The 56,202-nt window shown below is 58.2% G+C and carries 55 protein-coding genes, 1 tRNA gene and 1 pseudogene (1 of these 57 only partly in view); 21 read left to right on the forward strand and 36 right to left on the reverse strand.

The window, feature by feature from the left end; translation table 11 throughout:
* Nucleotides 1-373 (reverse strand): annotated as a pseudogene (locus tag JJD74_RS20200) (hypothetical protein); the annotation flags it as partial.
* Nucleotides 374-576: 203 nt separating this feature from the next.
* The gene (locus tag JJD74_RS20205; protein WP_200616646.1) at nucleotides 577-1,311 is read right to left on the reverse strand and encodes a hypothetical protein; all 735 of its coding nucleotides are present in this window, start codon (nucleotides 1,309-1,311) and stop codon (nucleotides 577-579) included.
* A 52-nt stretch (nucleotides 1,312-1,363) separates the two neighbouring features.
* Between JJD74_RS20205 and aqpZ the strand changes: the two genes are divergently transcribed.
* A complete protein-coding gene (gene aqpZ, locus JJD74_RS20210) occupies nucleotides 1,364-2,059 on the forward strand; it encodes an aquaporin Z (protein WP_115147727.1) in 696 nt (231 codons plus the stop codon).
* A gap of 111 nt (nucleotides 2,060-2,170) precedes the next feature.
* Here the strand turns inward: aqpZ and JJD74_RS20215 are convergent, their stop codons facing one another.
* Complete coding sequence (locus JJD74_RS20215) at nucleotides 2,171-3,295, reverse strand: GNAT family N-acetyltransferase (RefSeq protein WP_047300215.1); 1,125 nt, start codon at nucleotides 3,293-3,295, stop codon at nucleotides 2,171-2,173.
* Between the two features lie 282 nt (nucleotides 3,296-3,577).
* Between JJD74_RS20215 and JJD74_RS20220 the strand changes: the two genes are divergently transcribed.
* Nucleotides 3,578-4,900: a putative porin gene (locus JJD74_RS20220; protein WP_200616647.1), complete on the forward strand. Its 1,323-nt coding sequence runs from the start codon at nucleotides 3,578-3,580 to the stop codon at nucleotides 4,898-4,900.
* Nucleotides 4,901-5,069: 169 nt separating this feature from the next.
* Here the strand turns inward: JJD74_RS20220 and JJD74_RS20225 are convergent, their stop codons facing one another.
* The 5 genes from JJD74_RS20225 to aceK all read right to left on the reverse strand — a co-directional run bounded on the left by JJD74_RS20225 (nucleotide 5,070) and on the right by aceK (nucleotide 13,266).
* Complete coding sequence (locus tag JJD74_RS20225) at nucleotides 5,070-5,309, reverse strand: anti-sigma factor family protein (protein WP_047300124.1); 240 nt, start codon at nucleotides 5,307-5,309, stop codon at nucleotides 5,070-5,072.
* The gene (locus JJD74_RS20230; protein WP_042558118.1) at nucleotides 5,303-5,917 is read right to left on the reverse strand and encodes an RNA polymerase sigma factor; all 615 of its coding nucleotides are present in this window, start codon (nucleotides 5,915-5,917) and stop codon (nucleotides 5,303-5,305) included. Before JJD74_RS20230 ends, JJD74_RS20225 begins: the two co-directional genes overlap by 7 nt.
* 120 nt (nucleotides 5,918-6,037) lie before the next feature.
* A complete protein-coding gene (locus tag JJD74_RS20235; RefSeq protein ID WP_042558117.1) occupies nucleotides 6,038-7,159 on the reverse strand; it encodes a beta-ketoacyl-ACP synthase III in 1,122 nt (373 codons plus the stop codon).
* Nucleotides 7,160-7,489: 330 nt separating this feature from the next.
* Nucleotides 7,490-11,401 (reverse strand): ATP-dependent RNA helicase HrpA, encoded by a 3,912-nt coding sequence (gene hrpA, locus JJD74_RS20240; protein ID WP_200616648.1) that lies wholly within the window; start codon nucleotides 11,399-11,401, stop codon nucleotides 7,490-7,492.
* A gap of 143 nt (nucleotides 11,402-11,544) precedes the next feature.
* Nucleotides 11,545-13,266: a bifunctional isocitrate dehydrogenase kinase/phosphatase gene (gene aceK / locus JJD74_RS20245; protein ID WP_200616649.1), complete on the reverse strand. Its 1,722-nt coding sequence runs from the start codon at nucleotides 13,264-13,266 to the stop codon at nucleotides 11,545-11,547.
* 212 nt (nucleotides 13,267-13,478) lie between these two features.
* On the opposite strand from aceK, the gene JJD74_RS20250 reads away from it, so the two are divergent.
* Complete coding sequence (locus JJD74_RS20250) at nucleotides 13,479-14,372, forward strand: DMT family transporter (RefSeq protein ID WP_115147724.1); 894 nt, start codon at nucleotides 13,479-13,481, stop codon at nucleotides 14,370-14,372.
* Between the two features lie 83 nt (nucleotides 14,373-14,455).
* On the opposite strand, the gene JJD74_RS20255 is transcribed toward JJD74_RS20250, so the two are convergent.
* From JJD74_RS20255 to cysK, 4 genes are all read right to left on the reverse strand, one after another.
* Nucleotides 14,456-15,319, reverse strand: a complete 864-nt coding sequence (locus JJD74_RS20255) for a DMT family transporter (protein ID WP_042558113.1) — start codon at nucleotides 15,317-15,319, stop codon at nucleotides 14,456-14,458.
* 96 nt (nucleotides 15,320-15,415) lie between these two features.
* Nucleotides 15,416-15,583, reverse strand: a complete 168-nt coding sequence (locus JJD74_RS20260; protein ID WP_200616650.1) for a hypothetical protein — start codon at nucleotides 15,581-15,583, stop codon at nucleotides 15,416-15,418.
* A 401-nt stretch (nucleotides 15,584-15,984) separates the two neighbouring features.
* A complete protein-coding gene (locus JJD74_RS20265; RefSeq protein WP_047300113.1) occupies nucleotides 15,985-16,923 on the reverse strand; it encodes an aspartyl/asparaginyl beta-hydroxylase domain-containing protein in 939 nt (312 codons plus the stop codon).
* Nucleotides 16,924-17,172: 249 nt separating this feature from the next.
* Entirely contained in the window at nucleotides 17,173-18,147 is a 975-nt protein-coding gene (gene cysK, locus JJD74_RS20270; protein WP_200616651.1) for a cysteine synthase A, read from the reverse strand.
* A 128-nt stretch (nucleotides 18,148-18,275) separates the two neighbouring features.
* Here cysK and JJD74_RS20275 point away from each other — a divergent pair, with 128 nt between their 5' ends.
* The 3 genes from JJD74_RS20275 (at nucleotide 18,276) to JJD74_RS20285 (ending at nucleotide 21,532) form a co-directional block, all read left to right on the forward strand.
* The gene (locus JJD74_RS20275; RefSeq protein ID WP_200616652.1) at nucleotides 18,276-19,352 is read left to right on the forward strand and encodes a DUF748 domain-containing protein; all 1,077 of its coding nucleotides are present in this window, start codon (nucleotides 18,276-18,278) and stop codon (nucleotides 19,350-19,352) included.
* 143 nt (nucleotides 19,353-19,495) lie between these two features.
* On the forward strand, nucleotides 19,496-20,341 hold the full coding sequence (locus JJD74_RS20280; RefSeq protein ID WP_042558109.1) for an AAA family ATPase: 846 nt from the start codon (nucleotides 19,496-19,498) through the stop codon (nucleotides 20,339-20,341).
* Nucleotides 20,342-20,353: 12 nt separating this feature from the next.
* A complete protein-coding gene (locus JJD74_RS20285) occupies nucleotides 20,354-21,532 on the forward strand; it encodes a vWA domain-containing protein (protein ID WP_042558108.1) in 1,179 nt (392 codons plus the stop codon).
* Between the two features lie 88 nt (nucleotides 21,533-21,620).
* Here JJD74_RS20285 and JJD74_RS20290 read toward each other — a convergent pair whose 3' ends face one another.
* From JJD74_RS20290 to JJD74_RS20305, 4 genes are all read right to left on the reverse strand, one after another.
* Nucleotides 21,621-22,538 carry a biotin-dependent carboxyltransferase family protein gene (locus JJD74_RS20290; RefSeq protein ID WP_200616653.1) on the reverse strand — a complete coding sequence of 306 codons (918 nt, stop codon included), beginning with the start codon at nucleotides 22,536-22,538 and terminating at the stop codon, nucleotides 21,621-21,623.
* The gene (pxpB, locus tag JJD74_RS20295; RefSeq protein WP_200616654.1) at nucleotides 22,535-23,239 is read right to left on the reverse strand and encodes a 5-oxoprolinase subunit PxpB; all 705 of its coding nucleotides are present in this window, start codon (nucleotides 23,237-23,239) and stop codon (nucleotides 22,535-22,537) included. The genes JJD74_RS20290 and pxpB overlap by 4 nt, the downstream gene beginning before the upstream one ends.
* Nucleotides 23,236-23,988 (reverse strand): 5-oxoprolinase subunit PxpA, encoded by a 753-nt coding sequence (locus JJD74_RS20300; RefSeq protein ID WP_200616655.1) that lies wholly within the window; start codon nucleotides 23,986-23,988, stop codon nucleotides 23,236-23,238. Before JJD74_RS20300 ends, pxpB begins: the two co-directional genes overlap by 4 nt.
* 76 nt (nucleotides 23,989-24,064) lie before the next feature.
* Nucleotides 24,065-25,351: an MFS transporter gene (locus tag JJD74_RS20305; RefSeq protein ID WP_042558104.1), complete on the reverse strand. Its 1,287-nt coding sequence runs from the start codon at nucleotides 25,349-25,351 to the stop codon at nucleotides 24,065-24,067.
* 159 nt (nucleotides 25,352-25,510) lie between these two features.
* Between JJD74_RS20305 and JJD74_RS20310 the strand changes: the two genes are divergently transcribed.
* Nucleotides 25,511-26,425: a LysR family transcriptional regulator gene (locus tag JJD74_RS20310; RefSeq protein ID WP_042558103.1), complete on the forward strand. Its 915-nt coding sequence runs from the start codon at nucleotides 25,511-25,513 to the stop codon at nucleotides 26,423-26,425.
* Between the two features lie 93 nt (nucleotides 26,426-26,518).
* Here the strand turns inward: JJD74_RS20310 and JJD74_RS20315 are convergent, their stop codons facing one another.
* From JJD74_RS20315 to JJD74_RS20325, 3 genes are read right to left on the reverse strand one after another with little or no spacing between them, the layout of a single operon-like run.
* Complete coding sequence (locus JJD74_RS20315; RefSeq protein WP_115147718.1) at nucleotides 26,519-27,061, reverse strand: DUF2937 family protein; 543 nt, start codon at nucleotides 27,059-27,061, stop codon at nucleotides 26,519-26,521.
* Between the two features lie 13 nt (nucleotides 27,062-27,074).
* Complete coding sequence (locus JJD74_RS20320) at nucleotides 27,075-27,851, reverse strand: class II glutamine amidotransferase (RefSeq protein ID WP_042558101.1); 777 nt, start codon at nucleotides 27,849-27,851, stop codon at nucleotides 27,075-27,077.
* Between the two features lie 16 nt (nucleotides 27,852-27,867).
* Nucleotides 27,868-28,365 (reverse strand): hypothetical protein, encoded by a 498-nt coding sequence (locus tag JJD74_RS20325; protein WP_047300096.1) that lies wholly within the window; start codon nucleotides 28,363-28,365, stop codon nucleotides 27,868-27,870.
* Nucleotides 28,366-28,590: 225 nt separating this feature from the next.
* On the opposite strand from JJD74_RS20325, the gene JJD74_RS20330 reads away from it, so the two are divergent.
* Nucleotides 28,591-30,645 (forward strand): S9 family peptidase, encoded by a 2,055-nt coding sequence (locus tag JJD74_RS20330; protein ID WP_200616656.1) that lies wholly within the window; start codon nucleotides 28,591-28,593, stop codon nucleotides 30,643-30,645.
* Nucleotides 30,646-30,761: 116 nt separating this feature from the next.
* Nucleotides 30,762-31,235 (forward strand): cyclic nucleotide-binding domain-containing protein, encoded by a 474-nt coding sequence (locus JJD74_RS20335; RefSeq protein WP_042558097.1) that lies wholly within the window; start codon nucleotides 30,762-30,764, stop codon nucleotides 31,233-31,235.
* Here the strand turns inward: JJD74_RS20335 and JJD74_RS20340 are convergent.
* A complete protein-coding gene (locus tag JJD74_RS20340; protein ID WP_042558096.1) occupies nucleotides 31,232-31,516 on the reverse strand; it encodes a hypothetical protein in 285 nt (94 codons plus the stop codon). The two genes, JJD74_RS20335 and JJD74_RS20340, sit on opposite strands and share 4 nt — an antisense overlap.
* Before the next feature lie 79 nt (nucleotides 31,517-31,595).
* Between JJD74_RS20340 and JJD74_RS20345 the strand changes: the two genes are divergently transcribed.
* The 4 genes from JJD74_RS20345 (at nucleotide 31,596) to JJD74_RS20360 (ending at nucleotide 33,835) form a co-directional block, all read left to right on the forward strand.
* Nucleotides 31,596-32,282: a spermidine synthase gene (locus JJD74_RS20345; RefSeq protein ID WP_042558095.1), complete on the forward strand. Its 687-nt coding sequence runs from the start codon at nucleotides 31,596-31,598 to the stop codon at nucleotides 32,280-32,282.
* A gap of 48 nt (nucleotides 32,283-32,330) precedes the next feature.
* On the forward strand, nucleotides 32,331-32,702 hold the full coding sequence (locus tag JJD74_RS20350; protein WP_007911336.1) for a YajD family HNH nuclease: 372 nt from the start codon (nucleotides 32,331-32,333) through the stop codon (nucleotides 32,700-32,702).
* A gap of 203 nt (nucleotides 32,703-32,905) precedes the next feature.
* On the forward strand, nucleotides 32,906-33,376 hold the full coding sequence (locus tag JJD74_RS20355; RefSeq protein WP_007911337.1) for an RNA methyltransferase: 471 nt from the start codon (nucleotides 32,906-32,908) through the stop codon (nucleotides 33,374-33,376).
* A gap of 81 nt (nucleotides 33,377-33,457) precedes the next feature.
* Nucleotides 33,458-33,835, forward strand: a complete 378-nt coding sequence (locus tag JJD74_RS20360) for a YgaP family membrane protein (RefSeq protein ID WP_042558094.1) — start codon at nucleotides 33,458-33,460, stop codon at nucleotides 33,833-33,835.
* A 163-nt stretch (nucleotides 33,836-33,998) separates the two neighbouring features.
* On the opposite strand, the gene JJD74_RS20365 is transcribed toward JJD74_RS20360, so the two are convergent.
* The 5 genes from JJD74_RS20365 to JJD74_RS20385 form a co-directional block, all read right to left on the reverse strand.
* Nucleotides 33,999-34,448 (reverse strand): YcgN family cysteine cluster protein, encoded by a 450-nt coding sequence (locus tag JJD74_RS20365; protein ID WP_042558093.1) that lies wholly within the window; start codon nucleotides 34,446-34,448, stop codon nucleotides 33,999-34,001.
* 118 nt (nucleotides 34,449-34,566) lie between these two features.
* Nucleotides 34,567-35,499, reverse strand: a complete 933-nt coding sequence (locus JJD74_RS20370; RefSeq protein ID WP_200616657.1) for a D-2-hydroxyacid dehydrogenase — start codon at nucleotides 35,497-35,499, stop codon at nucleotides 34,567-34,569.
* Between the two features lie 104 nt (nucleotides 35,500-35,603).
* Complete coding sequence (locus tag JJD74_RS20375; RefSeq protein WP_200616658.1) at nucleotides 35,604-35,897, reverse strand: YcgL domain-containing protein; 294 nt, start codon at nucleotides 35,895-35,897, stop codon at nucleotides 35,604-35,606.
* On the reverse strand, nucleotides 35,894-37,027 hold the full coding sequence (gene rnd, locus JJD74_RS20380) for a ribonuclease D (RefSeq protein WP_047300092.1): 1,134 nt from the start codon (nucleotides 37,025-37,027) through the stop codon (nucleotides 35,894-35,896). The genes JJD74_RS20375 and rnd overlap by 4 nt, the downstream gene beginning before the upstream one ends.
* Nucleotides 37,028-37,156: 129 nt before the next feature.
* Complete coding sequence (locus JJD74_RS20385; RefSeq protein ID WP_200616659.1) at nucleotides 37,157-38,806, reverse strand: phosphoethanolamine transferase; 1,650 nt, start codon at nucleotides 38,804-38,806, stop codon at nucleotides 37,157-37,159.
* Nucleotides 38,807-39,118: 312 nt separating this feature from the next.
* On the opposite strand from JJD74_RS20385, the gene JJD74_RS20390 reads away from it, so the two are divergent.
* Entirely contained in the window at nucleotides 39,119-40,303 is a 1,185-nt protein-coding gene (locus JJD74_RS20390; protein ID WP_200616660.1) for a cyanate transporter, read from the forward strand.
* Between the two features lie 185 nt (nucleotides 40,304-40,488).
* The gene (locus JJD74_RS20395; RefSeq protein WP_042558088.1) at nucleotides 40,489-41,424 is read left to right on the forward strand and encodes a LysR family transcriptional regulator; all 936 of its coding nucleotides are present in this window, start codon (nucleotides 40,489-40,491) and stop codon (nucleotides 41,422-41,424) included.
* Here JJD74_RS20395 and JJD74_RS20400 read toward each other — a convergent pair.
* Complete coding sequence (locus JJD74_RS20400) at nucleotides 41,421-41,780, reverse strand: 5-carboxymethyl-2-hydroxymuconate Delta-isomerase (protein ID WP_047300084.1); 360 nt, start codon at nucleotides 41,778-41,780, stop codon at nucleotides 41,421-41,423. The genes JJD74_RS20395 and JJD74_RS20400 overlap by 4 nt on opposite strands.
* A 70-nt stretch (nucleotides 41,781-41,850) precedes the next feature.
* Nucleotides 41,851-42,771 carry a LysR substrate-binding domain-containing protein gene (locus tag JJD74_RS20405; protein ID WP_047300083.1) on the reverse strand — a complete coding sequence of 307 codons (921 nt, stop codon included), beginning with the start codon at nucleotides 42,769-42,771 and terminating at the stop codon, nucleotides 41,851-41,853.
* A gap of 350 nt (nucleotides 42,772-43,121) precedes the next feature.
* Between JJD74_RS20405 and JJD74_RS20410 the strand changes: the two genes are divergently transcribed.
* Nucleotides 43,122-43,313 carry a YegP family protein gene (locus JJD74_RS20410; protein WP_200616661.1) on the forward strand — a complete coding sequence of 64 codons (192 nt, stop codon included), beginning with the start codon at nucleotides 43,122-43,124 and terminating at the stop codon, nucleotides 43,311-43,313.
* 151 nt (nucleotides 43,314-43,464) lie between these two features.
* A complete protein-coding gene (locus JJD74_RS20415) occupies nucleotides 43,465-43,671 on the forward strand; it encodes a hypothetical protein (RefSeq protein ID WP_042558084.1) in 207 nt (68 codons plus the stop codon).
* Between the two features lie 338 nt (nucleotides 43,672-44,009).
* Here JJD74_RS20415 and JJD74_RS20420 read toward each other — a convergent pair whose 3' ends face one another.
* On the reverse strand, nucleotides 44,010-44,339 hold the full coding sequence (locus JJD74_RS20420; RefSeq protein WP_042558083.1) for a DHCW motif cupin fold protein: 330 nt from the start codon (nucleotides 44,337-44,339) through the stop codon (nucleotides 44,010-44,012).
* A gap of 315 nt (nucleotides 44,340-44,654) precedes the next feature.
* On the opposite strand from JJD74_RS20420, the gene yfcF reads away from it, so the two are divergent.
* Nucleotides 44,655-45,287: a glutathione transferase gene (gene yfcF, locus JJD74_RS20425; protein ID WP_200616662.1), complete on the forward strand. Its 633-nt coding sequence runs from the start codon at nucleotides 44,655-44,657 to the stop codon at nucleotides 45,285-45,287.
* 440 nt (nucleotides 45,288-45,727) lie between these two features.
* Entirely contained in the window at nucleotides 45,728-46,120 is a 393-nt protein-coding gene (locus tag JJD74_RS20430; protein WP_042558082.1) for a VOC family protein, read from the forward strand.
* A 251-nt stretch (nucleotides 46,121-46,371) separates the two neighbouring features.
* Here the strand turns inward: JJD74_RS20430 and JJD74_RS20435 are convergent, their stop codons facing one another.
* The 8 genes from JJD74_RS20435 to dapA all read right to left on the reverse strand — a co-directional run bounded on the left by JJD74_RS20435 (nucleotide 46,372) and on the right by dapA (nucleotide 54,905).
* A complete protein-coding gene (locus tag JJD74_RS20435) occupies nucleotides 46,372-46,698 on the reverse strand; it encodes a hypothetical protein (protein ID WP_200616663.1) in 327 nt (108 codons plus the stop codon).
* A gap of 226 nt (nucleotides 46,699-46,924) precedes the next feature.
* Complete coding sequence (locus tag JJD74_RS20440; RefSeq protein ID WP_200616664.1) at nucleotides 46,925-48,508, reverse strand: EAL domain-containing protein; 1,584 nt, start codon at nucleotides 48,506-48,508, stop codon at nucleotides 46,925-46,927.
* A 151-nt stretch (nucleotides 48,509-48,659) separates the two neighbouring features.
* Nucleotides 48,660-50,303, reverse strand: a complete 1,644-nt coding sequence (locus JJD74_RS20445; RefSeq protein WP_200616665.1) for a sensor domain-containing diguanylate cyclase — start codon at nucleotides 50,301-50,303, stop codon at nucleotides 48,660-48,662.
* A 909-nt stretch (nucleotides 50,304-51,212) separates the two neighbouring features.
* Nucleotides 51,213-51,302: transfer RNA gene (locus JJD74_RS20450), tRNA-Ser, on the reverse strand.
* An 83-nt stretch (nucleotides 51,303-51,385) separates the two neighbouring features.
* The gene (purC, locus tag JJD74_RS20455) at nucleotides 51,386-52,099 is read right to left on the reverse strand and encodes a phosphoribosylaminoimidazolesuccinocarboxamide synthase (RefSeq protein ID WP_200616666.1); all 714 of its coding nucleotides are present in this window, start codon (nucleotides 52,097-52,099) and stop codon (nucleotides 51,386-51,388) included.
* Between the two features lie 28 nt (nucleotides 52,100-52,127).
* Complete coding sequence (locus JJD74_RS20460) at nucleotides 52,128-52,889, reverse strand: MBL fold metallo-hydrolase (RefSeq protein WP_042558077.1); 762 nt, start codon at nucleotides 52,887-52,889, stop codon at nucleotides 52,128-52,130.
* A gap of 4 nt (nucleotides 52,890-52,893) precedes the next feature.
* Nucleotides 52,894-54,009, reverse strand: coding sequence for an outer membrane protein assembly factor BamC (bamC, locus tag JJD74_RS20465; RefSeq protein ID WP_042558076.1), 1,116 nt, complete (start codon nucleotides 54,007-54,009; stop codon nucleotides 52,894-52,896).
* 17 nt (nucleotides 54,010-54,026) lie between these two features.
* Nucleotides 54,027-54,905, reverse strand: a complete 879-nt coding sequence (gene dapA / locus JJD74_RS20470; RefSeq protein WP_042558075.1) for a 4-hydroxy-tetrahydrodipicolinate synthase — start codon at nucleotides 54,903-54,905, stop codon at nucleotides 54,027-54,029.
* A 337-nt stretch (nucleotides 54,906-55,242) separates the two neighbouring features.
* Between dapA and JJD74_RS20475 the strand changes: the two genes are divergently transcribed.
* A complete protein-coding gene (locus tag JJD74_RS20475; RefSeq protein ID WP_047300076.1) occupies nucleotides 55,243-55,803 on the forward strand; it encodes a glycine cleavage system protein R in 561 nt (186 codons plus the stop codon).
* Nucleotides 55,804-55,813: 10 nt separating this feature from the next.
* A protein-coding gene (locus JJD74_RS20480) for a peroxiredoxin (RefSeq protein ID WP_200616667.1) crosses the window boundary here: on the forward strand, nucleotides 55,814-56,202 show its 5' portion. The gene runs 85 nt beyond the window's last position; the window shows 389 of its 474 coding nt (coding positions 1-389); its start codon is at nucleotides 55,814-55,816; its stop codon lies beyond the right edge, outside the window.

The following is a 56,202-nucleotide window of genomic DNA, read 5'->3' on the forward strand; positions in this document are numbered from 1 at the left end:
TTTCCAGCGGTGGTGTGGAAGTGCCGATATTACTGCTGCCGCGCCTGACGGTGTAGTACAGCATGTTGACCTTGTCCGGATGCAGGCGAGCCTTGGGAATGCGCAACGTGGTGCGCGCGTCCGGATCAACAATGGTTTCGCTGTCCAGTGCGGCCGCTTCATTCTCAAGCCAAAGCTCCATGACGTCGCCGGGATCCATGGTGCCCGACAACGGTGGGTCGACGAGGACAACGGCGCCTTCGCCGTCGGTGACCAGATCATAGGCCACCAGGGGCACGCCAATATGTGCGCCTTCGACCGGTTCGGTCTGGCCGTTTACTTTGGGTGGATAGAGTACGAGGACGGTGTTGTCCGGTGGGGTTGAGGTGGTCATGAAGCAAGCTCCTGCGCAGTGGGAATGGCAGGAGCTATCAGAGCGCTTTATGGCGATTTGCGCACCTGTCAGATCTGACAGGTGGCGACGAATGGTCATTGGCGCGAGCGTCCAAAGCTCCATCTGTCCTTTGGGATTTGCCGTCACGCCGAGTATCGCTAACTGCGCAATATTCAGCGGTATGACGCCAAAGGGAAAGTCGCTCAATAGATCATTGAGAAGTTATCTAAATCTGAGGAGTCTCCTCCATCAGTTATGTCTATAAATTTAATTTTCCTGTTTGATGTTTCTGTTATGTCAACCCATAAGAATGGTGCTACATCATATATCGGGGTGGAGCCGGCTTTAACGAGGTTTAGATTTTCGTCGTAGCATTTGTATGTCGATCGGCGTGCAAAGTAGTTGCCAATGCCGAACCTATTGCTTTTTGCTGGATATATTAGCGTAAATCTTAAAGTTGCGCCGGCGGCAGGATGCACAGACTTTCCTGTTGTAATGGGTTGAAAATAATTGTCGATATTCTGGATATCTGCACCTTCCGTCAATACCGTCACGGTGATGCTTGGGAAGTCCATGACTGTGCCAACGGGTTTGTCACCAAGTTTGCCTGTCTCGAAATCCTCTAAGGTTATTAGAGGGGCTTTCAATTTTAAATTCAATATTGAAAATATAACGAGTGCCAAATTGCTGGTGGGGCTTGGTAATACTTCAAAAGATACTTTTAATTCAGTGTCGTGTTTCAGGGTTAGCAGTTGCTCTGATTGATAGACCCGATCACCACCAAACCTTGCAGGAGTGAGCCTGCATTCACCCGCAGACAAAACCGCCACAGCCCGCCAATCACGGGGGCTGGCGTTTTTTTTCGCTTGCTGGAAATCCTTGGAATGCGTGCTGTACTCAGCGAAGGTTCCAGCAGGGAACCTGTCGTAAGTCCGCAAGGACGCGCAACTCGATGCAGTCTCGATAGCAAGCCTATCAAGGACTCTTCTCATGTCTTTGTTCAAACGTTCAGTTACGGAGTTGCTGGGTACGTTCTGGCTGGTGTTGGGCGGTTGTGGCAGTGCGGTGATCGCCGCCTCTTCACCTTTGGGAATCGGGATGCTGGGGGTCGCCCTGGCGTTTGGTCTGACGGTGCTGACCATGGCCTTTGCCATCGGCCACATCAGCGGTTGTCATCTCAACCCGGCCGTGTCGGTAGGCCTGTTTGTCGGCGGTCGTTTTCCCGCCAGGGAACTGCCCGCCTACATCATCGCCCAGTTGCTGGGCGGGATTCTGGCGGCAGCGCTGCTTTACTACATCGCTAGCGGCAGGGAGGGTTTCGACATTGCCGCCGGTTTGGCCTCCAATGGTTATGGCGAGCATTCGCCCGGCAAGTATTCGATGGCTGCCGGATTTGTCACCGAGCTGGTGATGACCGCGATGTTTGTGATCATCATTCTGGGCGCCACCGACAAACGCGCTCCGCCAGGGCTGGCACCGATTGCCATCGGCCTCGCGCTGACGTTGATCCACCTGATCTCGATTCCAGTGACCAACACCTCGGTCAACCCGGCCCGCAGCACCGGGCCGGCGCTGATGGTCGGCGGCTGGGCGATCGCGCAGTTGTGGATGTTCTGGGTCGCGCCGTTGATTGGCGCGGTGGTCGGTGGCGGGATCTATCGCTGGTTGGGCAAAGAGGAAACCTGAGGGATGCCTGAGCTCCCTTTGTAAGAGCTGCCGAAGGCTGCGATCTTTTGATCTTGATGTTCAAAAAACCAGATCAAAAGATCGCAGCCTTCGGCAGTTCCTACAGGGGATCTAGGTTTGGCGGTAGGGCAAGGCTGTTTTGGCTTCCTCGGCATAGGCCAGAACGCCAGCGCGTTCCTGTTTCAGGAAATCCTTCACCGCTGCTTTCAATCCGGGATGGCGCAGGTAATGCCATGAATGGGTGATCACCGGTTCAAAGCCACGAATCAGTTTGTGCTCGCCCTGAGCACCGGCATCAAAACGCTGATAACCCTGGGCAATCGCGTAGTCCATGCCCTGATAAAAACAGGTTTCGAAGTGCAGCCGATCAAACTCGGCCAAACAGCCCCAATAACGTCCGTAAAAACTGTCGCCCCCCACCAGACTGAACGCCATGGCCACCGGCCGTGAGCCCTGTTTGGCCAGCACCACGCGAATCGCTTCGGGCATGCGCTCGGCCAGCAGGCTGAAAAATTCCCGGGTCAGATACGGCGTTTGCCGACGCACCGCGTAGGTATTGGCGTAGCAGGCGTAGACGAAATCCCACTGCGCCTCGTCCAGCGCTCCTCCCTCCAGCCATTCAAACTCGAAGCCCTGCCCCGCCACTTGCTCGCGTTCCTTGCGCATCTGTTTGCGCTTGCGCGAAGCGAGCACGTCGAGAAAATCCTGAAAGTCGCGATAGCCGCGATTCTGCCAGTGATACTGACAGCCAATGCGCTGCAACCAGCCCGGCTGTTCGGCCATGGCGGCGTCGGTGAAGGCATCGGTGAAATTGATGTGGGCACTGGAAAGCGCTTCTATTTCCAGATAACCGGGCAGGCTCTTGAGCAGCTCGAAACCGTCCTCGACCCTGGCGGCCAGCAGCCTCGGCCCACTGACGGGACTGAACGGCACCGCCGTCAAAAGCTTGGGGTAGTAATCGATTCCGGCGCGGGCACAGGCATCGGCCCAGCCATGATCGAACACGTACTCGCCGTAGGAATGCCACTTGCGATAACTGGGCAACGCCGCGATCAGCCGATCATCTTCAATATGCAGCAAATGCTCCGGCTGCCAACCGGAGTGAGGGCCGACGCTGCCGCTGTCTTCCAATGCACTGAGAAACGCATGGCGCAGAAACGGCTGATTGTCCGGCACCAGTGCATCCCAGGCATGTGAGGAAATTTCTGACAGGTTTTGCAGACGTTGCAACGGCATCAACAAGCTCTCCACAACAGGACTCCAGCGCCCGCCGAGTATCGCCGATTGCGCCGCAATGCACACCCGCAATCGGCCGACAGCGCTCTAGATCAATAGTTCACGATCGACGAACACCGTCATCATCCTGCCATCACTGTGCCACCGCACTGTCATAAACCATCGCGATACTGGCGCCTGTTTTTAGAGCGCCGGGTTCTAACCCGGACACTGTTTTCCGACCTCGATTGTCGGTTGTGCCCAGGATGGTCAAGCCATCCCCTCTCATCTTCGGAGATTGCTATGCGTCTTGCTTCCACGAAAACTGCGACGGCCCTGTGCGGTGGCTTGTTGCTGGCCATGAGCGTTCCGGCCAGTGCTGCAGTCGACGCCAAACTGCTCGACATGCTCAAGGCTAACGGTTCGATTTCCCAGGCGCAGTACATTGAACTGCAAACTGAACTGGCCAAGGATCAGAAGGCTCAGCAAATCGCGCAGCAGGCGCAGCAAGAGACCAACGAACAAGTCGCGGCTGTCGCGAAAAAGACCAATGAACGAAGCGCTTTCGACCAGAAACTGGCGTGGGCGGCGAAGACTCAGTTCAAGGGCGACGTGCGCATCCGTCAGGAAACCATCAAGATCGATGGCGAACCGAACAACGGCGGTCGCGACAAGGATCGTCAGCGCATCCGTGCCCGTCTGGGTGCCTACACCGAGATCAACCCGCAAGTGGACACCGGTATCCGTATCGCCACAGGCGGCGGCGACGATGCCCGTTCGACTAACCAGGATCAGGACAACTACTTCGACAAGAAGCAGATCTGGCTGGATCTGGGCTACATCGACTACCACCCTGACCAGATCAAGAACCTGCACGTGATCGGCGGCAAGATGCTGCAACCGTGGGTGAGCATGGGCGACGTGATCTGGGATAGCGACATCAACCCTGAAGGTCTGGCCGTTACTTACAAATACCCGCTGGGCAGCAGCGCCGAACTGTTCGGCAGCCTGGGTAACTACAACCTCAAGGACAACGTCGATGGTGACGGCGTGCAGTTCCGTCACGACCTGCGCCTGACCGCCGGCCAACTGGGTAGCCGCTTCAATATCACCGACAACCTGAAGCTGACCTTGGGCGGCAGTGTCTACGCTTACCAGAACGACGAGGATAGCCGCTGCACCGGCACTTCCACGCCGTGCGCCCTGGCGGTCAACGGCAACTCGGCAAACAACGAGTTCCGCCTGTACGAAGGTTTCAGCCAGGTCGACATCGGCGGTCTGCCAATGCCTCTGTCGTTCTACGGCCAATACGTGAAGAACAACGATGCCGTGACCGATCAGGACACTGCCTGGCTGCTCGGCGCCAAGTCGAAGGTCTTTGGTTTCAACCTCGACTACAACTATCGTGACGTGCAGCGCAACGCTGTGGTCGGCGCGTTCACCGACTCCGACTTTGCCAACGGCACCACAGGTTCGCGTGGTCACAAGTTCAAGGTCGGTTACGACATCGACAAGAACTTCGCTGTCGGCGCGACGTACTTCCTGACCAAGGCAGACTTCGCCAGCCGGACCCAGCGCGATGCAGATACCAACACCCTGCAGCTGGATGCGGAAGCCAAGTTCTAAACAGCAGCAATCAATAGCCTGACGTGGGCGGGACGATCCCCCATCATCCGTTCGTTTCACCCACGCGGGGCTATTTCAGAATGCGCAAAAAAACCCTGTAGGAGCTGCCGCAGGCTGCGATCTTTTGATCTTGTTTTTAAGATCAAAAGATCGCAGCCTGCGGCAGCTCCTACAGAGGCTTGTCTTCCCGTCGTTGCGCAGCCAGGCGTTCAGCCAGTGCATCGACACCCTCTTCAGGTTGTTCCGGCATGGCCTTCAGTGTCGCCTGCATCAACCGCATCTGGCGTATGAAACGCCGGCAGTTGCGGCAGAACATCAGGTGATGACGCACCATCAGCTTCTCGCCAAAACTCAGCTGACCATCGAGATAATCGCTGGATCGTGCCACTTGCTCCTTGCATGTCAACATTCTCCTGTCTCCTCAAAATGTTCCACGGTCGCGAAGACCTTTAACCGTGCCCGATGCAGCAGCACCCGAACATTGGAGAGCGAGATGTCCAGAAGATTACAGATCTCTTCGAGCTCCACGCCCTGGCGCTCACGCAACAGCAAAACGCTGCTTTGCAGTTCCGACAGGCTCAGCAACGTGTGCTCCAGGCACTCGCGCAGTTCGCCTTCGGTCAACAACGCCTCGGGAGTGTCCTGGTGCCAGGCGAAAGGCGCGACCAGCCAATGGCCGTCGCCGGACGAAAAACGGTCGTCGTCGATAGTGCCGTGGGGCGACGGCAAGTCGTCGAGCAACACCTCACGGCGATTTTGCTTGTAGCGACTCTTGGCCGAGTTGGCAGTAATGGTCAGCAGCCAGGTCTTGAGACTGGAGCGCCCTTCGAAGCTGCCAATATGACGCACCACCGACAGCCAGGCGTCCTGCACCACTTCCTCGACATGACGCTGGCCGACGATCGCATACGCAACGGCACGCATGGCGCTCTGATAAGTCGTGACCAGCTCCTTGAAAGCCTTCTGCTCGCCTGCCAGCAAACGCTCAAGCAATTGGGTGTCGTCCGTAACGGCCATTGACGCCTCGTTTCAGTTGATAGGACGCAAAAGATCGCAGCCCGCGGCAGCACTTACAACAACGGGTTTGAAACCGTCAGTGTAGGAGCTGTCGCAGGCTGCGATCTTTTCAAGGCAAACTCAGCGCTTGCGCAGAATCACGCTACCGATCGAGTAACCCGCACCGAACGAACTCAGCACTGCCAGCGAACCGGCGGCCAGGTCATCCTGGTACTTGTGGAAGGCAATGACCGAACCCGCCGAACTGGTGTTGGCGTAGGTGTCGAGGATTACCGGCGCCTCTTCTTCCGTCGCTTCGCGACCCAGCAGTTTGCGCACGATCAGGTGGTTCATGCTCAGGTTGGCCTGGTGCAACCAGAAGCGCTTAACGTCGCCGACATTGAGCTGGTTCTCTTGCAGATGCTCGCCGATCAGTTCGGCAACCATCGGGCAAACGTCCTTGAACACCTTGCGGCCTTCCTGCACGAACAGCTTGTCGCGAGCACCGACGCCCTCTTCCGCCGCACGGTTGAGGAAGCCGAAGTTGTTGCGGATGTTGTTGGAGAACTTGGTCAGCAGTTTGGTGCTGACCACGTCGAACTGGTGCTTGGAGGTGGCCAGGTCGGCGCGTTCGATGATCACCGCAGTGGCTGCATCGCCGAAGATGAAGTGGCTGTCGCGGTCACGGAAGTTCAGGTGACCGGTGCAGACTTCCGGATTGACCATCAGGATCGCCCGGGCCTGGCCCAGTTGCACGCTGTTGGTCGCTGCCTGTATGCCGAAGGTCGCCGAGGAACAGGCCACGTTCATGTCGAAACCGAAACCTTGAATGCCCAGCGCTTCCTGGACTTCGATGGCGATGGCCGGGTAGGCGCGTTGCAGGTTGGAGCAGGCAACGATGACACCGTCGATGTCGGCAGCGGTTTTGCCGGCGCGTTGCAAGGCTTGCTCGGCAGCACCGATGGCCATCTGGCAGAGCACCGACCATTCGTCGTTGGACCGCTCCGGCAGGCGCGGGGCCATGCGTTGCGGATCAAGAATGCCGTCCTTGTCCATGACAAAACGGCTTTTGATGCCCGAAGCTTTCTCGATGAACGGTGCGCTGGATTCAGTCAGTGCCTGGACTTCGCCGCTGGCGATGGCCTCGGCGTTGTCCGCGTTGAACTGTGCGACGTAGGTATTGAAAGACTGCACCAGCTCTTCGTTGGAGATGCTGTTGGCCGGGGTATACAGGCCGGTGCCGCTGATGACGACGTTATGCATGGTCGTTTCTCTAATCTGTTCAGGCAGAAAGTGCTGGAACCGTCGTACCAACACACAAAGGGTCTATTCCCATCCGGGGGACGCAAACCTGGCATCGCTTTATTCCGCTCCGGGACACGGCCGAAGGCTCTGGGTCGCGAACGCGGCGTTTATGGTCGCGAAGTTTGCCATAAACCCAAGGTTTTGGCCCCTTTCTCACGCACTACCCAAATCCCGACGTGGGAGCGAGCCTGCTCGCGAAGGCGGTGTGTCAGTCACCGCGATGGTGTCTGATACAGCGCTTTCGCGAGCAGGCTCGCTCCCACAGGGGGCATTGCTTACGGAGCAAGATCAGGGTTCTACCTGAGTCCACTGCTTGTTCAGGCGCTTGTCGGAGATCGGCACTTTCGTCCCCAGCTGCTGGGCGAACAGCGAAACCCGATACTCCTCCAGCCACCAGCGGTACAACTCAAGCTGCGGATCGCGTTTGCCTTCCTGGGCGTGTTTGGCGGCGCGAGTCTGGTATTGCGCCCAGAGGCCAGCGAGCTCACCGCTCCAGACCCGATCCTTCTGCACCTGCGCGCCGAGTTTCTCGAAACGCTGCTCGACCGCTTTCAGGTAACGCGGCAACTCCTTGAGCCACTGCATCGGCGTTTCCCGGACAAAGCCCGGATAGACCAGATTACTGATCTGCTGCTTGATGTCATTGAGCGCCACGGCTTGGGCGAGGTCGATCTTGCCCTTGAAGCGCTTTTGCAGACCGTGCCAGATCTTCAGGATCTCCAGCGTCAGCCGCGCCACACGCTCGGCGTGTTCAGTCCAGCTGCCGCGCTTGCGCTCGGCCAATGCCGCCAGCCCTGCGCCGTCACGGGGCAACGGGTCTTCGCCCTCCAGAATGCAGCTGTCGAGGCTGGCCAGCAAAATGTCTTCGACCAAGGCATCGACCCGACCCAGATCGCGGTAGAGCAAACCCAGTTCGGTCTGCCCCGGCAACTTGCCACGCAGGAATTTGGCCGGCTCGGCCAATTGCTGCATCAACAAACGCTGCAACGCACGACGATGCTGAAACTCGGCTTCGGCCGGCGTCGAGAATCGTCCTTCCTTGACCGTACCGCCCTCTTCCACCAGCGCCGGATACACCGTCATCGACAACCCGGCGATCTTCTGCTGAGTTTTTTCTGCCACCGGGGCAAAGACTTTCGCCTCCACCGGTTGCTGACTTTTAGCGCTCTGCGGCACGGCCAGTGCGGCCTGACTGGCTTCGGCAAAACGCGCGGTCAGCTCGGCCAGATCTCGTCCTTCGCCAAGAAACTTGCCTTGGCCGTCGACGATTTCCAGGTTCATCCGCAGATGCCCTTCGACCCCTTGCTCAGCCTCTGCCCACGCCTCATCACTGACCCGTGCGCCGGTCATGCGCAACAGCTCACGGCCCAGAGCTTGCGGCAGCGAACCTTCGGCGAAGGTCATGCGTTGCAACGCAGCCTTGATGAAGTCCGGCACCGGCACGAAATTCTTGCGCAGCGCTTTCGGCAAGTTACGCACGAGGGCGATGCACTTGGCCTCGATCAACCCCGGCACCAGCCATTCCAGACGCTCCGGCGGCAACATCGGCAACAGCGGCGCCGGCACACGCAAGGTCACGCCGTCACGCGGGTGATTGGGTTCAAAATGATACGTCAGGGCCAGCTCTAGATCACCGATGTGCAGGGTGTCCGGGTAGTCCCGTGCGGTGACTTCACTGGCCTCGCGGGCCAGTACGTCTTCTTCACGCATGATCAACAGCTGCGGATCTTTCTGGCTGTTGATGCGATACCAACTGTCGAAGGTCGCCGTCTGGTGAATCTCTGCCGGCAAGCGTGCATCGTAGAAGGCGTACAGGGTTTCTTCGTCGGCGAGGATGTCGCGACGACGGGCCTTGGCTTCGAGTTCGTCGAGCTGTTCCAGTAGCTTCTGGTTAGCGGACAGGCACTTGGCTCTGGATTGAATCTCGCCGCGCACCAGACCTTCACGGATAAACAATTCACGCGAGACCACCGGATCTACCGGACCGTAGTGCACCGGCCGGCGGCCAACCACGATCAGGCCGAACAGGGTGATCTGCTCGAACGCCACGACCTGGCCGCGCTTCTTCTCCCAGTGCGGCTCGAAGTGGTTTTTCTTGATCAGATGCCCGGCCAGCGGCTCGATCCAGTCAGCGTCGATCTTGGCGACCATGCGTGCGTAAAGCTTGGTGGTCTCCACCAGTTCGGCGGTCATCAGCCATTGCGGGCGCTTCTTGCCGATGCCTGACGACGGATGAATCCAGAAGCGTCGCTGACGGGCGCCGAGGTAATCGCCGTCCTCGGTTTTCTGGCCGATCTGGCTGAGCAGCCCCACCAGCACCGCTTTGTGCAGTTTCTGATAATCCGCCGGCTCTTTGTTCAGGCTCAGCTGCATGTCGCGGCAGATCAGGCTCAACTGGCGATGGGAATCGCGCCACTCGCGCAAACGCAAGTAATTGAGGAAGTTCTTCCGGCACCAATTGCGCAGCGGACTGGCCGTCAGCGCCTGGCGCTGCTCTTCAAAACCACGCCACAGATTGACCAGCCCGGCGAAGTCCGAGTCGATGTCCTTCCATTGCGCGTGGGCCTGATCGGCGGCTTGCTGACGCTCCGGCGGACGCTCGCGCGGGTCCTGAATCGACATGGCACTGGCGACGATCAGCACTTCCTGCAGACTGCCAAGTTTGGCCGCTTCGAGCAGCATACGCCCCATGCGCGGGTCCACCGGCAGGCGCGCCAATTGGCGGCCGAGCGGGGTCAACTGGCTGTTGCGATCGACCGCCGAGAGTTCTTGCAGCAGATTGAAACCGTCACTGATCGCCTTGCCGTCCGGCGGCTCGATGAACGGGAACGCGGTGATTTCGCCGAGACGCAGATGGAGCATCTGCAAAATCACCGCGGCGAGGTTGGTGCGCAGAATTTCCGGATCGGTAAATTCCGGGCGGCCGATGAAGTCTTCTTCGCTGTAGAGGCGAATGCAAATGCCCGGCTCGACCCGGCCGCAGCGACCTTTACGCTGGTTGGCACTGGCCTGGGAAATCGCTTCGATCGGCAAGCGCTGGACCTTGGCGCGATAGCTGTAGCGGCTGATGCGCGCGGTGCCGCTGTCGATCACGTAACGGATGCCCGGCACGGTCAGCGAGGTCTCGGCAACGTTGGTCGCCAGCACCACACGACGGCCCGGATGCGACTGGAAAATCCGCTGCTGCTCGGCCGGTGACAGACGCGCATACAGCGGCAGAATTTCGGTGTGCTTGATCTGCGCCTTGCGCAGCATATCGGCGGCGTCGCGAATCTCCCGTTCGCCGGGCAGGAACACCAAAACATCACCGGGGCTGCGGCGTTCGCTGCGCTCATAAGCGGCGATTTCGTCGAGGGTGGCGAGGATCGCCTGATCCACGGTCAAGTCATCTTCGACACGGTTGCCCTCTTCGTCCTGCTCCAGGGTCAGCGGGCGATACCAGGTGTCGACCGGGAAGGTTCGGCCGGAGACTTCAACAATCGGCGCATCGTCGAAATGCTTGGAGAAACGTTCCAGATCGATGGTTGCCGAGGTGATGATGACTTTCAGATCCGGGCGACGCGGCAGCAGGGTTTTCAGGTAACCGAGCAGAAAATCGATGTTGAGGCTGCGTTCGTGGGCTTCGTCGACGATGATCGTGTCGTAGCGTTCGAGGTAGCGGTCGTTCTGGGTTTCCGCCAGCAGGATGCCGTCGGTCATCAGTTTGATCAGGGTGTTGGAGTTGCTCTGATCTTCAAAACGTACCTGATAGCCGACCAGCGAACCGAGGGGCGTTCCGAGTTCTTCGGCGACGCGGCTGGCGACGCTGCGCGCAGCGATCCGGCGCGGCTGGGTGTGGCCGATCAGACCGTGTTGACCACGACCGATTTCCAGGCAGATTTTCGGCAACTGGGTGGTTTTACCCGAGCCGGTTTCGCCCGCGATGATCAGGACCTGATGCTGCTCCAGCGCCTTTTTGATCTCGTCACGCTTGGCCGCAATCGGCAGGCTGTCGTCGTAACGAATGACCGGCAGGCTGGCCTTTCGCGCCAGCACCTGATCACAAGATGCCTGCATGCGCGTCACCCATTGGGCCAGCTTGGCCTCATCGGGATTCTTGCGCAGCTCAAGCAACTGCCGCCGCAGCCGGTGGCGGTCGGCGAGCATGGCGTGATCGAGGTTTTTCAACAGTTTGTCGATGGAGGGCGATTCGTCGGTCATCGGGTACGCAATTCGGTCGTCTATTTGTGCAGGGGGCGGATTGTCGCAGAAAAGTAGCTACAAGGGCCAAGCGCCAAGCTACAAGCCGCAAGTTCAAAGCGGCTTCTCACTTGTAGCTTGCAGCTTGGCACTTGCAGCTGCAGTTATTCGTTATCGAGACCTTTGCGGCGGTACGGGAAAACATCAATCACTTTGCCGGCGCGAATCGCGTCCTGCAGGCTTTTCCAGTAATCGGCGTTATACAACTCGCCATGCAACTGGTCGAACAACTTGCGTTGCCCCCAATCAGCAAACAGAAACGGCGGAAACTCCTCGGGAAACACATCCAGCGGCCCGATCGAATACCACGGTTCCGACGCCATTTCATCCTCGGGTGTGCGCGGTTGCGGGATGTGGCGGAAGTTGGCTTCGGTCAGGAAACAGATCTCGTCATAGTCATAAAACACCACCCGGCCGTGACGGGTGACGCCGAAGTTCTTCAACAACATGTCGCCGGGAAAGATGTTCGCCGCCGCCAGTTGCTTGATCGCGAGCCCGTAATCTTCCAGCGCTTCATGCACCTGCGCATCGTTGGCGTTTTCCAGGTAAAGGTTGAGCGGGGTCATCCGCCGTTCCGTCCAGCAGTGGCGGATCAGCACCGTATCGCCTTCGACCGACACCGTGGACGGCGCGACCTCCAGTAATTCCTCGAGGCACGCTGGCTCGAATTTGCTCAGCGGAAAACGGAAGTCGGCGAATTCCTGGGTATCGGCCATGCGCCCTACCCGGTCGACGCTTTTCACCAGTCGATACTTCTCGATGACCGTGGCACGGTCGACGTTTTTCGACGGTGAAAACCGGTCCTTGATGATTTTGAACACGGTGTTGAAGCCCGGCAGGGTAAACACGCTCATGACCATGCCACGCACGCCCGGCGCCATGATGAACTGGTCATCGGTGTTGGCCAGGTGATTGATCAGCGCCCGATAGAACTCGGACTTGCCGTGCTTGTAAAAGCCAATCGAGGTATACAACTCGGCGATGTGTTTGCCCGGCAAAATCCGCCGCAGAAAACCGATGAACTCAGCCGGCACCGGCACATCGACCATGAAATACGAACGGGTGAAAGAGAAGATGATCGACACATCGGCTTCGTCGGTGATCAGCGCATCGATCTGAATCCCGCGCCCTTCGCGGTGCAGCAGCGGAATCACCAGGGGCCATTGCTCATCGCGGGTGTAAATGCGCCCGACCAGGTACGCGCCCTTGTTGCGGTACAACACCGAGGAAAACAGCTCGACGCTCAGTTCCGGGTCTTTGCACACCCAGTCCGGGAGATTTTCACGCAACTGCGCTTCGAGGCGGCGCAGGTCGCCGGGCAAATCGGCGTAATCCTCGCTGAAACGGTAGTCGGCAAAAATGCTCGCGAGCATCCCCGACAATTGCCCTTGCGGCTTGTACGTGCGGGTTTGCGCAGCCCGCGCTCGGCGCAGGCTCGGGCGGGTGGTGTGAATGAACATGCAGCCGTCGCTGATCAGGTCATGGCTGAACAGCCCGCAGAAAATCGAGTTGTACCAGGTCTCCGACAGTTCGTCGTCGAAGCGCAGGTCGATGACGCTGATGTAGGCGCTTTTCACCAGCGGCCAGCAACTGACATTCATCAGCGCTTCGTCGTCGAAGTATTCGCGCAGTCGGGCGATGGTTTCGCCGACTTTTTCCTCATACAGGTTGATTCGCGCCGCCGACGCGGTTTGCGTCTCCTGCCAGCGCGCCTGCTCGAATCGCTCCCGGGCGCCATCGGTGATGCGGCGGAAATGCTCGCGGTAATCATCAAAGCCATCGAGGATCATGCGGGCGATGTCGGTGGCGGGCCATTGCTGCGGCATAGATGAAACCTCTGCGTGCATTCGTGATGCCTGAGCTTAGCCACGGAACCGGCATGAGGAGAAGTGCAATTTCTGCCAAAACCGAAGCGCAGACGTACGGCTTGGCTTTTTTGCCAGGCATTCCTGCCGGGGACATTTAAATGCCCGATTAGCGGTTGCCATCGTCAGGAGGCTCGGCAACACTCTCGTCCCGATCAAGCAAGGAGCCCGCCGTGAGCCCTGTCGATATTTTCCGTATGTTGTCGCTGGCTGCCATCTGGGGTGCGAGTTTTCTGTTCATGCGCATTATTGCGCCAGTGATCGGCACCATTCCGACGGCGTTTTTTCGGGTATCGATCGCTGCCGTCGGTCTGCTGGTGATCCTCGGACTGATGCGCATCAGCTGGGATTTCAAGGGCAAGCTGAAAACCCTGATGCTGCTCGGCGTTATCAACTCGGGGATACCGGCGACGCTGTATTCGGTCGCGGCTCAAGTGCTGCCAGCCGGTTATTCGGCGATCTTCAACGCCACCACGCCATTGATGGGTGTGTTGATCGGCGGGTTGTTCTTCAGCGAGAAACTCACCACGGCCAAACTGGCGGGCGTGTTCCTTGGATTGTTCGGTGTAGGCGTGCTGACGCGCGCCGGTCCCGTGGCCTTCGATATGCAATTGCTGCTGGGCGCCCTCGCCTGCCTGCTCGCGACCACTTGTTACGGTTTTGCCGGATTCCTTGCACGGCGCTGGCTGGATCAGGCCGGCGGGTTGGACAGTCGTTTGTCAGCCGTGGGCAGCATGCTCGGCGCGACACTGTTCCTGCTGCCGCTGTTCGGTTACAGCGTGGTAACTCAACCGCCGGCGAGCTGGGGCGGCTGGAGTGTCTGGCTGTCGCTGCTCGGCTTGGGCCTGGGCTGCACGGCGTTCGCCTACATTATTTACTTCCGCCTGCTCAGCTCCATTGGCCCGGTCAAATCGATGACCGTGACCTTCATGATTCCGCCGTTCGGGGTGTTGTGGGGGGCGCTGTTGCTGGATGAGCCGTTGTCGATGGCTCACGTCTACGGCGGTGTGTTGATTGCGTTGGCGTTGTGGCTGGTGTTGAAGCCGGCGGTGGTAAAAAAACTGTAGGTGCCATCGCTGGCTGCGATCTTTTGACTTTAAAGATCAGGATCAAAAGATCGCAGCCTGCGGCAGCGCCTACAGGGGCCGCGTCATCGGGTTTTGCGGAATACGAAGGCCAACCCGACAATGATCAACAGCATCCCCAGCACGCTCAATGCCGCCAGGCGATTACCGAAAATCAGGTAGTCCATCACCGCCGTCACCGCTGGCACCAGATAGAACAGACTGGTGACATTCACCAGATTCCCCCTGGCGATCAGGCGATACAGCAGCAGCGTCGCCAGTACCGACACCACCAGCCCCATCCACAACACCGGCACGATGAAACCCGCGCTGTGTTCGAAATGAAACGGCTGGAACGGCACAAAGATCCCGCACAACAACAGCCCGGCCAGGTACTGCACCGGCAGCGTACCGAGGGGATTTTCGGTGATGCGTTTCTGCATGATCGACCCCAGCGTCATGCTCCCCAGCGCCAGCAGACCAAACAGCATCCCCGCCCACGACATGCCGGCCAGACCGATGCCCTGGTAAACCACCATGATCAGGCCCGCCAAGCCAAGCGCCAGCCCGAACAGCCGGCTCGCCGAGCGCTGCCGCTCCATTAATACCACCGTCAGAATCGGCTGCACGCCCATGATGGTCGCCATCACACCCGGCGTGATTTGGGTGTTCAGGGCCAGCAGATAGAAAATCTGATAAGCCCCCAACAACACCACCCCCGTGGCGATCGCAAACAGCATCGGCCTGCCGCCCTTGGGCAGTTTCAGTTTCAGTAATGGAATCAGCAGCACCAGCCCGCACAGGGCGATGGCAAAGCGAATGAACAGGAAGGCAAAGGGTGACGCGTGGGCCAGCCCCCATTTGGAGAAGATCGCCCCGCTGCTCCACAGCAGAACGAACAGACACGTGGACAGCGCCGCAAGCGCGGACTTTTTCGAAAGGACAAACATGAATACCACCTGTAGTCAGGCAAATAGCCAACTCAGCCGAAGCTGAAATTCAGTAGGTTTTTGCAGGCGGGCGCAGGGGTCAGCAATAAATGCCGATCAGCCCGAAACACCAACGCCCGGCGGTGGCGGCGCAACTGCGCGTACCGGCGTGCAACTGACAGGTGGAGGGTAATGACTGATCTGCTTTGGCTGCTGATTCCCGCACGGCACGACGCCAGCGTTGACCGCTGAATCGACTACCGCGTTGATGAGGGATGCAGGCATTTGGGCTGATCTTCTTGGGATAGAGGTGTGAGTCGTATGGCTCACGAGGGCCGACTATAACCAGCGCGGGACATGGATTGCAATGATTTGACCAAAGCGCCAGCAGCGACAGACGGGGGTCAGGAGAATCGGCTTTCGAGGCCGGCTAAACCCATCGACGCAAGCCATCGTTCAGCGCAGGAGGCAAAGTGAGCAAATCGACGAAGAAGCCTTCCCGCGGAAAAATCGCTCCCAACGGCAGAAAGCCCGGTGAAGTAGCACTGACCGCCAGCCCTGCAATTACTTGTAACAGGCACTGAAACCGAAGAGCCAAACTTACTCGCCGCTGGCCGCCTGTAAATTTTTCAAAAGCATAAAAAACCGCTCACAAGGAGCGGTTTTTTTATTTCTGTTGTCCAGCCTCAACCAAACAACCAGTACCCCAACAACGTCAACACAACTACCGCCAGCACCGGACGCATCACCCGGTAAGCCTTCGGATTACGGCGTTTCCACTGTTTGACCACGCCGCTGAACCGGTCACTGAAGTTCTTGCTCCAGGCATAGGCCTGGTTGATCCCGCCGACGCGTTCATCGTCAAGGTTCTGCGGTGCGGTGGCGCGGCCGAGCCAGCCGCTGATGAAGCGGTTGATGCGGGTCATCAGGCGATTGCTCAGTGGACGTTCGATGTCGCAGAACAGGATGACGCGGGTCTTGTCGGTTTCGTTCTTGACCCAGTGCACATAGGTCTCATCGAACATCACGTCTTCACCGTCGCGCCACGCGTAGACCTGGCCGTCGACGAAGATCCGGCAATCATCGGAATTGGGCGTCGACAAGCCCAAGTGATAACGCAGGGAGCCGGCAAACGGATCGCGGTGCGGATTGAGGTGACTGCCGCCGGGCAACAGCGCAAACATCGCGCCTTTGACGTTGGGAATGGCACTGACCAACGCCACGGTTTTCGGGCACAGGGTCTCTGCCGATGGCAGCGGTTTGTCGTACCACTTGAGGTAGAAACGCTTCCAGCCCTTCTTGAAGAACGAGCCAAACCCGGCATCGTTGTTCTTTTCGGCCGCGCGGATATACCCCTCATCGAACAGGTGCATGGCTTCGTCGCGGATGATTTCCCAGTTGTCGCGCAGTACATCCAGTTCCGGAAACTTGCTGCGATCCAGATACGGCTTGGAGGGTACGCCGGAGAACAGGTACATCAAGGCGTTGTAAGGCGCGAACAGTGCCGAGTGGTTGACGAACTGGCGCAGCACCGGCAGGCGCGCTTTACCGCGCAGATGCACATAGAGGATGCTGCCGACAAACAGCAGCAGCACTGACACCTTGGCGGCTAACGAATAGGTCATCAACGACTCCTTGAATAAAAACAACGCTGCACAATGCCCTTTACCCGGCATGGCAGCCGGCCATGATAAACACTACCGGCCTGAGGCAAAACCCGTTCAACCTAAAATTCAGTGTTAAGGATTGCGTAACAAAGCATTTATTAACATAAGGGCCCTGAACCTTGGCTGATCCAAATCACCCTTGCGCGATCAAGGTCACAAACAGGATCAAAAGATCGCCCGTCACCGGGCGATCTTTTACTTGCCTCGTTACTGCTGATTCTCCTGTTCGGTGAACAGATCGCTGAACAGCATGCTCGACAGATAACGCTCACCGGAGTCCGGCAGGATCACAACGATCGTCTTGCCCTGCATCTCCGGCGTCTCCGCCAAGCGAACCGCCACGGCCATCGCTGCGCCGCAAGAGATGCCGCACAAGATCCCTTCTTCCTGCATCAAACGCAGCGCCATGGCCTTCGACTCTTCGTCGGTCACCAGCTCGACGCGGTCAACCATCGACAAATCCAGGTTCTTCGGCACAAAACCGGCACCGATGCCCTGAATCTTGTGCGGGCTCGGCTTGATCTCTTCACCGGCCAGCGCCTGGGTAATCACCGGCGAGGCGACAGGTTCCACCGCCACCGAAGTGATCGGTTTGCCCTGGGTATTCTTGATATACCGCGAAACGCCGGTAATGGTTCCGCCGGTACCTACGCCAGCCACCAGCACGTCAACGGCGCCATCTGTGTCGTTCCAGATTTCCGGGCCGGTGGTTTTTTCATGGATGGCCGGGTTGGCCGGATTATCGAACTGCGCCGGCAAGAAGTATTTGTCGGCATCGCTGGCAACAATCTCCGACGCCTTTTCGATCGCGCCTTTCATGCCTTTGGCCGGTTCGGTCAACACCAGTTCGGCGCCCAGCGCCTTCAGAACCTTGCGCCGCTCGATACTCATTGACGCCGGCATGGTCAGCATCAACTTGTAACCACGGGCGGCAGCCACGAAGGCCAGGCCAATGCCGGTGTTGCCCGACGTCGGTTCGACGATGGTCATGCCCGGCTTGAGTTTGCCGCTGCTTTCGGCGTCCCAGATCATGTTGGCGCCGATCCGGCACTTGACCGAATAACCGGGGTTGCGCCCCTCGATCTTGGCCAAGATGGTCACACCGCGTGGCGCGATGCGGTTGATCTGCACCAACGGCGTATTGCCGATGGAATGGGCATTGTCAGCAAAGATACGGCTCATGGCTGGGTCCTTATGCAGCATTGAATTTAGCGCTCCAAGGTATGCCTGTTGCCCATCACAGTCCAGTCGGGTCGAACGTCTGTCGACGTCCGCAGTCAATCGCTTTATATCGTTCGGGAATCGTCACCATGAAGCGTCGTTACAGCTGGCCGTTGTGGGCCTTCGCCACCGTCATTGTGTTACTGGTCGCCTTGCACATCGCCCTGCCCTACCTGGTGCGCGACTATCTGAATGACAAACTGGCGGACATGGGTGATTACCGTGGCCAGGTGACCGATGTTGACCTGGCGCTGTGGCGCGGCGCTTACAAAATCAACGGCCTGAAAATCGTCAAAGTCGACGGCAAGGTACCCGTGCCGTTCGTCAATGCACCCGTGATTGATCTGGCGGTGAGCTGGCACTCGTTGTGGTACGACCATGCGGTGGTGGGCGAGGTGCAATTCTTCAATCCCGAAATCAACTTTGTCGACGGCGGCGCCAACAAGCAGAACTCCCAGACCGGTCAAGGTACTGACTGGCGCGAGCAATTGGGCAAACTCTTGCCGATTACCCTCAACGAAGTGCGCATCAGCGACGGGAAAATCACGTTCCGCAACTTCAACTCCAAACCGCCCGTGAACATGAATGCAACCAACGTCGATGCCAGCATCTACAACCTGACCAACGTGGTCGACACCGAAGGCAAACGAGATGCGCGTTTCGAGGGCAAAGCCTTGTTGCTCGGCCATGCTCCTCTGGAAACCACCGCGACCTTCGATCCGCTGAGCAACTTCGAAGACTTCGAGTTTCGACTTCGCGCAAAAGACATCGAGCTCAAGCGCATGAATGATTTCGCTTCCGCCTATGGCAAGTTCGATTTCAATGCCGGCCATGGCGACGTGGTGATTGAAGCGAAAGCCGAAAAAGCCAAAGTGACCGGTTACATCAAACCGCTGCTGCGCGACGTCGATGTGTTCGACTGGCAGCAAGACGTCGAGAACAAAAACAAAGGACTGTTCCGCTCGGTCTGGGAAGCACTGGTCGGCGGTACCGAAACCGTGTTGAAGAACCAGGTCAAAAACCAGTTCGCCACTCGCGTAGAACTGAATGGCAATGTTCATCAGCAAAATATCAACGCGTTCGAAGCGTTTTTGCAGATTTTGCGCAATGGATTTGTTCAGGCGTTCAATGCTCGCTATGAGCGGCCGAAGCCGGATGAGGGTTGAGTCAACATGTGACGCCCCATTCAGAGACTGAATAAGCCGTCTGCGTTCACAGTCGACCGGGCTGCGCGTTATAGTCGGGGCATCCGATTATTTCGCCCCCGCCCTGCCCGTTCAGGTCGGCGTTACCGTTCGAGGATTAGCAGATGAAGTTCGAAGGCACCCAGGCCTACGTTGCCACCGATGACCTGAAGCTGGCAGTCAACGCCGCCATCACCCTGGAGCGGCCGCTGTTGGTCAAGGGCGAGCCGGGTACCGGCAAGACCATGCTCGCCGAGCAACTGGCCGAATCGTTCAACGCCAAGTTGATCACCTGGCACATCAAGTCCACCACCAAGGCCCACCAGGGCCTGTACGAGTACGACGCGGTCAGCCGTCTGCGCGACTCGCAGCTGGGCACGGAAAAAGTCCACGATGTGCGCAACTACCTGAAGAAAGGCAAGCTCTGGGAAGCCTTCGAATCCGAAGAGCGGGTCATTCTGCTGATCGACGAAATCGACAAGGCCGACATCGAGTTCCCGAACGACCTGCTGCAAGAACTCGACAAGATGGAGTTCTACGTTTACGAGATCGACGAGACGATCAAGGCCAAGAAGCGCCCGATCATCATCATTACCTCCAACAACGAGAAAGAGTTGCCGGACGCCTTCCTGCGTCGCTGCTTCTTCCACTACATCGCCTTTCCCGACCGCACCACCCTGCAGAAAATCGTCGATGTGCATTACCCGGACATCAAGAAGGACCTGGTCAGCGAAGCGCTGGACGTGTTCTTCGACGTGCGCAAGGTGCCGGGCCTGAAGAAGAAGCCATCGACTTCGGAACTGGTCGACTGGCTGAAGCTGCTGATGGCCGACAACATCGGCGAAGCAGTGCTGCGTGAACGCGATCCGACCAAAGCCATCCCGCCGCTGGCAGGCGCGCTGGTCAAGAACGAACAGGACGTGCAACTGCTTGAGCGCCTCGCGTTCATGAGCCGTCGCGGCACCCGCTAAGAGGCTGATGCCATGTTGCTCAACCTGTTCAATGAAATGCGTGCAGCCAAGGTGCCGGTATCGGTGCGCGAACTGCTCGACCTGATCAACGCGCTGAAACAGCGCGTCACGTTCGCCGACATGGACGAGTTCTACTATTTGTCGCGGGCGATTCTGGTGAAGGACGAACGGCATTTCGACAAGTTCGACCGTGCGTTCGGCGCTTACTTCAATGGCCTGGAAAAACTCGACGATCACCTGCAGGCGCTGATTCCCGAAGACTGGCTGCGCAAGGAGTTCGAGCGCTCGCTGAGCGACGAGGAACGTGCGCAAATCCAGTCCCTGGGTGGCCTGGACAAGTTGATCGAAGAATTCAAGAAGCGCCTGGAAGAACAGAAGGAACGTCACGCCGGCGGCAATAAATGGATCGGCACTGGCGGCACCAGTCCGTTCGGCTCCGGCGGGTTCAACCCGGAAGGCATTCGGGTCGGCGATGCCGGCAAGCGCCAGGGCAAAGCGGTGAAAGTCTGGGATCAACGCGAATACAAAAACCTCGACGACTCGGTGGAACTGGGCACGCGCAACATCAAGGTTGCCCTGCGTCGCCTGCGTAAATTCGCCCGCCAGGGCGCCGCGGAAGAGCTGGATATCGACGGCACCATCGACCACACAGCCAAAGATGCCGGTCTGCTGAACATCCAGATGCGTCCGGAACGCCGCAACACGGTGAAGCTGTTGCTGCTGTTCGACATCGGCGGTTCGATGGATGCGCATGTGAAGATCTGCGAGGAACTGTTCTCGGCCTGCAAGACCGAGTTCAAGCATCTGGAGTATTTCTACTTCCACAACTTCGTGTACGAGTCGGTGTGGAAAAACAACATGCGCCGTACTTCCGAGCGCACTTCAACCCAAGACCTGCTGCACAAGTACGGTGCCGACTACAAAGTGATCTTCATCGGCGACGCCGCCATGGCGCCATATGAAATCACCCAGGCCGGCGGCAGCGTCGAGCACTGGAACGAAGAGCCGGGATACGTGTGGATGCAGCGGTTTATGGCGAAGTACAAGAAGCTCATCTGGATCAACCCGTATCCGAAAGATACGTGGGGGTATACCTCGTCGACCAATATCGTCAGGGATTTGATCGAGGACCAGATGTATCCGCTGACCCTTCGCGGGCTGGAAGAAGGGATGCGGTTTTTGTCCAAGTAAAAGCAAAAGATCGCAGCCTTCGGCAGCTCCTACAGAGGAATCCGCGTTCCCCCTGTAGGAGCTGCCGAAGGCTGCGATCTTTTGATCTTCAACCAAGACGCTGCAAATACTCGACATGTTCGCGGTGCGCAACTTCCTGCACTACCGGCCTCAACAGCACCTGCGCCCCAGGCAGGCGCTGCGCCAATCTCGCCAACGCCAACGGCGTCAACGCCCCCAGGCGCGGATAGCCACCAATGGTCTGCCGATCATTGAGCAACACAATCGGCTGCCCGTCCGGCGGCACCTGCACCGCGCCTAGCGCAATGCCCTCGGAAATCATCGGCAACCCTTGATATTGCAACGCCTTGCCTAACAGGCGAATACCCATGCGATCAGCGCGACTGTCGAGCGTCCAGGCGCTGTTGAACACGTCAAACAGACTCTGCCCGCTGAACTGACCGATTTGCGCACCGAGCACCAGGTCCAGCGGCTCATTCGAGCGCAGGTCCGGTTGCTGCTGATGCGTTACTTCGCGCATTTGAGCGGCTTCGCCGTGATAGCTCAGCGTCGAGCCCTTGGCCAAGGGCAAGCCCATGCCATCAAGCCCGCCAAGCTCTTCGCGCACCACCGTTGCACTGCTGCCCAATACCTTTGGCGCGTCGAAGCCACCGGGCGCCGCCAGATAAGCCCGGGCGCCGAGCAATGGCTGGGTAAACTGCAATGTCTGCCCTTTGCTCAATTTGAAACTGCGCCATGGCGCCAACGCCTGGCCGTCGATCAGCGCACCAAGATCAGCCCCGGCCAGCGCCAGCATGCAGTCCTCTTCGGCCACCACCGCAAACCCGCCCAAGGTGATTTCGATGACCGGCACATCCAGTCCATTACCCAGCAACCAGTTGGCCCAACCCATCGAACACCAATCCGCCGCGCCGCCCTGAGTCACGCCCAGATGTCGCACACCAAAGCGCCCGGCGTCCTGCAACAGGCACAGCGGTGTGCTGGTTTCAATCGTCAGTCGGCTCATGTCAGCGCCTCCAGCGGCGTGTCATCACCGCCCAGATTGATGAACTCGGCATGACTGACCGCTTCGAACCGCACCGTGTCACCGGGCTGCATCAGGCTGTAGCCGTCACGATTGCGATCAAAGAGCTTCGTCGGGGTGCGACCGATCAGGTTCCAGCCACCGGGCGATACGACGGGGTAAGCGGCAGTTTGCCGCTCGGCAATACCGACGCTGCCAGCGGCAACTTTCTTGCGCGGGGTATTCAGGCGCGGCGCTGCCAGAACTTCTTCGACCAGCCCCATGAAAGCAAAACCCGGCGCAAAACCGAGGGCAAACACCTGGTATTCCCTGGCGCTGTGGCGACGAATCACCTCCTCCACGGCCAGACCGCTGCGCTCGGCGATCAAGCTCAGCTCGGGGCCGACACTCAGGTCGTACCAGACCGGCAACACGTGGCACTGGCCGACGGTTCGCGCATCTGGCGACAGATTGATCAATGCCTCAGCGATCAATTCTCGCGCCTGCTTCGGACTCAACGACGTCAAATCGTAATGCACCATCAATGTGGTGTAGGACGGCACCAGGTCAATCAGCTGCGCGCCGAACACCTCACGCAACCGCACGCTGGCCGCGAGCATCCACGGCATGTTGGCTTCGGCGATTTCATCGAACAGGCGCAGCATCAGGCAATCCAGCGCCACCACTTCAATCCGTGGATTCATGGCGCGTTCTGCTGATTCAGAGCCTCACGGATGCGCTGCACGGCAGCCACCGAACTGGCGTTGTCGCCGTGCACGCACAGGGTGTTGGCCTGCAAATGCAATGCACTGCCATCGCTGGCGGTGAGCGCGTCACCACGAGCGATGATCAAGGCTTGCTCGATGATTTTTTGCGGGTCGTGATGCACAGCGCCCGGCTGATGCCGCGAGACCAGTCGGCCGGCGCGGTCGTAGGCGCGGTCGGCGAAGGCTTCGAACCACAGGGTCACGCCGTACTCGTCACCGAGCTGCTGCGCCGCCGCATTGTCGCGGGTTGCCATGAGCATTAGCGGCAACGCGCGGTCGTAGGCGGCAACGGCCTGAATCACTGCGCGCAACTGCGCCGGGTTGGCCATCATGTCGTTGTACATCGCGCCATGGGGTTTGACGTAACTGACCCGCGCGCCCTGGGCTCGGCAGATACCGTCGAGGGCGCCAATCTGGTAATGCAGGATGTCCTGCAACTCTTGCGCGGAATAGGCCATGGAGCGGCGACCGAATCCGACCAGATCCTGATACGCGGGGTGCGCGCCAATCTGCACGCCGTGGCTGAGCGCACGGCTGACTGTTTTACGCATGATGCTCGGATCGCCGGCATGGAAACCGCAGGCCACGTTGGCGCAATCGATGAAGGGCATCACCTCGTCATCCAGACCCATGGTCCAGCTGCCGAAGCTCTCGCCAATGTCGCAGTTCAATAACAGGCGGCTCACGGTAAACACTCCTGTAGCTTCTTGTCTTTCTATCCGTAGGACAAAGCCCGTTGGGCAATGCCCCGCAGGTTATCAGTTACTGCGCATCCAGTTGCTTGCCGCGAGTCTCCGGCAAGCTCAACGCCGCGAGAATCACCACGCCGTACGACACCGCGGCAAAGGCCCCAATGCCCACGCTCAATGGCACTTTCTGGCTGAGCAGACCGATAAACAGCGGAAACAGTGCCGCCAGTGCCCGGCCGATGTTGTAGCAGAAACCTTGGCCTGAACCGCGAATTCGCGTGGGGAACAGCTCAGTGAGAAACGCGCCCATGCCGCTGAAAATCCCCGAAGCGAAGAATCCCAACGGAAAGCCCAGCCACAGCATCACGCCGTTGCTCACTGGCAATTGCGTGTACAGCAGAACGATGGTGAACGAACCGACGGCGAAGAGGATGAAGTTCTTCTTGCGACCCAACAGGTCGGTCAGATAGGCGCTGATCACATAGCCGACATACGAGCCGACGATGACCATCGCCAGATAACCGCCCGTGCCGAGCACACTCAAGCCACGCTCGTTTTTCAGGAAGGTCGGCAGCCAGGAGGTGATCGCGTAGTAGCCGCCCAGCGCACCGGTGGTCAGCAACGACGCACGGATTGTGGTGAAGAGCATGCCGGGGGCGAATATCTCGTAGAACTTCGCCTGATTTTCCGGAGTTTGCGCAGCCTTGGCCTCGCGATAGATCTCCGGGTCTTTGACCAGACGTCGCACGAAAATCACGAAAATCGCCGGGACAATGCCGAGGATGAACAGCGCCCGCCAGGCGTCTTCCGGTGGCAATACCGAAAACAGCAGCGCATACAGTATCGCGGTCAGGCCCCAGCCCAGCGCCCAACCGGATTGCACCATGCCGACGGCTTTGCCGCGATCCTTGGCGCGGATCACCTCGCCGATCAGCACTGCGCCGGCGGTCCATTCACCGCCGAAACCGAAGCCCATCAGGGTACGAGCGATCAGCAGTTGTTCGTAGTTTTGCGCGAAGCCGCACAGGAAGGTGAAGAAGGCAAACCACAGCACGGTCAGTTGCAGCGTGCGCACGCGACCGATGCGGTCGGAGAGAATGCCGGCGACCCAACCACCAATGGCCGAAGCGATCAAGGTGCTGGTGTGAATCAGTCCCGCTTCACCGGTCGTGATGCCCCACATCGCGATCAGGGTCGGCACGACGAAACTGAGCATCTGCGTGTCCATGCCGTCCAGACCGTAGCCGATCTTGCAGCTCCAGAACGTGCGGCGCTCCTGTTGGTTGATGTTGCGATACCAGTCGAACGGCCCCGGACGCGCCGATGGCTTGGGTAGATCGATAGTGTCGGGAGCACTCATGGCAAATCTCCGCAGGTTTTTTATTGGTCTTGTTCGCAGCCCCGACGACGCCTATCGTGGGAACCGGATGCGCCGATTTTTCGTCCCGTAGCCCTGCTGCGTCCAACGAATAAAACCCCGCCTTAGGCATAAGAAAAATTTGTCACCCGAGCCTTGCCCATGAACCTGAAGTTTCTCGAGACCTTTGTCTGGGTCGCCCGGCTGAAGAGTTTTCGTCTGACCGCCGACAAGCTGTTCACCACCCAGGCATCTATTTCCAGCCGCATCGCGGTGCTTGAAGGCGAACTCGGTGTGAAGCTGTTTTTGCGTGATTCGCGTGGCGTGAGCCTGACGCCCGAAGGCTTGAAAGTTCTGGACTATGCCGAGCAGATGCTCGACACCATGCAGGCACTGAAGCAATCGATCGAGACCCGTTCGAGCAAAGTCGGCCGTGTGCGTATCGGTGTCATGGACACGGTGATTCACACCTGGCTGAGCCCATTGGTGGCGCAGATGACCGAGCTGTATCCACGAGTTGAAATCGAGCTGGTGGCGGATACGTCGCTCAATCTCTGCGATCAGCTGCAAAAAGGCTTTCTCGATCTCATCCTGCAAACCGACCTGGTGCGCCATGAAAGCGTGCGCAGCCTGGAACTGGCCAGCCATCCGCTGGGCTGGATCGTCGCCAGCAATTCGATCTACAACCGCGAGTACGCCGATCTCGCCGAACTGGCACAGGAGCGGATAATCACCTACTCGAAAAACTCGCGACCGCATCAAGACATTCTGGCGCTGATGCAGGCCAGCGGCGTGCTGGCGCCGCGCTTGAACTGTGTGAATTCGGTGTCGGCGATTACCCGGTTACTGCGTGACGGGTTTGGCATCGGTGCGCTGCCACCGGTGCTGGTAGCCGAGGAACTGGCGCGCGGGGAATTGACCTTGCTCGGCATCGATAAAACACCGCCGGCGTTGCAGGTGGTGGTGTCGTGGCGGGTGGGGGTCGAGTGGGTCGAGGAGATCGTGACGTTGTGTCAGCAGGTGTTGGCGGGGTATGCGCGCAAGGTGGGCACGGGTTACATCAAGCTGAATATTTAGAAGCAAAAGATCGCAGCCTTCGGCAGCTCCTACAGGGAAATGCACATCCCCATGTAGGAGCTGTCGCAGACTGCGATCTTTTGATCCTGGGCCTTAGAGGCCGCGCACGTCGCGGTCTTCGATCGGCCGGCTCTGGCGCAAGCGCCTGCCGCCCAGCACGACCCAGTCGATCAGCCGGAACAGGCATTCGATGCCGAACGACAGCAACAACGCCCCGCTCATGCCCCAGATCATGGCTTCAGGCGTCAGCAGAATCTGGTAGCTGTAGCCATTCCAGGTTTCCTTGCGAATATCCGGATCGGCGGCCAGCACCACTTGCAGGAAGCGGATGTACCAAGGGCCCTGCATCGCCTGGAATTGCTTATCCAGTGCAATCTGACGGTTGAGCATGGTGCTCAGGCTGTCGGCGTCGCTGCGAAACACAGGGTCTTCACTGGCGCGGTAATGCGCGACCAGCGCCTGAATGTCGCCCTTGAAGAACTGCTCGGCAGTGCCCTGAAACCCGCGCAGACCGGTCTGCGCCTCGATCAGATGCGCCTCGACCCGCTTCGCGTAATCGTTGATGAATCCCGGCACCTGGACACCGATCAACAGGCCCGCCGCAAACAACACCAGCCGTAGATAACTGAGCAACATGGGATGCAAATCCTTATTCGGTCTTGCCCTGGCTTACGCATTCGCCGCGTCGCCACAGGCTCCATTGGCCCGGTTCGTAGCGGGTCCAGGTTTCGTTTTCGGTCAACGGTTCAGTCGCAATGACCGTCACCACATCGTTTGGCGTGGTTTCGGCCTGAAAATCGACGATCACGTCGACATCCTTGAGCCGCGCCGGGCCGAACGGTGCGCGCCGGGTGATCTGTGCCAGTTTGGTCGTGCAATAGCAGAACAGCCAGTCGCCGTCGCTGAGCATGCAGTTGAACACGCCTTTGCTGCGGTATTCGGCGCACGCGGCGACCAGATCCGGCAGCAGCACTTCTATATCGACAGGTTCGGGAAATGCTGCACGCACACGGTTGAGCAAATCGCAGAACGCCGCTTCGCTGTCGGTATCGCCGACCGGGCGGTAGAAACTTTTGATCGGGGTGAAGTCGGCGAGTTGGCCGTTGTGCGCGAAGCACCAGTTACGCCCCCACAGTTCGCGGACGAACGGGTGGGTGTTGGACAGGCAGACCTTGCCGACATTGGCCTGACGGATGTGGCCAATGACCACTTCACTCTTGATCGGATAGCGCTGAACCAGGTTGGCGACTTCCGACTCGCAACTCGCCGCCGGATCCTGGAACAGCCGCAGGCCACGGCCTTCATAGAACGCAATGCCCCAACCGTCGCGGTGCGGGCCGGTGCGACCGCCGCGCTGCATCAGCCCGGTGAAGCTGAAGACGATATCGGTCGGCACGTTGGCACTCATGCCCAGTAATTCACACATGTGCGGACTCTCGGGATTACAGACGCGGCTCGACCCGCATGCGCTGCGGATTGTTCGGTACCGGCGGGCGACCGTAGCGGTCGTCTCCGGCGGCGCCGAAGGGTTGATCATCGTCACGATCATCGGCGCGGGCGGCGGCTTTGGCAGCTTCAGCCTGTTCGCGGCGAGCTCTGGACGCGCGCTCGATCGGCAAGCGGATCAGCACGTAAATCATGTAGATGCCGAAGGCAATCATGCCGTACATGAACAGATCGGAGACCGCCCGCCAGGCGTTGTTGCCCACCTTGAACGCCAGATCCAGCGCAGTGATGGCGATGGCCGGGGCGACCATTTCCTTCACCGGATCAACGATAGTCGGGCTGAACAGCAACACTGCCATCAGTACACGAAGTGGCTCGCGCAGCCAGCGCCACATCCAGCGGGTCAGGCGCATCCATACCAACAGGCAGCCTACAGCGGCAAAGCCGTAGAGGCCCCAGGCGATCAGATAGTCGTTCTCGGTCATGGTGTCCATGGCAAGGCAGGCAAAGAGGCGCTTATAGTAACGACTTTTCGCCCGCCAGGCTTGTCACAATAGACACACAACCTGTGAGAGCGAGCCTGCTCGCGAATGCGGACGGTCAGTTGAAACATCATTATCTGACCCACCGCTTTCGCGAGCAGGCTCGCTCCCACAGAGGCTGCGGTGATTTCCAGAGCGGCGAAAACCCTGATTCCGTACATTGTCCGAGAGCCTTCCATGCCCCAATCCGCCAACGTCATGAGTGCCCCGATTGCCCGCAAGGCGGCCGGTGCCGACCCGTATGCCTGGCTGCAGGAACGCGACACCGACGCGGTGCTCGATTACCTCAAGGCTGAAAACGCCTATCAGGAAGCGCAAACCGCCGACCAGGCCGAGCTGCGCGAAACCCTGTTCGAAGAGATCAAGGGCCGCATCCTGGAAACCGATTTGTCCCTGCCCTCGCCGTGGGGTCCGTACCTTTATTACACGCGCACCACGGCGGGCGATGAATACGCTCGGCATTACCGCTGCCCGCGCCCGGCGGACGCCAGCCTGACCCTCGACGAAAGCCGCGAACAGCTGCTGCTCGACCCGAACGTGCTGGCCAATGGCGGTTTCTTTTCGCTGGGTGCGTTCAGCATCAGCCCCGATCACCAGCGTCTGGCCTACAGCGTCGATGCCACGGGCGATGAAATTTACACCCTGTTCGTCAAGGAACTGTCCAACGACAAGGTCAGCGAACTGGAATTCGAAGACTGCGATGGCAGCATGACGTGGGCCAACGACAGCCTGACGCTGTTTTTCGGCGCCCTCGACGACACTCATCGCCCTTACAAACTGTTCCGTTATCGCCTGGACGGCACCGCGGCCGAAGAAGTGTTCCACGAACCGGACGGGCGCTTTTTCCTGCACTGCTACCGCTCAAGCTCCGAGCAGCAATTGCTGCTGTCGCTGGGCAGCAAGACCACCAGCGAAGTCTGGGCGCTGGACGCCAATCAGCCGCATCTGCCGTTCAGTTGCCTGGCGCCTCGGGTCGAAGACCATGAATACGATGTCGATCACGGCATGCTCGATGGCGCGTGGACATGGTTCATCCGCACCAACCGCGACGGCATCAACTTCGCCCTGTATCAAACGCCGGATACGGGTGTCGCGCCGAGCGAGGCCGACTGGCAGAACCTGATCGCGCACAGCGATACGGTGATGCTCGACGGCGTGACCCTCAACACCGAAGCGATGACCCTGAGCCTGCGCGAAGGTGGACTGCCGATTATCGAAGTTCACCCACATGGCCTGACGCCTTATCGCGTGCAATTGCCGGACGCGGCCTACAGCCTCTACGTGCAAAACAGTCTGGAATTTGAAAGCGATCGCATTCGTCTGCGCTACGAGGCCTTGAATCGCCCCGCTCAGGTACGCCAACTGATTCTGGCGACGGGCGAACAAACCGTCCTCAAGGAAACCCCGGTGCTCGGCCCGTTCGACGCCGACGCCTACGTCAGCCAGCGCCTGTGGGCGACCGCTCCGGACGGTACGCAAGTGCCGATCAGTCTGGTGATGAAACGTGAAATGGTCGGCAGACCGGTGCCGCTCTACCTCTATGGCTACGGCGCTTACGGTTCGAGCCTCGACCCGTGGTTCTCCCATGCCCGTTTGAGCCTGCTCGATCGCGGCATGGCCTTTGCAATCGCCCACGTGCGCGGCGGCGGTGAGCTGGGCGAAGCCTGGTATCGCGCCGGCAAGCAGGAGCACAAGCACAACACCTTCAGCGACTTCATCGCCTGCGCCGAGTTTTTGATTCTCAACGGCATCACCACTGCGCCACAACTGGCGATCAGCGGTGGCAGCGCCGGCGGTTTGCTGATTGGCGCGGTGCTTAATCAGCGGCCGGATCTGTTTGGTGTGGCGATTGCCGAAGTGCCGTTCGTCGACGTACTCAACACCATGCTCGACCCGGAGCTGCCGCTGACCGTCACGGAATACGACGAGTGGGGCAATCCCGAAGAACCGGACGTCTATGAGCGGATCAAGGCCTATGCGCCGTACGAAAACGTCAGCGCGCAGAATTATCCCGCAACTCTGGTCATCGCCGGCTACAACGACAGCCGTGTGCAGTACTGGGAAGCGGCCAAGTGGGTGGCGAAACTGCGCGCGAACAAGACTGACGACAATGTGCTGCTGCTCAAGACCGAATTAGGCGCCGGGCATGGTGGAATGAGCGGGCGATATCAGGGATTACGTGACGTAGCGCTCGAATATGCATTTGTTTTCAAGGTTCTGGGGCTTGCCTGAGGAACTCCGTCGGTCACTTGGGTCTTAATTGCAGACCCAAGAGGCCGATACCCCACAAATCCAATGTAGGGTTCATATAGCGCCTGAAACCGAGAAAACAAAAAGACAGCAATGACATGTCAGAACCAACCTTACTGAACAATGAAATCCGCGACTGGCTGATGGATTGCGGCCTGTTCGATCAATTAGCGCCGGCGGATTTTGCCGCAGCCTCCGGCTACTTCAGCATCAGCACCGTGGCTGAGGGCGAGGCGATTTTCCGCGAAGGCGATGCTGGCAGCTTCATGTGCATTCTTCACACCGGCCAGGTCGCCGTGCAGAAAACCGGGCCCGACGGCCAGGTCATTACCATGGCCACGCTGCGCAGTGGTCGGGCATTTGGAGAAATGGCCGTGCTCGATGGCGAGCGACGCTCGGCGACGTGCATCGCGGCGAGCAATTGTCAGTTGCTGAACCTGGGCAAGGATTCGCTGGAAAAAATGCTCAACGACGCACCGAAGATCGCCGCCAAGATCATCCGCGCCCTCGCCGTCTCGCTGTCCAAACGCCTGCGCATGGCTGACGGCCAACTGGCGGCGCAGCAGATTTAACCGCCCGGGGTTTTCGCCTTGGTGCCGGTCGGCTCGATGCCCGGTACCGGTTGATCCTTGCTCGGCGGGCTGGGCATTTCGATCGGCACCAGCGGTGGGCTGCCACTGCCGGCGCCCGATTTGGGAATGTTGATCGGTGTGATCTGCGGGTATGGCGTCGGCGTTGCGGTCCCGGGCGAGCCGGGTTGCGGCGCCGGGCTGACCGGAATGGCCTGCTGTGCCTGCGCTGCAGTAATCGCGAGCGCGGCCAGGGCAATGACCGTTAGAATGGTGCGCTTCATCAAGGGCTCCGTTTGGCCTTAGTCTGCGCTCAGGCTACTCCCAACGGGCCTGCTTGCCTTCCCCCTTGTAGAGATTTCCATGAAACGTTTTGTTCTGCTCGACACCACCCCGATCCCTGAAAGCGGCGGTGCCCTGTGCCTGTTCGAGTATGGCGAGGATTTTGTCATCAAGATCCAGGGCGGCGACGGCGGGCAGTTGATGAACACGCGCATGCACGGCTCTGAAGATGCCTTGGCCGAGATCCCTTGCCGCAAGGTCGCCGGACGTCCGGATTCGCGGGTGCTGATCGGTGGCCTGGGCATGGGTTTCACCCTCGCCTCTGCACTCAAGCACCTAGGCAAAACCGCCGAAGTCGTGGTCGCTGAACTGGTCCCGGGCGTGGTCGAGTGGAACCGTGGCCCGCTTGGCGAAAAGTCCGGTCGCCCGCTGCTCGATCCGCGCACGGTGATCCGCCAGGAAGACGTTGCCAATGTGCTGCAAAGCGAGCCGAACGGTTTCGACGCGATCATGCTCGACGTCGACAACGGCCCTGAAGGTCTGACCCAGAAAGCCAATAGCTGGTTGTACTCCGCCGCCGGGCTGAACGCCTGCGCCAAGGCCTTGCGCCCCAAAGGCGTACTCGCCGTGTGGTCGGCCAGCGCCGATCGGCAGTTTTCCGACAAATTGAAGAAGGCCGGTTTCAAGGCCGAAGAAGTGCAGGTCTTCGCCCACGGCAACAAAGGCACGCGCCACACAATCTGGATTGCCGAGAAGCTCAAGGGCTGAGCTAAACTGCGAACATAACCGTCTTTAGTCTTCTGCAAAGGTGAACCCATGAGTTCGTCCACCCCCACCAACACGTCGAAGCTCGATCGCATCCTCGCCGACAACCAGCGCGACAAGGAAATGGGCTACCGCGACAAGGCCCTGAAGATGTACCCGCACGTGTGTGGCCGCTGCACCCGTGAGTTTTCCGGCAAGCGCCTGAGCGAACTGACCGTGCACCACCGTGACCATAACCACGACAACAACCCGCAGGACGGCTCGAACTGGGAGTTGCTGTGCCTGTACTGCCATGACAACGAGCACTCGCGTTATACCGACCAGCAATACTTCAGCGAAGGCTCGCTGAGCACGCCGAAAATCGCCAAGGCGACGCACAATCCGTTTGCTGCATTGGCCGGGCTGATGAAGAAAGAAGACTGATCTTCATGCCCACTCTGGCCCCATCGCTGGCAAGCCAGCTCCCACAGTGATTTGGGTCGATCACAATTTTGTGTACCCCCGAAATACCTGTGGGAGCTGGCTTGCCAGCGATAAGGCCGGATCAGACACGGCAGATATCGAAGCTGCCCGCCCTCCCCCAATCCCCGTATAATCGCGCTCTTTTTCCCGAAGGCTCCCCGCTCGTGGCAGACAAACGTTACAGCTGCATTGGTTTGTACAACCCAAAATCACCGGAGAACGTCGGTTCGGTGATGCGCGCCGCAGGCTGTTACGGCGTGGCGTCGGTGTTCTATACCGGCAAACGTTATGAACGCGCCGCCGATTTCGTCACTGACACCAAGCGCGTGCATTACGACATCCCGCTGATCGGTATCGATGATCTGAAAAAGATCCTCCCGCTCAACTGCGTGCCGGTCGCTGTGGAACTCGTGGAAGGCGCCCGCCCGCTGCCGGAATACACCCACCCGGACCGCGCGCTGTACATCTTCGGCCCGGAAGACGGCTCGCTTGATAAAGAGATCCGCGACTGGTGCGAAGACGTCGTGTACATCCCGACCACCGGTTGCATGAACCTCGCCGCGACGGTCAACGTTGTGCTCTACGACCGCATGGCCAAGGGCCTGAATACCCGCTCCGGGCCAAAATTCCGCTGAAGCGTCGCACATCCGATGGAACAAGCTGACCGCTCTGGCAGTCAGCTTGTTTATCCATTACTCATTGCCTGGAGAAAGATCATGACCGAGCTCAAACGCGTCGAGCGTATCGAATCCACCCCGTTTCAGTCCCCGTCCGACCAGAATGTTCAGGGCTGGGAGCGCATTGGCTCACTGGCCGGCGGCGTAGTGATGGTCGGCAAGGGCCTGCGCCGTGGCGGTGTGTTCGGGTTGATTCAGGTGGCGATTGGCGGTGTGGCCATGGCCCGTGGCATTACCGGGCACAGTTCGGTGAAAAGCCTGTTCGAGAGAAGCCGTCAGGACATGAACAACGTGCGAGCCAAGATCGAGCGCGCCGGTGAAGAACTGAGCAAGCTGAAGGCCAATGCCGAGGCTGCGACCAGCACCGCAACCGTTACTGGCAATGATTCGGTGAAATCGCCGAAAGCCGGGGTTTGATTCTGAGTTGGCGATGAGGCTCCCGGCCTCATCGCTGGCAAATCAGCTCCCGCAAGGTTTTGGAGTGTTCACAGAATCTGTGCCATTCAGATAAACCTGTGGGAGCTGGCAAGCCAGCGATGGCGGTATTAATAAAAAACACATTATCCAAGACGTTTGTTCGTTAACCCGCGCGGAAAATCAGATGATCTTCCCAGTCATCCTCTGCCACGCTGCCTTCGGCGAGCATGCGCCCGGACTGGGAAATCCTTTCGTGGTGCACCGCATCTCGGTCGCCGCACACCAGGTGATGCCATAACGGCAGATCCTTGCCTTCGCTCACTAGTCGATAACCACAAGTCGGCGGCAGCCATTTGAACTCTTCAGCCTGGCCGGGAGTGAGCTGGATGCAGTCCGGGACAAACTTGATGCGGTTCGGGTAGTCGCTGCACTGGCAGGTTTTCAGGTCCAGCAGTTTGCAGGCGATGCGCGTGTAGTAAACGCTGTTGTCTTCCTCATCCTCGAGTTTTTGCAGACAGCACAGGCCACAGCCGTCGCACAGCGATTCCCATTCCTCCAGATCCAGTTGATCGAGGGTTTTGCGTATCCAGAACGGTTCGACTTTGGCGGCCATGGCTCAAGCATCAACATCAGGTGGTGAAAAGGCCGCCAGTCTAGTGCCGAAGGCCCGGCGGGCCAAGCGCTGGCGACTGCCGGTTGCCCCGCACTTGTCAGTTTCTGTGGCAACGCGATCAATAACCGCGATTGAAATCCACTTCCCCGCGTAATGCTTCACCCGCCTGATACGCCTTCAAGTTGTCGACGAACAACTGCACCATCAACGACGGTGACGTCGGCGCCGAGCTGTGACCGGTGAGCAGCAAGCCCCACGCCGTCCAGAAAGGGTGACGTTGCGGCAGTGGCTCCTGACGGCAGACGTCGATCACCGCGCCCGCCAGATGACCTTCCTTGAGGGCCTCCACCAGATCCGCATCGACCACTGCCACGCCCCGCCCGACGTTCATGAACAACCCGGTCGGCTTGAATTGCTTGAACAGCGCCGCGTCGTAGATATCGTGGGTGTGTTCGGTATTGGGCAGCAGGTTGACCACGTAATCCACTTCGCCCACCAGTCGCGGCAGATCCGCCATTGAGCCGACCTCGACAAACGGCGCCTGCTCGCGGGCACTGCTGGCGATACCGTACAACTCAACGCCGAACGGCAGCAGAAACTGCGCCACGCTCTGGCCGATGTCGCCGGTGCCGACGATCAGCACCTTGCGCCCGACCAGACTCTGACCGGTGCGGTTGTCCCATTTACGCTCGACCTGGCTGACCAGCCGTGCCAGCACTTCGCGTTCGTGGCCGAGCATATAGGTCAGCACGTATTCAGCCATCACCTGGCCAAAAATCCCCACCGCGCGGGTCAAGCGATAATCCCGGCAGAGGCCGTCGGCGAGCAGCGGTGTGATGCCGGCCCAGGTCGATTGCAGCCATTGAGGTTGATGCCCCTGGCGCAACAAGGTCGCGAGCAGATCCGGCTGTCCCAGCCACACCGGGCAGTCGGCAGCCAGTTGAGCCAGTTCAGCCGAGTCGCCACTGGTCAGCACTTCGAGCTCCGGCGCCGCCTGTTGCAGCAGCCGGGCGTATATCGCGTGGTCGTGTTCAGCAATCAGAACGCGCATCTTCAAACCTTTCGCAAATCGTGCAGATGGCCACAACATTCATCGCGGCCATCGCGTTAAAAACAGTTCCAGGGTTAACGAGGCCCAGAACAGGGCCTCGCCGATCACATTGGGTCGTTGCGGCGCAACAACTCTTCGGGCAAGTGCTCGATGTACTCGTCCTCGGCCGGTGGCATTTGCAGGTGATAGCCCTGCTTGTCGAGGTTTTCCAGCACCACGGCGATATCTTCGCTGGCCAGTTTGCGCTCCGGCGACAGCACCAGATTGAACGAGTGTTTCGGCTTGCCGAACGCCAGCATCAGGGCTTCCGGAACACGCTCAAGCTCATCGCTCTTGAGCACATAGAGGTACATGCCGCTGCGTTTCGAGCTTTGGTAAATGGAGCAAATACGTTTCAAGGCTGTTCTCCGGCGGTGGCCAGGCTGTCGAGCAGCTTCTGACCCATGAGTTCGCGGCGCCAGCCACGCAGCGACTCAGGCAATTGGTAAGGACCCTCGGGGTAGCCGCTTTTGACCAGAGCTTCGAGGGTTTTCTTGCGCAGCATCAGTTCCGGGGCGATGTCCAGGCGCTCGGCCTCGGCTTGCCCCAGGGCGCGCAGTTGCTTGATCAACGCGGCCGCTTCGATCGGCAATGGCTCCGGCACAGCGGGCGGCCATTGATCAGGACCCACACTGCCAGAGCGCTTGATCAGATCAAGCAGAAATTCGCCGTCCTGACGCACGGTACGCGGGTGCATGTCCTCGATCTTGCCCAACGCACTGAGCGAGTCCGGTTGCGTGCGGGCCAGCGGCCACAGCGAATGCTCGCGCACGATACGGTTGCGCGGCAGGTCGCGGGCGCGGGCCTCGCGTTCGCGCCAGGCGCACAGTTCGCGCAGCACGGCCAACTGCGCACGGGACAGTTTCCACGCCAGTTTGGCGTCGCGATAAACCTCGTACGGATCGGTTTCGCGACGCAGGTTGGCGACCAGTTCAGCGCCATCCTCCAGTACCCAGGCGAACTTGTCGTCAGACAGTTTCGGGCGCAACTGTACGAAAACCTCCGCCAGATGCACGGCATCTTCGGCGGCGTAGCTGATTTGCGTGTCGGACAACGGACGCTGCAACCAGTCGGAGCGGGTTTCGCCTTTCGGCAGTTCGATGCCAAGCACTGATTGCACCAGCCGCGAATAACCCATCGAGAACCCGAGGTTCAGATAAGCGGCGGCCAATTGCGTGTCGAACATTGGCGCTGGCAGGCTGCCTGTCAGGCGCAACAGGACTTCGAGGTCTTCACTGCAGGCGTGCAGGACTTTAAGCACCGCCGGGTTTTCCAGCAGTGCGGCCAGTGGTTGCCAGGCATTGATGCTCAGCGGGTCAATCAGGTAGGCGCGTTTGCCGTCGCCAACCTGTAACAGGCCGGCAATCGGGTAGAAGGTGTCGACCCGCATGAATTCGGTGTCGATGGCCACGAAAGGCAGCTGCTGCCACTCGGCGCAAAATTGCGCGAGGCTTTCGTTGTCGCGAATCCAGTGAATATCGATGGCCACACGGCTCTCCCTTGAAGAATGGCGCGCAGTATATATCGCCACTGGCGGTTTCCGCGCCTCAACTGGACAAGAGCTTGATGAAATCTCCCGCCTGAAGGAAGAATAGTCTTACAAGGTGAGTCTGCTGGCTCACTCTTTGGCCAACACCCCGTCGATCACCGCGCCACGGCAGCCCGCGAACATGTCCAGATCCTGCTGATACACCGAGCTGTGCACTTCCAGCAGGCCCAGCATCGAATGAAACAGATTGTCCTGGCTCAATGGCTTGTCGCGAGTCATTTGCAGGCAATGCGTATCGACCGAGTAGGACTTCTGATAGCTGTCGGAGAACCACGCCAGCATGGCGACATGTTTCTGCTGCTCCGGCGCCAGCATGTAAGGCGTGCCGTGAAGGAACAGGTTGTACTCGCCCAGCGACTCACCGTGATCAGACAGATACAGCATCGCGGTATCAACCTTGTCCTGATTGCTGCGCAACACATCGATCAGACTCGACAGCACATGGTCGGTGTACACCAGCGTGTTGTCGTAACCGTTAACGATACTTTCGCGGCTGCAGTTGTTCAGCGCATTACTTTCACAGACCGGGGTGAAGTGCTCGTACTCCTTCGGATAACGCTTGAAGTACTCCGGGCCGTGACTGCCCATCTGGTGCAATACCAGCACGGTGTCCTTGTCCAGATGATCGATAAAACCCTGCAGGCCTTGCAGGAGAATTTCGTCGCGACATTCGCTGTTGGCGCACAACGTCGGGTCTTTCAAGTTGCTGACGTTTTGCACAGTGACGCGATTACAGGTGTCTTTGCAGCCGGACTGGTTATCGCGCCAGATCACGTCGATCCCCGCGCGCTTGAGCACATCCAGCAAACCCTCTTCATTCTTCGCCTTACTGGCGTCGTAGTTCTTGCGGCCCATGTTGGAGAACATGCACGGCACTGAGACCGCCGTTTCCGTGCCGCAGGAATGCACATCGGTAAACGCAATCAACCCTGCTTCCTTGTCGAGTGTTGGCGTGGTGTCGCGGTCATACCCCAAAATGCCAAAGTTCTCCGCCCGCGCACTTTCACCCACCACCAATACGGTCAAGGATTTGCGCGGATGATTCTGCAAGGCAACATCGCGCTGAGCATCCTCGCCGATCTTGACGAATGGCTGCTGCGCAGAAGCGACTTGTTCACGCAGATAACCGGCCGATGCGCCGATGTAGTTGCTCGGCACCAGCATCAGGCGCAATTCGTGGTGATTGCGAAACAAGGATGACAAACCCTGGTAGTTGGCCAGCGCCACCCCACCGATGACCGCCACCGAGGCAAAGCTCACAATGACCTTGCTGAACAACTCGCGGTGCCAACGGCGGTAGTCGACTGGAACTTTCCACAGTATCCAGGACGGCACCACACCTAAAAAGACTATATAAGCGAGCAACTTTAGAGAGAGCAGATCACGAACTTCGGTGACATTGGTTTCAGCGAAGTTACGCAACATTCCCGCATCGATCAATACACCGTATTGGCTCATGAAATAAGCCACGCTGGCGCTGATCAGGAACAGCAATATCAGTACCGGTTTCAAGACTCGGAGAAACGCCAGGAAGGTCAGCACAATGTTGAAGGCCGCGAAGATCATCGCCCCGAAAGCGACACGCAGGGCTATGCCCTTGGCATCCGCCGAGGTAATCGCGAACAGGTGCTGCCAAAGCACAACGTTGAATCCAGCTAAAAAAAACGCACTGGCACACAACGTCACCCATTCCGGGCGCACGGCTTTTAACTTCAACATGATTAAGGATATTCCTGAAGAGAAGTGCCATCGCCAATTGTGAAAAGTTCATTGACTCAGACAGCACAAACTTTAAGCAGGCAACCATCAATTTTTTGTGAAAAATAAGATAACGATTAGTTGGTTGATGGCTAAAAGCCAAAACTTGCGAAGTATTTGAGAATGGTTCAGGTCTGGTTCAGCGAATCGCAGGATTCTCCTGCAGGGGGTCGCGAGGTTATTTGATTTTTAGGTGGGGTCGTGGATTTTCTGGTTTGCCCCTGTCAGGTGAGTACGCGCCTAATCGTCAGCCTTCGGTTTTAAGGTCTGAACATGGAAAACATCCGCATCACCGCCCGCCCCGCAACCTGGCTCATGCTCGGCATCGTCTTGGTCGGCCTTAACCTGCGCCCATCGATGGCGGCAGTTGGGCCGTTGTTATCGGCGATACGTGGCGATATTACGTTGAGTTTCAGCGTCGCCTCGTTGTTGACGATGCTCCCTGTCATGGCGATGGGATTGGCGATGTTTTTCGCAATGAGCATCAGCCAGCGCCTCGGCGAGCAACGCACGGTACTGATGTCGCTGGCCATCATTGGTCTGGCGACCGTGGCACGCCTGTTTGTTGATTCGGCCGCCGAGCTGATTGTCAGTGCCGTGCTCGCCGGGTTCGGGATCGCACTGATTCAGGCCTTGATGCCAGCGTTCATCAGATCGCGATTTCCCGACAACGTGGCACTGTGCATGGGCCTGTATGTGACCTCGATCATGGGCGGCGCGGCCATCGCCGCCTCGTTTGCACCACTGGTCATGTCACGCACTGGCAGTTGGCGTGTCGGTCTGGCGATATGGGCAGGGCTGGCGCTGCTGGCATTGTTGTTCTGGTGGGCACAGCGGGTGAATACGCCTCGGGGCTCGGCGCCAGCTGTAAGAAAACAATCCTTCTTCACACATTCCCGCGCCTGGTTACTCGCAATCTTCTTCGGCCTGGGGACAGCGTCCTACACGTGCGTGCTCGCCTGGCTCGCGCCGTACTACGTTGAAAAAGGCTGGAGCGAACAAAGCGCCGGGCTGTTGTTAGGTTTTCTGACCGCCATGGAGGTGATTTCCGGCCTGGTAGTGCCCGCCATTGCCAATCGCAGCCGTGATCGTCGTGTGGTGCTGATGGCGCTTCTCGGGCTGATCATTGGCGGTTTCTGTGGACTGATCCTCAGCCCGCAATACCTCAGCCTGTTATGGCCGTGCCTGCTGGGTCTGGGGATTGGCGGCTTGTTCCCGATGAGCCTGATCGTTTCACTCGATCACCTCGACAACCCGCAGCGCGCCGGAGGTCTGACCGCCTTCGTCCAGGGAATCGGCTATCTGATTGCCGGGCTCTCGCCACTGATGGCGGGGATGATCCGCGATCAGCTGGGCAGCTTCGAATGGGCGTGGTGGTCACTGACCGCAGTGATGGTGGTCATGCTTCTCATGGTGTGGCGTTTCGATCCCCGGCATTACGCACGCCAGTTCCAATGATCGGGCTAGAGGCCTCTGGCCATGTTTCAGCGGTTTGATTGATGAAGTCGTCTTCCTAAAACTTTCTGTCCCACAACTGTCCGTGAAATGTCCTACAAGGCTTTGTCCTGGAACCATCGTTCCGTTAGGATCGTTCGCACACGTTTGCGCGTATTCAGCGCAAGAAGCACAGCGAGACAGTACGGATGCTGAACAGTAACTTGCTTCGAAAACTCGACATGCAGGATCTCATGGTGTTTGTCGCCGTGTATGAGCAGAGCAGCGTCACCGATGTTTCGGAAACGCTGTATGTCAGTCAGTCCACCGTCAGTTATTGCCTGAAAAAACTGCGCACCAGTTTCGAAGACGAGCTATTCATCAACACTCGCACGGGCATGCGCCCCACCTACAAGGCCTGCAGCATGTACGGCCATGTGCAGAAGATTCTTGAAAGTATCAACCTGTGCCACGCCGGCGCCCCGGTGTTCAACCCGACCCAGCAAGCGGTCACGTTCAACATCTGCGCACCGGAATATTTCGAGCAACTGATTCTGCCCCGCCTGTTGAAACGTTTCGACTTCGATGACTTGCCGGTGATGGTCAACGTGCACAAGTTCGAAACTGACGTCCCGGCCGACGAATTGCGCGACGGCAGCCTCGATCTGGTGATCAGTTTCGGCCCCAATTTTCACCGCCACCACACTGACCTGAAATCGCGAATGCTGCTGGAGGATGACCTGGTCTGCGTCTTCGACAAACGCGCCACGCCACTGGAGCCGCGATTGAGCCTGCAAGCGTTCACCGAGCGGCGGCATGTGTTCCCGACACCGTGGACGTCCACCACCAATATGGTCGACGGTTGGCTGGCACGGCAGGCACAGAAACGCCAGATCGTCGCGCGCTCGAACAGTTACAGCGCCGCACTGAAGATGATCACCGGCACAGATTTCATCCTCACCCTGCCCCGGCGCATCCAGCGTTTACTCACCAACGATGCGGTGTTTAATCACTGTGAGGCGCCCAATGGCCTGCCGGGATTCACCCTCGATATGCAATGGAGCCAGAACGCCGATCAGGACAGCGCCAACGTGTGGCTGCGCGAGCAAGTGATCAAGGTGTGCAGCGAGCTGGAAGCAGGCTAAATGGCGGCTTTACTGTAGGACTCGCGGTCGATATCCAACAGTTCCACACACAACTGCACCTCGACGCCGGCCGGCCATTCGCAAAGCTCCTGCAACACCGCCAGCAGACTTTGCGACAGCTGCTTCTTGGTCTCCGCCGAACGACCACTGAGCAGCGCCAGTTTCACATGCACAAACGCCCGCTCGCCCATGGCCGTGCCGACCTTGAAGGTTTCCACTTTTACCGCACGGCTCTTGATATCGAACTCGGCGGCGAACTGACCGGAACCCACCAACGTGTTGTTTAGCCGGATCAACGCGAGGTCGGCGTTCAACTGCGGCAGGTTGGCGGTGTATTCCATGTGCAGGTGTGGCATGGGGATGCTCCAGTCAGCGGGTTGGGGGGGCATACATATAACACAGCCAGTCGCAGCGCCCTTGTTGGGGTCACGCCGGGATCAGAGGTCTTTCGCTCATGAACGCTTCAAGCCGCGAGCGCAGCCAGCGCTCGGCCGGGTCGCTGTCGACGTGGCTGAGCCAGACCATCGACAGGTCCAGCGTCGGCGTCTTGAACGGGAACGGTTCCTTGAACAGCAATCCGGAAGTGGCCATGGCTGCGGCGGTGTAGTCCGGCAGACTGGCGATCAGGTCGGTGCCGGCCAACAGCGCCGGCAACGCGCTGTATTGCGGCACCGACAGCACCACCTGACGGGTACGACCGAGTTCCGCCAGCCACTCATCGGCGAAGCCGCTGACGTTGGCCGTGTGGGACACCAGCACGTGCGGACGCGCGCAGTATTCATCGAGGGTCAGCGGTGTATCGGAGGCGTCGGCACGCAGGATGCTCGGCTGAATGTGCCGCAGCAGTTTGCGCTTGGCATTGGCCGGCAGGCCACGGGTCTGGCTGATGCCGACGGTGATGTCGCCGGCGGCCAGCAAGTCGGGGATCCGCCAGTAATCGACGTGTTGCACTACAAACACGACGCTCGGTGCTTCCTGACGCAGCGCGCGCAACAGCGGCGGCAGCAGACCGAACTCAACGTCATCGGACAGCCCGATGCGGAAGGTCATGGTGCTCACCGCCGGATCGAAATCGCGGGTCAGGCTCAGCGCCACCGACAGCGAATCCAGCGCAGGCTTGAGGTGGCGAAAGATATCTTCGGCACGGGCCGTCGGCTCCATACGGTGGCCGACGCGAATAAACAACGGATCGTTGAGCATCGTGCGCAATCGGTTGAGCGCCGAGCTGATGGTCGGCTGGCCGAGAAACAGCTTTTCCGCCGCGCGGGTGACGTTGCGTTCGAGCATCAAGGTCTCGAACACCACCATCAGGTTGATGTCAGCCTTGCGAAGTTCATTGCGGTTCATCCATAGCCCCCTGCTCCCCGGAATGCGGGCAGTGTAGAAAGGCCTGGGGGGCGGCGTCCATCGCCATGATGCGTCGGTCCACCGGCAGGCGATTCAAACCCGTCCGGATGACCAACTCAAGATCGAGCAACTGACGAAAAAACCTAATGGGGGCGCGGGAGAAGTCTGTCGAGAAAGTACGCCATACAGCCAATCAACCGGACACACCAGACGCTCTGGCTCAAGCCCTTCAGAAACATCCTCCAACGATTGGAAACAAATGTCCGATGGCCAAAAAAACCGCCTGCGCTAGGCTTGCGTCGATGCGCCACACAGGCTGTCGCACGTATTAATCGCATGGAGCGAACTGAATGTATTTCGAGATTTACAGGCAATCCAGAGGCACCCCCACTACAGGCAAAGGCCAATGGCGCTGGAGGCTGCGCGCGGGCAATCACGAGACCATCGCCAGTGGCGAGTCGTATGTGAACAAGGCGGATTGTTTACACGTGATCGAGTTGATCAAGGGTGCGCATGGAGATACACCGGTTAAGGAAATTTAACCGCGAGAGTCACTGCGCGACACCGTCCTACAGCCTTTTCCTTTTTTGCTTTAACGACTGGCGGGCCTCCTTTCCTCTCCTACGCTCTGTGGCATATGGGGCAATCCGGCCCGGTTTCACCCAATCATTGAACTCAAAAGGAGCCGCAGACATGGCTAGAGACAAAGCTAAAGACGACAAGCATTTCAACTGCACACAAGCCCACGAAGCCGACTACGTCGCCAGCCTGTATCCGCACGCCAAGGAGGAAGTCAAAACCTTCCTTGCCTCGGCATGCAAGGACAACTCGCTGGATAACTCGACGCACAAGGAAGTTTATGAACTGATCAAACGGAAGCTGGGGCATTCTCAGCCGTGAGCGGACCGCCGAGGGGTTTGATGTAGACCCGGCTGAAATGCAAAGCCCCACAGGTTCGTCCTGGGGGCTTTTTCTATGTATGGCGGAGAGATAGGAATTCGAACCCCTTCTGAAGTCCTTGCAGGCCGCTTTAGCCCGCCAAAAACGGCGCTTTCGAGCTTCGCCGTTGGCGTACAGTGGGCTCAAGGGGCCTTCCATATGCCCTAATTTTGCCCTAAACAGAAACGCCGGCTCTCGGCCAAAAGCAGTCATTCCTAGAGGTATATTTCAGCTCCCTGATTACGGGAGCATCCGCTGCCAACGGATTGGTGGGGTGCGTTTACAGGTCGCCCCCACGACTAATCCACAATGTACAACTTCGCCCCGATCGTGGTGGATGAACGGTGCCCCTCAGCATTATTGCCCACTTGATAGCTCATGCCTGGCGTCAGTGTGAACTGACGACCATCTTCAAGTTCTGTATCCAATTGACCCTCCAGGCACAACAGGATGTGCCCCCTCCAACACCAGTGATCGGCCAAATATCCAGGGCTGTATTCAACCATCCGCACACGAGCTGATCCAAACTGGCAGGTACGCCAATAGGCTGTGCCTGTCTGACCGGCATGCGCCACCGGCTCTATCGTTGACCAATCGGTGGTACCAAATGGGATTGCAGTGAGATCCATTTTTGCCTCATCGATATGCAATAAATGCAGACCGTATCATTCGGGCGATGGTGCCGACAGACACAGACGGCCCGCATTTATAGGATACAGGGTGGGAGAAACTGCCTAGTCTTCAGCACGACCGCTGAATGATAAGCCGGGGTACCTGTCGTGGCGCGGTCACCTCCAAAACAGAGCGCGCCCAATCTGAAGGAAGCCAGACGAGGGCAGGCGGCAACAAAGTATTCCGGTCAGGAATACGCCCATGAACATCATGAATTTTATTTATCGCTGTAAATCTCGTAGCGTGCCTCCTTCTGCATAAGGAGATGACCTGTGAATAATTCCCGCCTGCGCTTGTACGTTGACTCTCAATTTTGCAGCCCCTATGCCATGTCGGCTTTCGTGGTACTCCGCGAAAAGGGCATCGAATTTGAAATGATCCCGCTAGACCTCGACTCGTCCGAAAACCAGTCAGAGGACTATGCCAGCCTCTCGCAGACCCAGCGGGTACCCACACTTGTGCACGGCGACTTCGCCTTATCTGAATCGTCGGCGATCACTGAGTACCTGGAAGACGTTTTCCCCCAGGCGCCGGTTTACCCACAAGACATGATGCAGCATGCAAAGGCACGACAAGTCCAGGCATGGGTGCGGAGTGACCTGCTGCCCATTCGGCAGGAACGATCCACATTGGTTGTGTTTTATGGACTCAAATCAAACCCCTTGTCGCCAGCTGCCGAGTCGGCAGCGCGCAAGCTGTGCAGTGCCGCACAAACGCTACTGTCCGACAGCCCCGAGTACCTGTTCGGTCAATGGTCGATCGCCGATGTGGATCTGGCCTTGATGCTCAACCGGCTGATATTCAACGGCGACTCCGTACCACCCGCGCTGGTGGAGTACGCGCAGCGCCAATGGCAACGACCAACCGTACAGGAGTGGGTCAAATTGCAACGTCCTCCGATGTAGTCGGCACACCTATCGTTTGTGGAGAGCGGCTTATATTTAGAGAGGGTTTCGGGCTCGTTTCAAAACTAGGCCTGGAACCCATTCTAGATGGCCGGATGTAACGCAAGCAGCTTCGGGAATAGGTACAGGGTACCAATCGAAAAACGTTTTCGATCAGCGGCGGCGATTGTAATCGGAGTGGACATCGCGTTTCTGAGCAAACTCCAAGTTCGCCGACTGACCGAACGCTGGCAGATTTCCGTAAAGACGAGGACTTCAAAATGCTGCTTGTGCTTTCACACAGCCTGGGTCGATAGCAGCACTTCACCACACGCAGCAATCGGCCCCGTTAGTGTAAAAACATCTTCCAAGTTCGACGGAGTATGTTTCAGGCCAGAGGTTGAACACAGCCTGAAAATTCTTGGTATGTTGCGAGAAGGCTTCCTCTTTTTAGGACAAAAATGATTTCACATGTATTCATCGGAGTGAATGACTTCAATAGAGCACTTGTGTTTTATCAAGGGGTCATGGAGATACTCGGACTTGATCTCAAGTTCACAGACTTTGAACGCCCATGGGCTGGCTGGAAACACCCCGACACTGCACGGCCTCTTTTCGTGGTGGGCAAACCGTTCGACAGCCAATCTGCGACGCTAGGGAATGGGCAAATGATTGCTCTACTAGCACCTAATAGACAGATCGTACGCAACGCCCATGCTTTGGCGTTGGTCTTGGATGGAACATGCGAAGGCACTCCGGGCCTGCGACCCGAATACCACCCGGATTTTTATGGGGCGTACTTTCGAGACCCTGAAGGAAACAAGCTTTGCGTGTGTTGTCACGATCCAGAATAGATCAAGTGCAGGATATAAAGATGTCTCAGGCGCCTTTCGAGCGGCCGGTTATGTCCGCTTCTGGCCGTTATCTGCCTGTCGCGACGGGTGCACTGCTAAGGATTAGTTGCACCAGGGGATGACTATTTAGCAGGTGATTTTGAGGTCTCCACCCGCAAACATTCCGGGGTATGACGTTCAAGGACTGGCATGGGTATCCATACATCCTGCCAACAGCGCTACCGCCAGCGCTCCTATTAATATCCGCAGACTTACTCCTCATGGCCTCGCGCGCTGAAAGTCGAAAAATAGAAAGAGATTTTCTCTTCCTCAACATCTTTCAATTCGTACCTGATTCTGTCCAGGCCGTTATCGATTCGCGTCACGACGAGGTCCATGAATTGGGTTAGCCCGCCACCGAAGTCGTTTAGGTTCAGTGCGCTGACATCATGAAAAACAGCCGTCACACCCTCTGTTTCCGGGTCTTTGGAGGACGACATAGTCAAGGTGAGGTTGTATTTGAAATCCATCATTTCGAGATTCATCGAAGCTACACAATTGTGCTCGAAAAAGAGTTCATTTAAGCGAGAAATGTCCATCTACAGTCTCGAAAATAGCGCAAGTTTGGCCCTCAGAGCTTCGGACGCTACTACGAACAATTTCGTGTAGGTCACTTCTGTGAAAATGCTGGCAATTCACCACCCGCCGGCCGAAAAAATATGCCAAGAAAGGGCTCAGAGTGCGACTGTCCGTGCATAGGCGCATGCAGGGCCCGACATTGGTAAAACTCGAGACCTACAGGTTGTTACCACGCCGCCGAGCCACTCAAGAACTCACATTAACATCGTCGCTATGCCGCAGCGCCAAGGGCCTGCTTGCCCAGTAGAGTTTTTTGAACTGCGCGCAATCCATAGCCTTCGCGAACAGCCATCCCTGAGCGTAACGGACCTGGTTCGCACGTAGGTAGTCGAGCTGCCCTGTCGTCTCGACGCCCTCTGCAATCAGCGTCAATTCCAAGGCACGCCCCATCTGAATGACGTGAGTGACCAAGAGCGTCTTTTCAGCAGCTGCACCGACCTGCTCAACGAACGACCGGTCGATCTTGAGCGCATCGAGCGGCAACTGCTGCAGATACTGCAAACTTGAATAGCCTGTACCGAAGTCATCCAGCGCGATAATAAAACCGGCATTACGCGCACGTTCTATGGTGATTTTGGCTGGAGCAGGATCGAGCAGGCTGCGCTCAGTCACCTCCAGCCAAATTTGCCCCGGGAGAACGTCCAGGCGCTGAACCTCCTCCAGTAGCTTCGGCAAAAAGTGCCCTGTACACACGTCGGCCGCCGCCAGGTTCAATGCCACATGCATCGAGCGATCACTGGCCAGTATTGTCCCGAGGTCATTTAGAACGGTCTGTATCACCTGATTCGTGATGCCCTCAATCAGCCCACTGGACTCGGCCAAAGGAATGAAGTGGTCGGGATAGACGATTGTGCCGTCTGTTTTTTGCCAGCGGACCAACGCCTCGGCTCCAATGCATCGATGGGTTTCAATCTCGATGATTGGCTGGTAATGGACGAGAAACTCGTTCCGGCGTACAGCCTGCTCCAACGCGTTAAGCGGTGACAGTTTTCGCCGCCACCAGCGCAGGTTCGCCAATAGCAACGCTGCCGACACAATCAGGCCAACAGGCAGCAGATAAAGCACATGTTTCCAGAGACTTCGCAGCAGTTCCTGCCGCGGGATAGCTGCAATGACTGTGAAGTTGCCCTGCGCCGCCGATGTATAGAGAAAACCGTCTTTCAGACCGTGAGTCGGGCCTTGATGGACCAATGCCAGGAAGCTCGCCATGTTAGGCCGCGCAGGGCCCAGCAAGCGGCCTTGCCGCGTCCCCACTGCCAGCTTGATGCCTTCATCGAGGTCCACTTCGCGAAATTGCTCGGGATCCACCAGAACATTGAACGCCGCGAACTGCAGGGCCAGCATCGGCTTGATCAGAGGGTTGTCGTCGTACGCCTCGATGGAAACCTTCACGCCATCCTCGGTGACGAAATCCTCGGGCCACTTAGTGGCGCGTGGCGACGTAGTGCCCCAGGAAGTACAGGCAAACACATCTTCCTCGTAGCCCACCGACTCAACCGAAAAAGTGTTCATGGCAATCATGCGCATCTGCTCGATGCTTTCCGGCGTGCAAGGTTGCAGATCGGTAAGGGCAACGTTTTTGAGTGTTTGGGATGCCTGTTCAAACGTAGCACTGGCGCGTTGACTGGCAATCTGCGCGAGGGTGTGGAGTCGTTCGTTGGCGACATAGGTCGTCAACAGCCATCCACCCGCAAAAGTGAGGACCAGCGGGACGATCACCGATAGCAGCGCCAGGAGCATACCCTGGCTGCTGATCCTTGAACTGTTCATTTCACCGCCTGAGCAATGGCTATTGACGCGTCTTGGCCGTGGTTTGACGTGTCGGGTCGTTGATAAGGATTACTGCTTTTATCTTAAAATCCTGGAGCCAATCAACAAGCCATCAGCGAGTCGAAAGCGCGGGTTATACGCCTGATTCATCTTATTCTGGTCCGGCACTTTGGAGCGTTGATGCAAGGCACGATTCCACTCTATTACGCCCGCTCTGTTTGGCGCGATACAAGCATTCGTCTGCCTGCTTGAGCACAACGTCTGCGGGAGTGGGTGCTTGCACACAAGTCGCGACACCGATCGACGCGGTAATACGCCCGACTCCAGGGATGTCACTCGTAGCGATGGCTTGCCGAACTCGCTCGGCAATCAAATTCGCCGATTCGAGATCGGTATCCGGCAGAATCAGCAAGAACTCTTCTCCACCCGCTCTACACGCGAGATCACCGGTGCGTGAGTAGCTCGCCAGTGTTGCAGCGACCTGCCTGATCGCCAAGTCGCCCTTATCGTGGCCGAAGGTATCATTCACTTTTTTGAAATGATCGATATCCAGTGACAGTACCGAATATGTGCGGCCTGCCTGCTCTAGCCCAAGCAACTCTTCATCCATCGCCCTGCGATTGGCAATACCTGTCAGCGGGTCAGTAAACGCCTGCTGATTGAGGCGGCCTATTTTTGCTTGCAAAAGCTGCACGCTGGTCAGCATCGCTTGACGAATAGAAAAAGCCTCCCGATACCATGCCTTCACGTGGTGAAGTTTCTCAGTCGCTCGCGGTGCCGACAATTGGCCAGCGATGCTGGAAAGCTGGTGCAAAGGTCGACAGATCAACAGAGCCCCCCACCACATCAGGACAAAGCCGATCAGAGCCGCTGGCACCATGCCCAATATCACGTTATCCATCAACGTCTTCAGGGGCGCAAGGCTGACCTCGCGCGGCTGCTGTGCGACCACAGCCCAACCGGCGCCCGGAACCTGAGCGTATCCCGCAAGCATTGGTATGCCCTTGTAATTGGGCACCTCCATGAATCCGCTCTCGCCGCGTAACGCAGCGTCCACGGTCTTGCTCCATCCAAGCGTTTCGCCAATTCGCGACGTCTCGGGGTGATAGAGCAGATGCCGATTCTGATCCGCGACGAAGGCAAATGTCCCGGTGTGATAAAAATGCTGGCTGATCAAGGTATGCAGCGCATTGTCCTGCTGCAGGTAAATCGAACCGCCAATGATGCCAACGTAACGGTTTGACGAATCATAGATGGGCTCAGAGACGAACACGACCAGGTTCCCAGCCGCTGATTTGTAAGCAGGACTGATAAACGGGCGCCTCGCCTCGATGGCGTTCTGAACGGCATCGGAGAGCAGTGTAGAACCGATGATTTGCAGCGTATCCGGATACGCTTCCAGCACCCTGGCATCAACATCGACAATCGCTATTGAATTGAAATCGGCATCCTGCTTCTGCAGACGCATCGCTTCGGCACGCAATTCCTTGGCATTGCCCCACTCCTTGCCCAACTCCACAGCACCGTAGTGCAGGTGGCTCTGCGCCGAGCGAATAAATTCAGAAAGGCTTGAGGCTACTTTCGCCGCGTAAGCACTGTTTGACTGAAGCGCATGTTCTACCAGCGCATCCCGTTGCACTCGATAGGCCGTGATGAGGCTGTTGCCTAAAGTGGCCAGTACCGAGAGCACCACGAGGGTGAAGATAAGCCAACGCAAGTCCAGAACTACACCGGGCGGCCGGTCGCCTGCCCTCTTGTCATCGACCGAATCCCTTTGATTGTTGGCTCTATCCATCGATGTCTACCGTGACGCATCTGTTTTCGTGAGACCGCTCAGCGGAGCAGCCCTGCCAATATCAATATCTCTGCACACACGCCCTACACGTGCTTCACGCAATATGCATGACACCCGGCTGTCTCTCAAGATCACTCATTTCGCTGTCCATCCCTTAAGCGAGCACCAATGACTGTGAATACAAGCGCCCAACGAATAGCCAACGACAATCTCAGGAGCACACCACATGACGACCCCAATACAAATCGGCGCACCATCCTGGCGGAGATTAAAGAGCGCCGCTTCGACTATGCGGCTCACTTTCCCAACTCACCAAGGGCCGCCATGTTCACGGGCACCGGCGGCCCCTCCCTAAAGCGTACAGTCAACGAAGGCATCGACCGCTGGCTGAGGTTCAAAAGGCGCTTAAAGCATCTAGCACCGCCGTCAATTACGTGAGCAAATCAAAACACGTGGAGACCAAGTTTGGCAGGCGCCGAATCCTCGATATCAGCAAGAGCGATATAGGGCTTTTTCAAGCACACCTACTGAAACAAGGTCTCTCCCCGAAAACCGTAAATGACATTTTCACTGTAGTACGGGGCGTCTGGGGTGACGCTTTCGGCGACGGCATTCTTAAATCCAATCAGCTAGACAGGGTTAACAATGTGGGGTCGGACGTCGATCTTGAGCACGCTGAGGCAGTTTGGACACGCTGACACAACGATGGTGAGAAAACATTATGGGAGGTGGATACCCAAAGACACCAAGAGCATGGCGGGTGTTGTGTCAAAAATGCTGGGGTTTAGACAGGACTAGAGCGGCATGTCGGGCAAGGTTTATACCCTAGAAATGCCCTAAATGAATTCACAGAAACGAAAAAGCCCCCGTAATCAGCAATGATTACGGGGGCTTCGTCTTGTTCAATAATGGCGGAGAGATAGGGATTCGAACCCTAGGTACCGGTGAAGGTACAACGGATTTCGAATCCGTCCCATTCGGCCACTCTGGCATCTCTCCAACGGCGCGCATCATAACAACACTTTTACCGAAAGCAAACCCTCTTTCGAAAAAATCTGCGTGCTATCAGATGCTTGCGTCGATTAAAGCGGTACGCCCAGACGATTGGCGACTTCTTCGTAGGCTTCGATAACGTCACCGAGGCCCTGACGGAAGCGGTCTTTGTCCATCTTCTTCTTGGTGTCCTTGTCCCAAAGACGGCAGCCGTCCGGGCTGAACTCGTCGCCCAGGACGATGGAGCCGTCGCTGAATACGCCGAATTCAAGCTTGAAGTCGACCAGCAACAGGCCTGCGTCGTCGAACAGTTTGCTCAGGACTTCGTTGACCTTGAGCGACAGTTCTCTCATGCGGACCAGTTGCTCGGCGGTGCCCCAGCCGAATGCCACAACGTGGGATTCGTTGATGAACGGGTCGCCCTTGGCGTCGTCCTTCAGGAACAGTTCGAAGGTGTACGGATTGAGCTTGATGCCCTCTTCCACACCCAAACGCTTGACCAGGCTGCCCGCGGCATAGTTACGCACGACGCACTCGACCGGGATCATGTCCAGCTTCTTCACCAGGCACTCGTTGTCGCCCAGCAGTTTGTCGAATTGGGTCGGAATGCCGGCCGCTTCGAGCTTCTGCATGATGAAGGCGTTGAACTTGTTGTTCACCATGCCTTTGCGGTCGAGCTGTTCGATGCGCTTGCCGTCGAACGCCGAAGTGTCGTTGCGAAACAGCAGGATCAAGCGGTCAGCGTCGTCGGTCTTGTAAACCGATTTGGCTTTGCCGCGGTAGAGTTCTTCACGTTTTTCCATGATGGGCTCCGCTTGCTAAGTAGGTGGGCTAGGCGATGTGGCGCCAGTCGAGCCCTGAATCTTGATCGGCCAGTTGCAGCCAGTCCGGGTCGCACCCAAGGGTGTCGACAAAACATTGTCGGGCCAGCTGCGGCAAGTTGTTCTTGCTGCTCAGATGAGCCAGGACCAGATGTTGCAGCCCCTGCCAGCCCAGCTCGGACACCAGGAATGCCGCCTGATGGTTGTTCAAATGTCCCAGCTCGCCGCCCACCCGCTGCTTGAGAAAGTACGGGTAGTGACCACGGGCCAGCATGTCACGACAATGGTTGGATTCGATCATCAACGCATCGAGATCCCGATAACCCTCCAGCACCCGCTCGCAGTAGGAACCCAGGTCGGTCAGCAGGCCGAAGCGCCGCTGCTCGATGTCACTGAATACATACTGGGTCGGTTCCTGCGCATCGTGGGCCACGGCAATGACCCCGATGTTCAGTGCACCGATCTGCAGTTGCTCGCCGCCGGCCAGAAAGCCTGCGGGTTCAATCGGTTTGCGCATCCCGCGCAGTGTGCCGCGACTGAGGTAGACCGGCAGATTGTAGCGCCGAGACAGTAAACCCACGCCATGCACGTGGTCGGCATGTTCGTGGGTTACGAGTATCGCGCTCAGTTGCGCCGGGTTTACACCCAGGCGCAACAGGCGTTTTTCGGTTTCCCGCAGGGAAAAACCACAATCCACCAGCACATACGTATCAGCACTGGCGATCAGCGTGCCGTTCCCTTGGCTACCGCTGCCGAGAACGGCAAAACGCATGTGATCAGCCTAGGTTGTCCTGAATTACGCTCAACACTTTGCGCGCCACGTCAGCCGGCGCAACGGTGTTGATGTTTTTCTCGACGGTCACCTGAATGTTCTCGCCAACCTTGCTCAGGCGAACCTGATAACGCTCGGCACGGGCTTCAACTTCTTCCTTGCTCGGCGCGCTACCGAACAGGCCGCTGAAGAAACCAGGCTTGTCGTCTTTCTTCTCGGCTTTTTCGGCCAGGTTGATGTAGTACAGGCCCAGACTGCGGTTGATGTCTTCAACGCGCCATTCACCTTGTTCCAGTGCACGGCCAACGCTCGACCAGGCACGGTCAAGGTCGGTACCGACGTTCAACACCGGGTTACCGCTGCCATCTTCGTTAAGACTGACGCGGCTCGGGGTATCGAAATCACGGGACGCCAACATCGACACCGAACCGCCCTTCTCGGAGATACGGCTCATGCTCGCGAGCATGTCGTCGACCAGAGCGGCGTCCAGACCCGTGTTGACCGAACGGTTGGTGAAGGCCACATCGGCGCTGCTGCCGGCAGGACGCTCGGCGCTGACCACGTAGATTTCACTGGTGTTGCGCTGCACGCCTGGCTCGATCCGCACACGAACGCGGGTTTCGCTGTCGGTGCTGACGCCGGCTGCGCTCAGGCGCTTGGCCATTGCTGCCGACAGCTCGTCGGAATGCTGCCAGGTGGTGGTGAATTCGCCGGTTTGTGGACGCTGTTCATCCAGACGGAAACCGTTGTCCTGGAAGAACTGCACAGCCACTGGCCAGACTTCGGCCGGTGGATGCTGGGCCACGACCCAACGGGTATCGCCACTCTTCTGCAGCGAGTAGTCGCTGGCATCGGCAACGGCCGACAACGGCTGAGGACGTGGAACCACGTACTCGCCCTTGGCGGTGTCGTCAGCGACGTTGCGCGGGATCGGCAACAGCGGATCCAGACGCTTGGAAGTGCTGACGTCTGCTGGCAGTTGCATCGGTGCAGTCTGTTGCGCTTGCAGGTAATCGCTACCACGGTCGCGGAAATAACCTTCCGGCCCCCAGACCCATCCGCAGCCGCTGGTGCTGGAGATAATCAAGGCAAGTGCGGAAAGTCCGGCCATTCGCTTCATGCGTTGTACTTCCTCAATTAAACCAGGACGCTGCACTGGCGCAGGGCCGAGCGAAGCGTTTCATGACAAGGAGTGCTCAGCCAGGTGAGTGGCAGGCGGATGCCTTCGTGCATCAGGCCCATTTCAACCAAAGCCCACTTCACCGGAATCGGGTTGGCTTCGATGAACAGGTCTTTGTGCAGCGGCATCAGTTTTTCGTTGATTGCCCGTGCGGTCTCGGCGTCGCCCTTGAGCGCGGCCTCGCACAGATCAGCCATTTCGCGCGGAGCGACGTTGGCAGTAACCGAGATATTGCCCTTGCCGCCCAGCAGGATCAGCTCGACGGCGGTCGGATCATCACCGGACAGCACGATGAAATCCTTGCTCACGCCATCGATGATCGCTTTGGCACGAACCAGGTCGCCGGTGGCTTCCTTGATGCCGATGATGTTCGGCACGGTGGACAGGCGAATCACGGTCTCGGCCTGCATGTCGCATGACGTGCGGCCAGGAACGTTGTAGAGAATCTGTGGGATGTCGACAGATTCAGCGATGTGTTTGAAATGCTGATACAAGCCTTCCTGAGTCGGCTTGTTGTAGTACGGAACGACCAGCAGGCAGGCATCGGCGCCAGCTTCCTTGGCGTTGCGGGTCAGCTCGACGGCTTCGCGAGTCGAGTTGGCGCCGGTGCCGGCGATGACCGGAATACGGCCTGCAACCTGTTTGACCACGGCTTTGATGACGGCGATGTGTTCTTCTACATCAAGGGTTGCCGACTCGCCGGTAGTACCGACCGCGACAATGGCATGGGTGCCGTTCTTGAGGTGGAAGTCCACGAGTTTGCTGAGGCTGTCCCAGTCAAGACGCCCTTGTGCATCCATGGGAGTGACCAGTGCCACCATACTGCCCGCAATCATGAAACCGCTCCTGCCGGAAAAAGAGAGCGGTAATGGTACTGGCGCCAAGATGCTTGCACAAGCAAAGTACTGCGCTGCCGCCATTCCCCTTGGCGTCGCTTTTCGCTACCCTTCAGACTTTGATCGGTACTGATCAGCTTGTACGCCGGGTTTCAGCCTCCCTTTTCGGCCTCCCAGGCCCCGTTCCAGCGTCGCATCGACGCGCTCCCGTTGAGTGGAGCGAGCAGCGAGCGCTTGCCGGGGCTTTCTGAACGGACAGCCTTAATGGGCACACGGGCACTCTGCGGCGATCAACGCCCGTAAACCTACCGACCGCTCATCGCTTTAGGAATGCTGCATGTCCACCCCCACAGTTCGCGAACAATTCCTTGTCATCAGTGCCCTCGGCGCCAACCCCATGGAGCTGACTAACGTCCTGTGCCGCGCCAGCCATGAAAATCGCTGCGCCGTGGTTACTTCCCGCCTGACCCGCCATGGCGAGTGCAGCGCGCTGATTCTCGAAATCTCTGGCAGCTGGGACGCCCTCGCACGCCTGGAAGGCAGCCTGTCAGGTCTCGCCAAGAAGCACGCGTTCACCGTCAACGTGGTGCGCAGCGCACCATTGGAGAACCGTCCGCAGGCGCTGCCATACGTGGCTTACGTCAGCTCCGCGTATCGTCCGGACATCATCAATGAGCTGTGCCAGTTCTTCATGGATCACAATGTCGAACTGGAAAACCTGACGTGCGACACGTATCAGGCACCACAGACCGGTGGCACCATGCTCAACGCCACGTTCACCGTGACCCTGCCGGCCGGCACCCAGATCAGTTGGCTGCGTGATCAGTTCCTGGATTTCTCAGACGCCATGAACCTCGATGCCCTGATCGAACCCTGGCGCCCACAAAACCCAATGTAAGGAAGCTTTCATGGCCGTTGTCATCGACCAACCGGTTGCGGATTTCGAAGCCCCTGCCACCAGCGGGCAAACCGTCAGCCTGTCTGCCCTGAAGGGCAAGCAAGTGGTGATCTACTTCTATCCGAAGGACAGCACCCCGGGCTGCACCACCGAGGGTCAGGGCTTTCGTGATCAGTACGCGGCGTTCAAGGCCGCCAACACGGAAATCTTCGGTATCTCCCGCGACAGCCTGAAGTCTCACGAGAACTTCAAGGGCAAGCAGGAGTTTCCGTTCGAGCTGATCAGCGACAAGGACGAGGCTGTCTGCCAGTTGTTCGACGTGATCAAGCTCAAGAAGCTTTACGGCAAGGAATACCTGGGTGTTGATCGCAGCACGTTCCTGATTGATAAGAACGGCGT

This window comes from Pseudomonas sp. MF6776, from assembly GCF_016613125.1.
Classification (GTDB): Bacteria; Pseudomonadota; Gammaproteobacteria; order Pseudomonadales; family Pseudomonadaceae; genus Aquipseudomonas; species Aquipseudomonas iridis.

Excerpts from the sequence above, each read along its gene's own strand:
- aqpZ (WP_115147727.1), top strand. The coding sequence starts at position 1,364 with ATGTCTTTGTTCAAACGTTCAGTTACGGAGTTGCTGGGTACGTTCTGG.
- JJD74_RS20215 (WP_047300215.1), bottom strand. The coding sequence starts at position 3,295 with ATGCCGTTGCAACGTCTGCAAAACCTGTCAGAAATTTCCTCACATGCC.
- JJD74_RS20220 (WP_200616647.1), top strand. The coding sequence starts at position 3,578 with ATGCGTCTTGCTTCCACGAAAACTGCGACGGCCCTGTGCGGTGGCTTG.
- JJD74_RS20225 (WP_047300124.1), bottom strand. The coding sequence starts at position 5,309 with ATGTTGACATGCAAGGAGCAAGTGGCACGATCCAGCGATTATCTCGAT.
- JJD74_RS20230 (WP_042558118.1), bottom strand. The coding sequence starts at position 5,917 with ATGGCCGTTACGGACGACACCCAATTGCTTGAGCGTTTGCTGGCAGGC.
- JJD74_RS20235 (WP_042558117.1), bottom strand. The coding sequence starts at position 7,159 with ATGCATAACGTCGTCATCAGCGGCACCGGCCTGTATACCCCGGCCAAC.
- hrpA (WP_200616648.1), bottom strand. The coding sequence starts at position 11,401 with ATGACCGACGAATCGCCCTCCATCGACAAACTGTTGAAAAACCTCGAT.
- aceK (WP_200616649.1), bottom strand. The coding sequence starts at position 13,266 with ATGCCGCAGCAATGGCCCGCCACCGACATCGCCCGCATGATCCTCGAT.
- JJD74_RS20255 (WP_042558113.1), bottom strand. The coding sequence starts at position 15,319 with ATGTTTGTCCTTTCGAAAAAGTCCGCGCTTGCGGCGCTGTCCACGTGT.
- JJD74_RS20260 (WP_200616650.1), bottom strand. The coding sequence starts at position 15,583 with ATGCCTGCATCCCTCATCAACGCGGTAGTCGATTCAGCGGTCAACGCT.
- JJD74_RS20265 (WP_047300113.1), bottom strand. The coding sequence starts at position 16,923 with ATGACCTATTCGTTAGCCGCCAAGGTGTCAGTGCTGCTGCTGTTTGTC.
- cysK (WP_200616651.1), bottom strand. The coding sequence starts at position 18,147 with ATGAGCCGTATCTTTGCTGACAATGCCCATTCCATCGGCAATACGCCG.
- JJD74_RS20275 (WP_200616652.1), top strand. The coding sequence starts at position 18,276 with ATGAAGCGTCGTTACAGCTGGCCGTTGTGGGCCTTCGCCACCGTCATT.
- JJD74_RS20280 (WP_042558109.1), top strand. The coding sequence starts at position 19,496 with ATGAAGTTCGAAGGCACCCAGGCCTACGTTGCCACCGATGACCTGAAG.
- JJD74_RS20285 (WP_042558108.1), top strand. The coding sequence starts at position 20,354 with ATGTTGCTCAACCTGTTCAATGAAATGCGTGCAGCCAAGGTGCCGGTA.
- JJD74_RS20290 (WP_200616653.1), bottom strand. The coding sequence starts at position 22,538 with ATGAGCCGACTGACGATTGAAACCAGCACACCGCTGTGCCTGTTGCAG.
- pxpB (WP_200616654.1), bottom strand. The coding sequence starts at position 23,239 with ATGAATCCACGGATTGAAGTGGTGGCGCTGGATTGCCTGATGCTGCGC.
- JJD74_RS20305 (WP_042558104.1), bottom strand. The coding sequence starts at position 25,351 with ATGAGTGCTCCCGACACTATCGATCTACCCAAGCCATCGGCGCGTCCG.
- JJD74_RS20310 (WP_042558103.1), top strand. The coding sequence starts at position 25,511 with ATGAACCTGAAGTTTCTCGAGACCTTTGTCTGGGTCGCCCGGCTGAAG.
- JJD74_RS20315 (WP_115147718.1), bottom strand. The coding sequence starts at position 27,061 with ATGTTGCTCAGTTATCTACGGCTGGTGTTGTTTGCGGCGGGCCTGTTG.
- JJD74_RS20320 (WP_042558101.1), bottom strand. The coding sequence starts at position 27,851 with ATGTGTGAATTACTGGGCATGAGTGCCAACGTGCCGACCGATATCGTC.
- JJD74_RS20325 (WP_047300096.1), bottom strand. The coding sequence starts at position 28,365 with ATGGACACCATGACCGAGAACGACTATCTGATCGCCTGGGGCCTCTAC.
- JJD74_RS20330 (WP_200616656.1), top strand. The coding sequence starts at position 28,591 with ATGCCCCAATCCGCCAACGTCATGAGTGCCCCGATTGCCCGCAAGGCG.
- JJD74_RS20335 (WP_042558097.1), top strand. The coding sequence starts at position 30,762 with ATGTCAGAACCAACCTTACTGAACAATGAAATCCGCGACTGGCTGATG.
- JJD74_RS20340 (WP_042558096.1), bottom strand. The coding sequence starts at position 31,516 with ATGAAGCGCACCATTCTAACGGTCATTGCCCTGGCCGCGCTCGCGATT.
- JJD74_RS20345 (WP_042558095.1), top strand. The coding sequence starts at position 31,596 with ATGAAACGTTTTGTTCTGCTCGACACCACCCCGATCCCTGAAAGCGGC.
- JJD74_RS20350 (WP_007911336.1), top strand. The coding sequence starts at position 32,331 with ATGAGTTCGTCCACCCCCACCAACACGTCGAAGCTCGATCGCATCCTC.
- JJD74_RS20360 (WP_042558094.1), top strand. The coding sequence starts at position 33,458 with ATGACCGAGCTCAAACGCGTCGAGCGTATCGAATCCACCCCGTTTCAG.
- JJD74_RS20365 (WP_042558093.1), bottom strand. The coding sequence starts at position 34,448 with ATGGCCGCCAAAGTCGAACCGTTCTGGATACGCAAAACCCTCGATCAA.
- JJD74_RS20370 (WP_200616657.1), bottom strand. The coding sequence starts at position 35,499 with ATGCGCGTTCTGATTGCTGAACACGACCACGCGATATACGCCCGGCTG.
- JJD74_RS20385 (WP_200616659.1), bottom strand. The coding sequence starts at position 38,806 with ATGTTGAAGTTAAAAGCCGTGCGCCCGGAATGGGTGACGTTGTGTGCC.
- JJD74_RS20390 (WP_200616660.1), top strand. The coding sequence starts at position 39,119 with ATGGAAAACATCCGCATCACCGCCCGCCCCGCAACCTGGCTCATGCTC.
- JJD74_RS20395 (WP_042558088.1), top strand. The coding sequence starts at position 40,489 with ATGCTGAACAGTAACTTGCTTCGAAAACTCGACATGCAGGATCTCATG.
- JJD74_RS20400 (WP_047300084.1), bottom strand. The coding sequence starts at position 41,780 with ATGCCACACCTGCACATGGAATACACCGCCAACCTGCCGCAGTTGAAC.
- JJD74_RS20405 (WP_047300083.1), bottom strand. The coding sequence starts at position 42,771 with ATGAACCGCAATGAACTTCGCAAGGCTGACATCAACCTGATGGTGGTG.
- JJD74_RS20410 (WP_200616661.1), top strand. The coding sequence starts at position 43,122 with ATGTATTTCGAGATTTACAGGCAATCCAGAGGCACCCCCACTACAGGC.
- JJD74_RS20415 (WP_042558084.1), top strand. The coding sequence starts at position 43,465 with ATGGCTAGAGACAAAGCTAAAGACGACAAGCATTTCAACTGCACACAA.
- JJD74_RS20420 (WP_042558083.1), bottom strand. The coding sequence starts at position 44,339 with ATGGATCTCACTGCAATCCCATTTGGTACCACCGATTGGTCAACGATA.
- JJD74_RS20430 (WP_042558082.1), top strand. The coding sequence starts at position 45,728 with ATGATTTCACATGTATTCATCGGAGTGAATGACTTCAATAGAGCACTT.
- JJD74_RS20435 (WP_200616663.1), bottom strand. The coding sequence starts at position 46,698 with ATGGACATTTCTCGCTTAAATGAACTCTTTTTCGAGCACAATTGTGTA.
- JJD74_RS20440 (WP_200616664.1), bottom strand. The coding sequence starts at position 48,508 with ATGAACAGTTCAAGGATCAGCAGCCAGGGTATGCTCCTGGCGCTGCTA.
- JJD74_RS20445 (WP_200616665.1), bottom strand. The coding sequence starts at position 50,303 with ATGGATAGAGCCAACAATCAAAGGGATTCGGTCGATGACAAGAGGGCA.
- purC (WP_200616666.1), bottom strand. The coding sequence starts at position 52,099 with ATGGAAAAACGTGAAGAACTCTACCGCGGCAAAGCCAAATCGGTTTAC.
- JJD74_RS20460 (WP_042558077.1), bottom strand. The coding sequence starts at position 52,889 with ATGCGTTTTGCCGTTCTCGGCAGCGGTAGCCAAGGGAACGGCACGCTG.
- bamC (WP_042558076.1), bottom strand. The coding sequence starts at position 54,009 with ATGAAGCGAATGGCCGGACTTTCCGCACTTGCCTTGATTATCTCCAGC.
- dapA (WP_042558075.1), bottom strand. The coding sequence starts at position 54,905 with ATGATTGCGGGCAGTATGGTGGCACTGGTCACTCCCATGGATGCACAA.
- JJD74_RS20475 (WP_047300076.1), top strand. The coding sequence starts at position 55,243 with ATGTCCACCCCCACAGTTCGCGAACAATTCCTTGTCATCAGTGCCCTC.